A 56,745-nucleotide genomic window follows, 5' to 3' on the forward strand; every position below is an offset into this window, starting at 1 on the left:
CCAGTCTGCCGGGGCGGACGAGCCTGCCACGGCGGTCTCGGTCTCGGCAGGCTCGGCAGGCAGTGGGCGGCTCTCACCGCGCGAGGACGGCGCGGCGGCCGGTGCCGCCGGTCGGGTCGGCGTCGGCGACCCGGTCCGCTTCGACGACATCGATCCGCCGCCTGCCGACCCGCCGCAACCGGCCGATCGCCTGCGGATCACCGCGTCGGATCGCCGCCGCCCCGACGAGCGCCGGGAGTCGGACCGCGACGATCCGCCGGAGATCCGGTTGGAGGAGGTCACCGTCCGGTTTCCCGGCCGGGATCGGCCCGCCCTGGACCGGGTGTCGCTGACGATCGCGCCGGGCGAACGGCTGGCGGTGGTCGGGCCCAGCGGCGCGGGCAAGTCCACGCTGCTCCACCTACTGCTCGGCTTCGTGACCCCGGACGAAGGGCGGGTCCTGATCGACGGGGTCGACCTCGCCGACCAGGACATCGCCCGGTGGCGCGGTCGGATCGCCTGGACGCCGCAGCAGCCGCATCTGTTCGCCACCTCCGTCGCCGACAACATCCGACTCGGCAGCCCCGAGGCCGGTGCTGACCAGGTCCGGGCGGCCGCCGCCACCGCGGAGGCCGCAGGCTTCATCGAGGCCCTGCCCGACGGATACGACACTGTGCTCGGCGAGCGGGGTGCGGGCGTCTCGGCGGGTCAACGTCAGCGGATCGCCCTGGCACGGGCGTTCCTGCGTGCCGCGCCGGTCGTGCTGCTCGACGAGCCGACGGCCCGACTCGACCTGCGCAGCGAGGCGGCGGTGGTCACGGCGGCGGCCCGGCTGCTCGCCGACCGCACGGCACTGCTCGTCGCGCATCGACCGGCCCTGGCGGGCATCGCCGACCGGGTCGTCACCCTGACGAACGGCCGGGCGGCCGACGGAGCGGCAACTCCCCGCGCGGAGGCCGCCACGCCACGACCAGGCGAGACGGCGCAGGCCGCCGGAGCAGGCGCCGAGACCAGGCGAGTCGAGACGACCGGCCGAGAACCCGCCCCAGACAGCTCTGATCCGGATGCGACCGGCCGGGACGATCGTTCACCTGCACGAATCGGCGGAGCGGAGGCGGGCCCGTGATCGAGATCCTGCGCACCGCGCGCACCTGGCGGCTGCTGTTCGCCGCCCTCGCCGGAATCGCCGCCGAGGTCTGCGCGGTGGCCCTGACCGCGACGGCGGCCTGGCTCATCACCAGAGCCGCCGAGCAGCCGCCGCTCGCCGCACTGGGCTCGGCCGTCGTGGCGGTCCGCGCGTTCGCGATCTTCCGGGGCGGGTTCCGTTATGTGGAGCGGCTCGCCGGTCACGACGTGGCGCTGCGGGCCGTGGCCCGCCTGCGCTCGCGCGTCTACCAGGCGGTGGTGCGCGGCGCCGTTCGCCGGGACGGCGACGCGCTGACCAGCATGGTCGCCGATGTGGACGGCGTGCAAGACCTGCTCCTGCGGGTGCTGCTCCCGGCGGTCTCCGCGGCGGCGGTCGGCGGCGGCTCGGTCGTGGTGTTCCTCGTCTTGCTGCCCGAGGCCGCGGTTCCGCTGGTGGCGGGGCTGCTGCTGGCAGGCATGGTGATCCCGGTCTGCGCCGCGCTGGCCCTGCGCCGGGCCGGTGCCAAAGTGGCGAGGGCCCGCGCGGCGCTGGCCGAACATGCCCTGGACCTCGTCGACGGCGCGCGGGAGCTCGCGGCCTTCGGCGCAACCGCCAGGGCGGGTGCCGAGGCCGACCGGCGGCTGGCCCGGGTGTCCGCCCTGGAGCGGCGGGCCGCAGCGGTGACGACGACGGCCACCGCCGCCTGCCTGATCGTCCAGGGCGGCTCGGCGGTGCTGGTGGCGTTGGCGGCACTGCGATCGGGGGCCGACGAGGTGCTGGTGGCGGTGCTCGCCCTCACCGCACTGGCCGCCTTCGAGACGGTCGGGCCGCTGGTCGAGGCGGCACATCGGTTCGTGGAGCTGCTGCCGTCGACACGGCGGGTCGCCGCGTTGTTGCGGACCCCCGCCGCGTCGCCGCCGCGCGGCGCCGCGCCGCCCACGGCGGGCGTCACGGTCACCGATCTATGGGCGAGGTACCCCGACGCCGCGCGGCCCGCGCTGGCCGGGGTGAGTCTGCACGTCGAGCCGGGCCGTTCCACGGCCGTGGTCGGGGCCAGCGGCGCGGGCAAGAGCACCCTGCTCGACGTCCTCGCGGGCCAGGTCGAACCGGCCGCTGGCGTCGTCACTACCCCGGAGTCGCGTTCGATGACCCAGGACGCACATGTCTTCCACACGACGGTGCGAGCGAACCTGCTGCTCGCGCGCCCCGACGCCGACGAAGAGGCGTTGCGGACGGCCGCGGCGCGGACCGGGCTGCTTCCGGTGATCGAGGCACTGCCGCAGGGCTGGGACACCGTGGTGGGCGAGGGCGGCCACGGGCTGTCCGGCGGACAACGGCAGCGGCTGCTGCTGGCGCGCGCGCTCCTGGCGGACCCGCCGCTGCTGCTGCTCGACGAGCCGACGGAGGGACTCGACGGTGCGGCGGCCGACACCGTGCTGGCGGCCGTCCTCGCGGCCAGAACAGGCCGGCTGACGATCGTGGTGACCCATCGCGCCGAGTGTCTCGACATGTTCGACGCCGTGGCGGTCCTCGACGAGGGCCTGCTCGTCGCGCACGGCCCGCATGAGGAGTTGGTCGGGCGGGATGCGGCCTACCGCGAGGTGTTCGCCGCGTTCGGGCCGGCGGTCGCCACCGGCTGACTGAGGTCCGTCGCCATTCGGCACACGACGACGCGGCGCCGTGGTCGTCGTCAGAAGGGGAGGCACGCGCGTGAGAACGGCCCTGACCGTCCTGATCGGTCTGTTTCTCGGCTTCCTCGTCGGCCTGCTGCTGGCCGAGGTCGTCGACCTCGCGGTGCGCTCGGCCACCGGCGCGGCGATCGATCCGTACGTCCTTCGATTCCTGCCGCTGACCCTGGCCCCGGTGGGGGCGGCGACCGGCACGGCCGTCCTGTACCTGCGCACGCGCGCCGAACTCGACCGGGCACCGGAGGTCCGGGTCCGCGAGTCGACGCCAGGCGGCTACGCGACCGAGCCCCGGTCCGACACAGGCGTCCCGCACGAGGGCCTCGGCGGCGGCCCCGTTCTCGGCCCCGTCGGCGGCCCCGCCGACCGCGACGGCTTCCTCCTGCCGAGCACGAACGCCGGTCGCGCCCGCCAGGCCGTGCCCGCACCTCGACCGGCGGAGTCGACGACGACGCAGCTGATCCCGGCGTGCGATCTTCCGAGCTGCCTGCTGCCCGGCTGTCCCCAGGCGGCGGGCCCGCCGCCTGGGGAGACTCAGACGAGGTCGCGAGGCACCACGTGCTGCCAGTTCCGCGAGAAGACCCGCTCGTCGCCCTCATAGCCGTCGAGCCTGGCGTGCAGCAGGAAGTCGTCCGGCGTGCAGGTGAGGATCGTGCGCGTGACGATCTTCACCCGCCAGTCGCCCCGACTGAACTCCATGACCCATTCCGTCTCGCCGCGCACCGAGGAGAAGTCGTCGGCGATCCAGCCGTAGCGCTCGAAGGCACGACGGCCCACGTCGAGATCGACTCCCTCGAAATGAACCAGCCCGATGTCCTTCAGCACCTCCAGCGCGGAGCGATAGGTGACGAGGTCTCGCGAGACGGTCCATCGCTGATCCGGCGGTCGCAGACTCGTGGTGGCGATCGGCGGGGCGCCCTCCGGCGGGTCGAAGGGCCGCAGCGAGACGCCGTCCGGCTCGGTGATCGGCCGCACCGGCAGCAGCAGCCCGCTTGACCCGGTGTGCAGGCGAAGCAGCGCGGGCCGAGGCGGCGGCCAGGCCAGCGGCCAGTACGAGGTGGACAGCGAGAGGCGGATGCGGTGTCCCGGCGGGAACGACTGCGCGACACCGTTGAGCGACACGGACACCCGGTAGCGTCTGCCCGGCTCCATCGGCGTCGGCTCGTCGTGGCCGTCGCGGTGCGTCAGGTTGAGCAGCCCGTAGGTGACGCGCGTGGCGCTGCCGTCCGGAGCCACGTCCGAGAGTCGGGCCGCGATCATGGCCACCGGCTGCGTCGCCGTGACGTCCAGCTCCGCGACCGGGGCGCCGAGTATCTCGCACGACTCCTCGAGGATCTCGCTGTCGAACACCAGCGAACCGCCGTCCTCCTCCCGCTGGTCGTAGGGCAGGTCGGGCGGCGCGTTGTAGGAGCACCACTTGCCTGCGAACTGGCCGACCGACAACGGTGACTGCACCGTCAGCTCGTGCTCCTCGGCCTCCTCGTCCACCGGGAGGATGCGATGGGGCGCCAGCAGGTACCGCTCCTGCCGGATGTGCGGCGAGGGCCACGACGGTTCGCCGACCCACCGGCCGGGGCGCTCCTCATAGGACGTCGACGGCGGCACGCTGTCCTGCATCCAGGTCCGCAGCATCGGCTCGCCGGGCATGGAGACGCAGTCGAGTTCGTCATCCCGCGAGGCGTCGGTCTTCATCCAGTGGTCCCACCAGCACACCACCTCCTGAAGAAATCCGATGGCCGGTCCCGGCTCGCCCAGGTGCGGATACTTGTGCGACCAGGGACCGATGAGCCCCTTGCGTGGCACGTCGAGGTTCTCCAGCAGCCGGAACACCGCATCGGAGTAGCCGTCCGCCCAGCCGCACACCGCGAACACCGGACATTCCACGGCCTGATAGTCGCCACAGATCGACGCATGCCGCCAGTAGTCGTCCCGGCGTTGGTGCTCCAACCACTGCGCGACCCACGGGCCGCTGCTGTCCATGCGTTCGTGCCACATGTCCCGCCAGCGGTCGCCCACCACGGCCGGGTCGGGTGGACAGGTGGCGTAGGCGAACATCGTCGAGGACTCGGCGAGGTTGTCCGAGAGCATGCATCCGCCCATGTAGTGCATGTCGTCGCCGTAGCGGTCGTCGGTGAAGCTGGCGATGACCACCGCGCGGAGGCTGGGCGGCCGCCTCGCGGCGACCTGGAGGGCCGCGAACCCGCCCCAGGAGATGCCCATCATCCCGGTCTGTCCGTCGCACCACGGCTGTGCTGCCAGCCAGGCGAGCACGTCCTCGGCGTCGATCTGCTCCTGTTCCAGGTACTCGTCCACGAGCACGCCGTCGGAGTCGCCGGTGCCTCGGATGTCGACCCGGACGCAGGCGTAGCCGTGGCCTGCGATGTAGGGATGGTTGATCGAGTCGCGCAACGCCGTCAGGTCGCGATGGCGATACGGGATATATTCCAGGATCGCGGGGACCGGCCTGCCGTCCGAGGACGTCGGCCGCCAGACTCGGCCCGAGAGCCGCGTCCCGTCGGACATTGGAATCCAGACGTGGTCATCGGTCATGACCGTGGCCGGTAGTGAGGTCACCGTCCGCATCAGCGTTCATCCTTCTCTTCGGCCCGGCCTGCCGCTCGGACCTGCTCCGTCACGTGGACCACGTCGGTCGTGCAGACCCCGTCGGTCCCCTGAATCCGGGCCGTCTCAACGGCCTCGTCCTCGAACTCGAAGGTCAGCGCCGCGACACAGCGCTCGTACTTGTCGATCAGCTCCGCCTCGTCCCGGGCGCCGACGAAGACCTCGGCCAGCGTGAAGCTGTAGCTGTCCTGCCCGATCTGTTCGGAGAGGCGACCGCCCTCCATGGCCGTCGGATACACCACGACGCCGGGGATCTCGCGTTCGATGCGGTCCAGTTCGTCCCGGGTGGGGCATCGGCGAAGCACCCCGTCCGCGAATCTGCGGTGGTACCACCTCGCGGCGATGCCGTGTTCGCCGAGTCGATGCGGCAGGGCCGGGTCCTCACCGAGGGCCAGCGCCAGCATGCAGTGATGGTTGGGCACCCCGTCCACGTGGGCGAACAGCTCGGCGTGCGACTGCGAATGTCGACTGTTGATCTCCAGAAGCCCGATCTCGTCGGTCTCGGGGTCGTAGAAGTACTCGATGCTGAAGGTGGCGCCGGTCAGGCCGATGTGCTCGATCACCCGCGTGGAGACGTCCGCCAGCCGTCGCTGCACCGAGTCCGGCAGCTGCGACGGGTACTGGTGCCGCAGGAAGCACGAGCTGTCGGGATAGTCGACGGAGTCCAGCGTCCCGTAGACCTCGACCTTCCCGTCCCACCCGTAGCCCTCCACCGCCACCTGCACCCCGCGCAGCGCCTCCTCGGCCAGGATCGCCTGGCCGCCCACCGCCGCGATCTCCGGCGGCAGCGTCACCTGCGCGAGGACGTGCTCGAAAGGCCCGCCCACTCGCCCGATGCCCTTGGCGATCTGGTCGACGGCCGTCCGGAACTCCGCGTCGTCCTCGACCTTGAACGCGAGCTCGGAGGAGAAGGACTTCACCGGCTTCAACCACATCGGGTACCGCAGTTCGGCGGGCGGACGATCGTCCGCAGGAGAGACGAGGGCGAAGCGAGGATGCTCGTCAATGACCTTCTGCTGCTCGAGCCTGCTCCAGTACTTGTGCTCACACTTGAGTACGGAGGTGAGGTCGGCACCCCTGGTGCCGAAACGCCTGGCCAGGATGGGGACCATGGTGCTGACGGGAAAGTCCCAGAATCCGACGATCGCGTCGATCGAGCCGTCGAAGTCGGTGAGCCTGCGCTCGGCCTCCGCGAGCAGGTCGGCGATGGGAATCTCGCCGTGTTGCAGCTCCGCGATGCTCAGCAACGGGTGAAACCGGTATCGCTCGGCGGACGGGACGCAGCGAAGTACGTCGTGGTTGGGCTCGTCGAGTCCGATGACGAAGATGTTCAACATGTCCGCAGGCACCTGCCTCTCAGGGTTCGCTCCCTGGAGAGTCCTCACCCGATGCGGTGGCTAAACCTGCCGGCCGTGTTCCGCCGCGAGTTTCCTCCTCGGCGCCGATCAGGGCGCAGGCGTGCGGGCCGTCGTCACCCGACCGGGAGGACGGCCTCGACCGGCCACCAGGTCCACCGCGCTGGCCCGCGACCGACTCACCTGCCGAACAGCGACGTGACCAGGTCGAACGCAGCGCAATACCCCTGCCGGGCGTGGAGCGGGCCTAAGCAGGGAATCCCGCCGCCGTGCAGACCTTCCTGCCGTGCGTGGACTTCGACGACTGCGCCGCCGTGCTGGACACGCGACGGCTCGGCAGGCAACGGGTCGAGGTGCTACAGATCCTGCGTGCCCTGACCTGGCCGGACTACGGCTGGAAGAACCATCCGGCGGTCGGGATGTGGCGTGGTTTCACCAGGGCGCTGGTCTGCTATGGCGTCACGATCTGTGAGCACTGGCGGTCTCTCGGCGGTCAGGACACCGTCCTTCCTCAGCTGTTGAAGTTCACCGGCGGCGTTCGCGACGAGCAGTGGGCGCTGGCCGAGTTCGGGATGCTGCCGCCCTGGCTCGGCATGCCCGCGCTGCACGTCTCCCATCGCTCCGCGCTGGTCGGCAAGGACCCGGAGCACTACCGCCCGGTGTTCCCGGACGCGCAGACCGGACTGCCCTATGTGTGGCCGCGCCCGCTGTTCCCGCACTGGCCGCTGCGGCGGCGCCACGCCGACGGAGCGACCCGCCGTGAGGCCGCGGTCCTGCTCGACGAGCCCGTGCTGCCGTTGGAGACGGACTGGATCGTCGCCCGGCTCGGCGCGGGTCGGGATGCGGAGTTCGTCGGTTCTCCCGAGGCCTGCGACCTGCTCGCGCTGTACGCCGGACTGCGCACGGCGGGCCGGACGCTGTGGCTGGCCAGGCAGACCGGCGAGCCGGACTCGGTGGTGCCCGCGATCCGACCGCGCCGCACGCTGGCAGGCGGCTCCACCACACCCTCCCCCGCCCGGATCGGACGGCAGCCCGGCGCGGTCGAGCAGGCCGCCGAGGCCGCCGAGTGGCGGGAACAGGTCGAGTTCCTCTTCCACTCCCTGCCCTCGTGGCATCCGCAGGCCGAGCCGGCGCCCGGCGAGCTGACCCCCGTCGAGACGACCGCCTCGCTGATCGGCCCGGTGCCGCCGGACGTCGGACTCATCGTGCTGGCCGATCCGCCGCATCCGGCCACGGGCGGCCTGCCACCGGCGGCCGAGCAGCATCGGGGGCCGCGCCGCACCGCCGACACGCGACCTCGGGTTCACCGACGGACCGAGCACGGCGGCGCGGCCAGTCCCCTCGGCCCCGTCCACGACACCAGCGGCCCCGGCCCTCTCCGCCTCCTCACCTCGGTCGATGATCATCGGCCGCTCGGCACCCGCGAACCCGGCCACCGAGGCCCGGCACCCTCCCCCGCCCAGCGGACCACAGCCCACCGCGACGACGCGAGACCGTCGACGGCGGGCCGTCTGCCCGTCGACCTCCCGGTGCTCCGACTCCGTCCCGCGCCCACCGACTGACGCGACGGCGGGCGGACACGACGGCCGGCGGACACGGATGGCTGGGCCGACGCGACGGCGGGCGGACGTCCCGGAGCTGCCCGCTCACCGATGCCGTAACCGGCCCGACGGCAGAAGCGACGCGGCGGGCGGCATAAACATCTGTGGCGGAGACGACGGCGGTGAAGGCGACTGCGACGGGACAGGATGCGAGGTCATGCCGCAGATCATTTCGGACGACCAACGCCGCAGGCAGTGCCAACTGTCACGAGTTCGCCATGACAGTTGTCACCAATCCCTATGACAACTGTCATGAACCCTGCGCGTCGAGCCGCATCGCCGTCGATGCGCGGCTGTCGTGCGCGCCGGGATCGCCGAGAGTCCGGTAAGGACGGACGCCGAGTGACGAGCCGGGGCGGCGAGCGCTGCGTCTCGGCGTCGGTCTCCCCCGCAGCCGGTTCCCCGCGCACCCGCTCGCTGCCCGACCGGCGCAGGCCCGACCGGTGCCGGCCGGAAGCGGCCGCCGACGGTGACACGTCCTGTGCGGCCCTGCCAGGGTTGCAGACGCCTCACCGCGCGTCGCAGCGTCGGACGGCCGACGCCGGACGTGCCTTCTCCGGACAAAGGAGCCCTTCATGCGGCGCGCACGAAGAACCGCCCTGACGCTCGGTCTCGGCATCGCCCTCGTCGTGCCGATCGGCGGGCTCGGCGTCGCCTCGGCGGAGCCGACGGTCACTGCGGAGCCGACGGTCACTGCGGAATCCGCACCATCGACGACGGCGAAGCACCGCAGGCAGGCGGAACGACTGGATCGAGGCCTCCTCGCCGTGCCGACCGACGACGGCGTGCTGGTGAGCTGGCGGCTGCTGGGCACCGATCGTGCCGACCTCGGCTTCGACGTCTACCGCGACGGCCGCAAGCTCAACCGCGGTCCGATCCGTGATCGCACGAACCTGCTGGACGCCGAGGGCACCACCACCTCGGAGTACCGCCTCGTGCCGAGAGGGGCGCACGGCGGCCCCCGGCACGCCGAGACGACGACGCCGTGGGAGCAGGCACACCTGGACGTGCCGCTGAACCGCCCCGAGGGCGGGACCACCCCCGACGGGGTGGCCTACGAGTACCGGGCCAACGACGCGAGCATCGGCGACCTCGACGGCGACGGCAGCTACGAGATCGTCCTGAAGTGGGACCCCACGAACTCCAAGGACAACTCCCAGGCCGGTCACACCGGCGAGGTGTTCCTCGACGCCTACACCCTGACCGGCGAGAACCTGTGGCGGATCGGGCTGGGTCCGAACATCCGCGCGGGCGCCCACTACACCCAGCTCATGGTGTATGACCTGGACGGCGACGGCAGGTCCGAAGTCGTGGTGAAGACCGGTGACGGTTCGGTCGACGCGGCGGGGACGGTCGTCGGCGACGCCGAGGCCGACCACCGCACCGAGAACGGCTATGTGCTGACCGGGCCGGAGTACCTGACCGTGTTCGACGGGTCCACCGGGACCGAACTGGCCACCACCGACTTCTCGCCTGCTCGCGGCGACATCTGCCAGTGGGGCGACTGCTACGGCAATCGCGGTGACCGCTTTCTCGCGGCGGTGGCCTATCTGGACGGGGTGCGCCCCAGCGTGATCTTCTCGCGCGGCTACTACGAGAAGACCATGCTCGTCGCCTACGACTGGCGGGACGGCGAGCTGACCGAGCGCTGGACCTTCGACAGCGACACACCGGGCAATGAGGGCTACGCCCAGCAGGGCAATCACAATCTCTCGGTCGGCGACGTCGACGGCGACGGCCGCGACGAGATCGTCTTCGGCGCGATGGCCGTCGACGACGACGGCACGGGGCTCTACACGACCCGCCTCGGCCACGGGGACGCGATGCACCTCGGCGACCTCGATCCGCACCGTCCGGGCCTCGAGGTGTTCTCCGTGCACGAGAGCGCCAGTTCCCCGCTCGGCGTCGAGTTCCGCGACGCGGGCTCCGGCGAGGCGATCTGGGGCGTCCACACCGGTCGGGACACCGGCCGGGGGCTCGCCGCCGACATCGATCCTCGGCATCCCGGCGCGGAGAGCTGGGCGATCGACGGCGAGTGGAACAGCACCACCGGCTGGCTGCACAGCGCAGCCGGCGAGCTGATCTCCCAAACCATCCCGGCGGCCAACGCGGCGGTGTGGTGGGACGGCGACCTCGGCCGGGAAATCCTCGACCACGACTTCACCGAGGAAGGCCGCACGGGAGTCGGCCGGATCGACAAGTGGGACCCGGCGACGGAGACGACGACGAACCTGCTGATGCCGACGGGCACGCGGTCGAACAACGACACCAAGGGCAATCCGACGCTCCAGGCCGACATCCTCGGCGACTGGCGGGAAGAGGTGATCTGGCCGACCACCGACAGCACGGCGCTGCGGATCTTCGCGACCCCGTATCCGACCGAGCACCGGTTGACCACGCTGATGCACGACCCGGTCTACCGCCTCGGCATCGCATGGCAGAACGTCGCCTACAACCAGCCGCCGCACACGAGCTACTTCCTGGGCTACGGCATGGAGCGCCCGAAGCAGCCGAAGATCTACTACCCCTGAGCTGCGGAGCCGGGGCGGAGCGGTCGCACGGACTGCTCCGCCCCGTTCGGGCTCGCTTGATCGATACCCGGATGGTCGCCGTCCGTCTCCACGGCAGGCAGGCGGGAATGACGGGGCGGCCCGGCTCCGTGATCGTCGGTCTCCGGGAGTACGGCAGGCGTCCCCCGGAGCATGGCCTGCCTTGATCTCGGTCAGTCGCCGGTTGTCCTGCTGGGCGTACGCCGAGTGCACCTCGGCGCCGCGTCCTCGCCGGTCGCGAAGCTTCAGCGGCATGCGGCCGGTGCACCACGGCGTGACCGCGTCGAGGATGCAGGTGCGAGGGGCGGATCTGCCGAGATATCGGCGTGGTCCGCCGGGAGATCAAGCCGAGAATTGCAACGGTGTCGAACCGATCCCCAAAGAATGCGAAATTTCACCTATTTCTCGGCATCGCCGGTGCGATCGACCGCTTTTTCCCGGCGACCCGCCAGTCTGTATGCTGCCGAATCTGTTCTTCTGCTGCTGCCGGGCCGAGAGGGCGCTCGAATGAATCGGATCGACACACTGCTCGATGCCGCCGAGACCCGCTCGGCCGATATCGTGGCGGCGACGATTTCCGCCATCGGGTTCGAATCCGTCGCGGATCTGCTGTTCCAGGAGATCCTGTTCCGGGCGCGCATCGACGAGGTCGCCGGTCATGGTCACGCGGCCACCACGCTGATCCTCGTCCACGCGGGCCACAAGGCGGAGTTCACCGTGCAGGCGGAGCCCAGAGGTGGCGACCTGCCCGCCGTGGTCATCACCCAGGACGCGGCCGAGACGATCCTCGCTCTCTACGGCCCGCGTGAATCGGTCTCGGCCGACACCCGCACCGTGTGCTGGCCAGGCACCGAGCTGGCGCAGCGAGCGTGGGCGAAGAAGCCGCTGCCGGGCCGGTGGGCGGGGTCACCCCAGCGAATCCTCGACGTGCTCGACCGCCGCGACCAGGAGAATCTCGGCAGGCTCGCGGTCTATTACGGCACCGACAAGTGGGGGGCTGCGCATCGGTACACGCCTCGCTACGAGCAGCACCTCGGACCGTTGCGGGACCGGCGACTCACGATCCTGGAGATCGGCGTCGGCGGCTATGACGACCCTCAGAGCGGCGGCGAGTCGCTGCGGATGTGGAAGCACTACTTCCCCAGGGCCGTCGTGTGCGGCCTGGACATCGTGGACAAGCGCGCGCTGGCCGAGCCTCGGATCTCGATCTTCCAGGCGGACCAGTCCGATCGGGACTCGCTGCTGGCCGTCATCGACGAGATCGGACGGCCGGACGTCATCATCGATGACGGCAGCCACGTGAGTGCACACATCATCGCGTCGTTCCAGGCGCTGTTCCCCTCGCTGCGGCAGGACGGCCTGTACTTCATCGAGGATCTGCAGGCCGCGTTGTGGGCCCCCGTGTTCGGCGGCAGCGAGGACGATCTCACCCGGCCCGATCACGCATTCGGCTTTCTCAAGCAGTTCATCGACGGGCTGCATCACGAGGAGTTTCTCGGGGACTCCCGCACCGCCGTGCCGACCGATCAAGAAGTGACGGCACTGCACGTCTACCACAACCTGGCGGTGATCGAGAAGGGCCGGAATGCCGACGGCAGTCCGAGTGCGGATCTGATGCGCGCATTCATGCCGCGAAACGGGTAGGAGACGCCGCAGCATTCAGGAGCCGAGTGACGAAGACCGGTTCCTTGGTCCTCGCCCATGCGCCTGCCGTCCTCCCGCCTCGCCCCGCAACGGCCACGCCTTCCTTTCGCCCGCCCCGCCTAGGACGCCGGACACCTGGTTCACCGGGGCCGGGCCTGAGGGTCACCGAGGCGGGCGACGGCGGAGCGTTCGTCAGCGTGACGGGCGCGGGCCGTAGCCCAGGGCGCGGTCGGCACCGACGTGGAAGAACCAGCATCCTGCGATGAAGATCAGCGGCGCCGCCGGGATGCCGTTGACGATCAGGATTCCGTAGACCGAGACCAGCATCGCGGGTGCGGCGAAATTGTGGACGAGGTTGTAGGAGAACGCTCCTACCCGATTACTGACGGCGTACCCGAGGAACGACAGGTCGAAGACCAGGAACAACGCAGGCAGCCACCACCAGTCGAACCCGGCAAGGACGAAGAACACGGCCGCCGTCGCCGCGATCAGCCCGCCTTCGACCCGGTGAACGAGGCCCAGCGGCGCGAAGGGGACCGGCGGCTGCCGGGTCGGGGTCGCGGTCACCGCACGGGTCATGACCTGCTCCAGCCGGACAGCGAGGTCGCGACGTGTTCGACGAGCCGTTGGTAGCTGTGCTCGAGGTCGACCGGCAGCGCGAACGCGCCACGGGTCTCGAGGTCGACGAACCCGTGCAGGGACGAGCGGAGGAAACGTGTCGCGTCGACGGCCTCGGCGTCCCGGATGCCGAAGCCGTCCAGGACGGTGAAGATCACGACTGCGATCGAGGAGGACGCCTGCTGATCGGCCTCGTCGCCGGGGGCGGGGGGACGCACCGTGAGCGGGTACTGCCCCGGATGCGCCAGCGCCCAGCGTCGGTAGGCGTGCGCAATCCGCTTGATCGCCTCCGTCCCGGACCGTCCGATCGCAGCCTGGCCGATCGCCTGAGCCAGGCCCGACTTGGCGCGGATCATGATGCCGCGTTCGAGTCCCGCCATGCCGTCGACGTGCTTGTACAACGACGGCGGCTTGACGCCGAGACGCTCCGCAAGGGCAGCGAGGCTGAGCCCTTCCGGTGCGCGGTCATCGAGCATCCGCGCCGCCGCCTCGATGACCGCAGCGGCGTCCAGCCCGGCCCTAGGCACGACTGTCCAAGCCGGCAAGGAAGGGGATGACGACGTCTGCGGTGTGTGCAGGCTGTTGTGCGTGCGGGTAGTGCCCGGCGTCCGGGATCACGGCGGCCGTCCCGCGCAGCTCTCGAGCAATCCAGTCGGCTTCGGCCTCGGGGCTCGGGAAGTCCGGGTCCCGCTCGCCCATCACCACGAGGGACGGCGCGGTCACCCGAGCGAGACTCGACGCCGCCGCTGCGTGGTCGGTGCGCGTGGTGATGCTGAACGCACGCCGATGAGCAGGCCGCTTCATACTCGCGATCACCTGCGCCCGGTAGTCGGCGAAGTCGGCGGGCTTGGCTCCGGTGTAGAGCGTGGGCAGAAAGGCCTTCCACGCGGCCACGGCCCACGGGCGTGCCATCAGCACTCGGAACAGCAGCTTCTTGACGAAGCCTGCGGCAGGGTCACGCACGAACGGACCGACCAGTACCAGCCCCCTGACGAGTTCCGGATGCTCAGCGGCGACGATCACCGCAGCGCCTGCGGCCATCGAGTTCCCCACGATCACCGCAGGAGACCCGAGTTCACGCAGCAGCGCTTCGACATCTCCCGCCGTGTCGACGTCGCCGTAGCCTGCGAACGAGGCGTCGCTCTCGCCGTGGCCGCGCAGATCGCAGGTCGCCACGGTGTACCCGGCGTCCACCAGGACCGGGACGAGGAAGCGATAGGTCGATCGGAGCTCCCCCATTCCGGGAACGAGGAGGACCAGCGGCCCCGACCCATGGACATCGAAAGCCAACCGCCCCTGACCGGGGCGCTCCAGGTACTGCACGTCTGACGAACTGACCATGCGGCTACTCTACATAGCTTAAAAACTAATCGCAATAGCCAGACGATGCCTCTGGGTCGAGCGGGCCTGCGGGCGGGATGTTGTGATTGAGCCGGAACGTGTTCCCCGGGTCGTAGACCGCCTTGATCTCGGTCAGTCGCCGGTAGTCCGCCGGGTCGTACGCCGAGCGCACCTGGGCGCCTGCGTCCTCGCCGTTCATGAAGTTCAGCAGCCGGCCGCCGGTGCGCCACGGCGCGACCGCGTCGAGGATGCGTCGGTGCGCGGGGCGGATCTCCGCGATGTCAGCGCGTTCCCGCCGGGAGACGACGTTGAACAGGAACCGTGCGTCGCGGTGGCCGACCGCGTTTGCCACCGCAGGCGGGTGCGCGAGCCGCCCGCCGAGGTGGCGTAGCTCGAAGAGGTGCGGCAGCACCGTCTGTGGCGGTACCTCAGCGCAGATCGCCCGCACGGCGTCGGCGTCGAGTTCGCCGAGCAGGGCGGTCCCCGCCTCGATGGAGCCGGGGAAGGGCGGGTCGTTGTAGATGGACCCGGCCTCGGTGTAGGGCAGTTCGCGGAGGGTGTCGTCCGTCGGGCCGAGCGCCCGCAGCGGCGCCACCAGCCGATCGGCGTCGGCCAGGACGTCTGCCGAGTAGGCGATGCGGATGTGGAGGGCCTCGCGGCCACGCAGCTCCGGCGGGAACACCGGGGCGTCCGGGTAGGACATCTGCGCGATCGACGAGCTCAGTCCGTCCGGCACGGTGGCGGTCCAGTCCAGGTAGGCCGCCAGGACCTCGGCGGCCCGTTCTCCCGGGAATTGCAGGCCTCCGCAGTAGAGCGTGCCGACCGGCATGAGGTCGATCTCGATCCCGATCACGACGCCGAAGTTGTCCCGGCCGCCACGCAGAGCCCAGAACAGGTCCGGGTCGGAGTCCACCGTGACGTGTCGAAGCCTGCCGTCCGAGGTGACGACGTCGAGGCTGCGCACATGGTCGGCGGCGTAGCCGTAACGCCGAGACAGCAGGCTGAGCCCGCCCGCGAGCGTGTAGCCGACCACACCGAGGCCGGGATAGGAGCCAGAAAGCGGCGCGAGCCCCGCGGGCGCCGCCTCGTGGATCACCTGGTCCCAGCGCGTCCCCGCTGCCACCCAGGCGGTGCCCGCCTCGGCGTTCACCCGGACGCCTGCGATCCGGGAGGTGTTGATCAGCACGCCGCCCGAGCCCGCGATGCCTGCCGATGCGTGCCCGGTGCCCTGCACCGCCATCGGAAGCCCGTGGCCGGTCGCGAACGCCACCGCCGCCTGCACGTCGGCGGCTCCGGTCGCGCCCACCACCAGGTCGGGCCGATGTCGGCGGGCCAGCTGGTACCCGGTGCGTTCCGCGTCGTAGTCCTCATCCGCCGAGGTGAGCACGGGGCCCTTCACCCGCGCGGCGAGGGCGGCGATCTCGGCGGCGTCGATGTCTGCGACCTCGACGGGTGGTTTGACACTGCTCATGATCTCTCCCCTACCGAGCACTTATTAGTAAGGTCACTTTACTAGCAAATGGCTACTTTCATCAAGCCACCTGACTAAAATGAGAGAGTGTCCAGGGATGACGCGAGTCGGAGCAGGGAGGGCGTCGGCGGCGGTGTGCCGACGCCCTCCCCCGCCGACGACGCGGGCACACCACGATCACGCAGCTCCACAGACACCCACGCGAGCGGGCCGCGACCGATCTTCGGGCCCGAACACTCCTGCTGAGCGCGGGGAGCGACCGATTACCTGATGCGATCAGCGGGCCTTCACCACAGCCACGACCGCCACCCAGTCGCGACACCGCGCGCCCGCGATCTCGCCGGGCACGCCTTACTCGCCGACGATCTCCTGTAGGACGTGCCTCAGCGCGATGACCCGATCCTCGCCGAAGCGGGCCGCCCAGTCCCGCTCGATCTCACCGAGGATGCGGGCGGCGGCGAGCTGAGCCCGCCTTCCCCGGGCGGTGAGTCGGATGATCTTCGCGCGCCGGTCGTCCGGGGCGGGCACGCGCTCGACGTAACCGAACTGCTCGAGCTCGCCGATCGTCTCGCCGATGCCCTGCTTGGTGACTCCGGATCGATCGGCGAGATCGGTCAGCCTGGAGCCCTCCTCGTCGATGAGCCGGAAGACCTCGCCGTGCTTGTACCGCAGTTCGCCGAAGCCCTCTTCGGCCAGCCGCTCATGCAGGAGTCGAAGTGTCCGATCCTTCGCGCCGGCGAGCAGCAACGGCATCGGCGGTCGCCGCGCCGCGCTCGCCTCCGGTGCGCTCATATCGTCGACCTTCCTCGCCACCGATTTCTCGGAACATCATATCAGGAAATAATCAGGCGACTTGATAAAAAGATTAATGTTATTTTAGTAAACCGCCTTGATAATGTTGCTCTCTTCGGCGCCGACTCGGGGGCTGCCGAATCGAGCCTGACCGGAGCCCCGTCTCGATCGCCGTCGAGCAGGACGACGAGACCGACTTGACGCCTGCACGCGGATCGGACGCGCCCGGACAGCCGAACCACGCGCCTCGGGCAGCCCTCGGCGACACGGGCAGAGGCCGTGGCCATGCCCGCGACCTGGTCCTTGACAGCCCGGCATCGCAGGCTACGATTAAACAGATACTTAATTAAGGAGTGGGTTCATTGACTGCGAAGGATGCACTGAGCCTGATCTTCGCCGCGCTCGCCGACCCGACGCGTCGGGAGATACTGACGCGCCTGTCCCGCGGGCCTGCGACCGTCGGCGAGGTCGCCGAACCCTTTGCGATGAGCGCACCGGCGATCTCTCAGCACTTGAAAGTGCTCGAGGGTGCCGGGCTCGTCGAACGGACTACGAGTGCTCAGTGGCGCACACTGACGTTTCGCCGCCAACAGCTCGACACGGCGTCGGAATGGGTGGAGCGGCATCGACGCGAATGGGGCGAGCGGTTCACCCTGCTCGATGAGCACCTGGCCGTCATGAAAGAGGAGAAGAACAATGGATAGCACCGGGACCGTTCCCGAGTTCACCATCGTCCGCACCCTGGACGCACCGCGAGAACTGGTATGGCAGGCCTGGGTGGATCCAGCGCACCTCACACACTGGTTCCATCCGAACGGCTTGCACACGCCGCAGGAGTCGATCTCTTTCGACGCGCGCGAGGGCGAGCGTTATCGATACACGATGGTCGATTCCGACAGTGGCGAGGCGCATACCGTCGGCGGTGTGTTCCTCGAAGTCGTGCCTTTCGAACGACTCGTGTTCACGTGGGCACAGCCGGATGACCTCCCCGAGGCGTCGCCGGTGGCGACGGTGACTTTCGCTGCCCAGGATCAGCGCACCGAGATGACCTTTCACCTGCGAGGCATCGCCGGGCACCGAGGCGACGGCGACGTCCACGACGGCTGGGACGAAGCGCTCACCAACCTTGCGGAACACGTGACCGCCCAGCAGGCCGACGCGACGGACGACAGCTGAAACGGAGGACGTCATGGGACGTCTGATCATCGAGCAGATCGTGTCGGCCGACGGTTCCGCGCAGGACGCCGACGGCGGCATGAATCATGTCCCTTCGACCGTGGACGACGGCGGCTGCGACGTCGACCAGCGCGCACGACTGGCCGATGTCGAGGCAGTCGTCCTCGGTGCGAATACCTATCGTCTCTTCTCCGGTCATTGGCCGCAGGTCACCGAAGACCAGGATCTCCTCGCCTCGATTCTCAACACGCGACCGAAACACGTCGTGTCGAACAGTCTCACCGAGGCGCCCTGGGGTGCTTTCGCACCTGCGACGGTGGAAAGAGGCGATGGTGTCGCCACGATCCGAAGGCTGAAGGCCCACTATTCGGGCGAGATCGTGCTGTGGGGCAGTCTCACCCTGGCGGCAGGCCTCTTCGACGCCGGAGAAGTCGACGTCCTCCGCCTGCGAATCGTGCCGACCCTGGCAGGCGGGCGCCGTACCTTCACCACACCCGACCTGGGTGTGCGGCGTCTTGAGCTCGTCGAGTCCCGCGCCTACAGCGGCGGACAGATCGTGGTCAAGTACGCACTACCGCAGTGACCGTCCGGCCCAGTCGGCTCCGCCGGGAGCAGGCTGGGCCGTCACAGCAGGCCGCCGCCGTGTGCGGTCATGGTTCGCCTCCACCGCTCGCGCGTCCGGCCGAGTGGCATGACGCGCTTTCGCTCCTCAACCCTCGCCGGTTCGCGCCCGCCGCATCGTCGCCTCGATTCCGTCGAGCAGGACGGCGAGGCCGACCGCGACACTCGTGCGCGCCTCGCCCTCCAGGTAGGGCTCGTCCCCCGCCTGGGGGCGGGCTGCCGATCCGGACTGCTGCGCCACACGCGCACTCGCGGCCTGGAACCGGGCGACGAAGGGGAAGCGCTCCGCGAAGTCGGGGGCGAACTCGGGCAGCAGCGTCGATCGAGCCTGCCACCACTCCTCGTCGGTCACCCCGGTCGCTGTCGGTGCCTGCCGGGCCTCCGCGATCGTCTTCGCCGCGCCCCGGACGAAGTGGAACAGCGTCGCCACGATGGCCTGCACCTCGCGGGCGCCCAGGCCGGTCGTGGCGAGGATGCGCAGCAGCGTCTCCAGGACGAGGTACTCGTTCGGCCCGAGCACCGGCCGCGCCTGCGACACCTGCAACACCCAGGGATGGCGGACGAAGCACGTGAGGACGTCGTCGACCCACCCGGTGACCGCCGATCGCCAGCCGACCTCCGACGCAGCCGGGCTCGGCCCGACGAACAACCCGGCCAGCACCCGGTCGTACATGAGGTCGATCAGCTCGCTCTTGCTGGGCACGTAGGTGTAGAGCGCCATGGCCGTCCGACCCAGCCGGTTCCCGACCGCGCGCATCGACAGCGCCGTCATCCCCTCCGCGTCGGCGACGACGATCGCCGCGTCCACGATGGCGTCGACACTCAGCGCCGGTCTCGGCCCCGGACCGGTACGCGGCGGCGGCTCGTCGTCGGTCCGCCACAGCAGGGCCATCGAGCGTCGCGCGTCGCCCTGCCCGGCAAAGACCACCACTTGCATCTCCTTACGGCATAAAGTAATCTCGCCCGACATCTCCTTACAGCCTAAAGCTATCAGCCGGGCCCGTGTGAATTCGCTGCGACCAGCAGCGTCAGGCACCCGTTCATCGGGTGGAGCAGCCGAGGCGTCCTCGCCACGACCCACGCCCGGCGGGCCCTGCGGCGCCCGCAGGCTTCCTGCACTGTTTCGCCCTCTCCCGAACCCTCGCTGGAGGCACCACGTGGCAGCACTGCCGATCCGATTCATCCACGTCACCGACGTGCAGCAGATCACCCCGAGGACGGCCCGTGTCACCTTCGGCGGCGACGACCTCGCCGACCTCGCTTATGACGAGCCCGATCAACAGGTGAAGCTCTACTTCCCGAAGCCGGGCCAGACCGTGCCACGACTGCCCGACTCGAGCGCCGAGGGCGACTTCTACCGCTGGTATCAGGAGTTCACCGCGATCCCCGAGGACGAACAGCCCTGGCAGCGCAGCTACACGCTCCGCGCGCACCACCCCGATCGACGGCTCGTCGACGTCGACTTCGTCCTGCACGAGCACGCGGGCCCCGCCACCCGGTGGGCGCAGGCCGCCCGGCCGGGAGACGCCCTGGCCATGTTCGGTCCCTCGGCCGACTTCGCCCGGCCGATCCCGCTGCGCACGGCCGTCGCCGAGGCCGACTTCGTACTGCTGGCGGGCGACGAGACGGCGCTGCCCGCGATCGGATCGCTGCTCGAATCACTCCCCGGCGGCAGCCGCGCCGTCGCGTATCTCGAAGTCGCCGACGCGGCCGAGGAACAGCGGTTCGACACCCTCGGCGAGGTGGCCGTGCACTGGCTGCACCGGGGCGAGGCCCCACCGGGACGCAGCGGGCTGCTGCTCGACGCCGTCCGAGGCGCCGAGCTGCCCAGCGGTCGACTGCTCGCCTGGCTCGCCTGCGAGGCGAGCGAGGTGCGCGCACTACGCAGGCACCTCATCGGTGAGCGCGGGCTGCCGAGGCACTCCGTCGAGTTCACCGGGCACTGGCGGCTCGCCCGCACCCAGGACGACGCCCCGACCGAGGACGACCTCGCCGAGGCACGGGAGCGCCTGGCCGACGCGCAGGCCACGCCGAAGCCCGAATAGCCGACCGCCAAATCTTCGGTGTCGCCGCCGCCGACGATGCGGGCCACGGGACGGCGGAGCCCGTGGCCGAGCGGACTGGAGGGCGAGACCGGGCGGCACGGCGGTCGGCCGCGCCTGCGGTCGGCCGCAGGCCCCCGGCGCGATCGACAAGACCAGGGCCGTCAAAATATATTGACCGTATGGACCTCGACCGGATCACGTCGCTGTTGCGCCAGGCAGGTGAGGACGATCCCATCGAGGCGCTGGCCGCGACGTCGAAGGCCAGGCAGGAGCTGGAACGGCTGGAGGCCGTCGAGGTACGGCGGGCCAGGGTCGCCGGGCGGACGTGGGCGGAGATCGCGGCCGCGCTCGGCGTCAGCAAGCAGGCAGTGCACAAGAAGTATCGGGGCGGGCTCTTCTGAGCTGAGGGAATGAACGTCGCCCGCCGGTCGTCATGACGAGGCGATGGCGACGACTACGACCCGACCCACACCCGACTCCTCCTCGGCTGCGCAGCGTGCGACGAGGACCGAGGGTATGCCGAGAGCCCGCTGCCGGTACACGCACGGAATCAGCGAGGAGTGCTGCTAAAATCTCTTCCCGGCCGCACACAGAGGCGTAACGAGAGCCAAAGAGTAATTTCGATCGTAGTAAGGGATGGACCCGTTGTCAAATTCTTCGCATGGTCCGAACGATGGCTCGCAGTGCGAAGACATCCGTCGCGAACAGGACTACGTGTCGATGCTCTACGGCCGCGTCGACGAACTGCGCAAGGAGACGACCGCCCGTCATGCCGCCGTGCTCGGCCAGGAACACGCGGGGACGCCGCAGGCCTGGCTGGAACGCGACATAGCCGCCGCCATGTACGCCGAGGAGCTGACCCGGCTGCGCGACGTCGAAGAGGGCCTCTACTTCGGCAGGCTGGACCTGGCGAGCGGCGGACGGCGGCACATCGGGAGGCTGGGGCTCTCGGACGACAGCGAGGACCCCTCCGACGGCAACGACTACGAGCCGCTGCTGATGGACTGGCGTGCCCCGGCGGCACGCCCCTTCTACACGGCCACCGCCGCGTCACCGGAGGACGTGCGGATGCGGCGCCACGTCCGGACTCGGGCTCGCAAGGTCCTCACGATCGACGACGAGGTGCTCGATCTCGCCGCCGCGGAGAGCGCCGGGTCGGGCTCCCTCACCGGGGAGGCGGCCCTGCTCGCGGCGATGAGCCGCAGCCGGACCGGCCGGATGACCGACATCGTCGCGACCATCCAGCAGGAGCAGGACCGGATCATCCGCTCGCCCCGCAGCGGCGTCCTGGTCGTCCAGGGCGGGCCGGGCACCGGAAAGACGGCCGTCGCACTGCACCGCACCGCCTATCTGCTTTACACCCACCGTGATCAGCTCGCCAAGCGCGGCACCCTGGTGATCGGGCCGAACCCGACGTTCCTGCGCTACATCAGTCAGGTCCTGCCCTCGCTCGGCGAGACGGGCGTGGTGTTGTCGACCGTCGCAGAGCTGTATCCCGGCATCACCGCGACCCGGCAGGAGTCGGCCGCCGTCGCCGCGCTCAAGGGCGACGCGGCGATGATCAAACTCATGGCCGCCGCCGTGAAGGACCGCCAGACCGTGCCGAGGAAGCCGATCGAGATTCAGGTCGATCGGGAGGCGGTCGTCATCGATCGCGCGATGGTCACTCAGGCCCGAGGCCGGGCCAGACGCTCCCGACGCCCGCACAACGACGCCAAGGAGATCTTCCTCCGCGAGATGTTCTCCGCGATGACGTTGCAGATCGCGGACCGGCTCGGCAGGCACCTGTTGGACCGTGCCGACCTCGACGACATCAAGGAGGAGCTGTCCTCGGACGACGGGGTGCGCGCCACCCTCGACGAGCTGTGGCCCACGCTCACGCCGCAGCGACTACTGCGTGAACTGTTCGGCTCGCCCAAGCGGCTGGCCACGGCGGCCCGACGGCTGTACACCGAGGAGCAGTGCGCGGCGATGCTGCGTGCGGACGGCGACGGCTGGACCGCCGCCGACATCCCGCTGCTCGACGAGGCCGACGAACTGCTCGGCGAGGACTCCAGGACGGCCCGCAAGCAGGAGGAGCAGGCCCGTCGCGCCGAGATCGCCTACGCGCAGGGCGTGCTGGACATCCTCGACATGGAGGAAGACCTCGACCCCGAGCTGCTGCGCGCGGTGGACATCGTCGACGCCGCCCAGCTGGCCTCCCGCCAAGAGGAACGGCGATACGAGACCACGGCCGCGCGGGCCGCCGCCGACCGGACCTGGACCTACGGTCACGTCGTCGTCGACGAGGCGCAGGAGCTGTCGGCGATGGCGTGGCGGGTGCTGATGCGCCGCTGTCCCAGCAAGTCGATGACGCTGGTCGGCGACGTCGCCCAGACCGGCGCCGAGGGCGGTGCCGACTCCTGGTCGCAGGTCCTTGGCCCCTATGTCGCCGAGCGTTGGCGACTGGAGGAGCTGACGGTGAACTACCGGACGCCCACCGAGATCATGGCCGTCGCCGCCGACGTCGCCGCCGCGATCGACCCCGACCTCCGCGCACCGCAGTCGGTCCGGGACACCGGAGTCCCGCCGTGGTCGCTCCGAGTACCGCCGGGCACGGCGCCCCAGGCACTCACCAGGCTGGTGGCCGACGAGGTCGACGAGGTCGACGACGGGCGGATCGCCGTGCTCGTCCCGGCGGCACACCTTAACGAGCTCACGGCCGCACTCGCGGACGAGCCGTCGGCGGTGTCGACTCCGGGAGCGTCCGGCGATCTGACGGCGCAGACCACGGTGCTCACGGTCGAACAGGCCAAGGGCCTCGAGTTCGACTCGGTCCTGGTCGTCGAACCGCAGGCGATCCTCGACGAGTCGCCGCGCGGCCTCAACGACCTCTATGTCGCCATCACCAGGACGACCCGACGGCTCGGCGTCCTGCACACCGGCGACCTGCCCGCCGTGCTGTCCGGCCTGCACACCCGGGTCGACTCGGACAGTGCCGTGTGAGGGAGGACCGTGGTGCGGCGGCGCTCGTCTGAGGCGGAGCGGCACCACGTCGGCTCGGCCGCAGGACGGTGTCGCGGCGAACGGATCCCGCTCGCGGTCCGCCCGGGCCGACACGATCAACGGCGATGGGCGACCAGGTCTCCCTCCGCTGCGCTTAGAGGCCGAGACGGCGCCTGATCCAGTCGATGACTCCCCGTTTCGCCGCCGCGGGCGGCGGCTCGATCGAGCCGCCAGGCTGAGGTTGCGACGCATGCCAAGGAGGGCTCGTGTCGGCTGACGCGGACGACACCGGTCGGCCCGGTACCTCGAGGGACAGCTCACCCGCGCGTCGTCGGTAGACACCGCTCTGCGCGGCGGGCGGCGCAGGCGAGGCGGCGGTCGACGGCACGTCTGCGGCGGCGCCGCTGCTCTGCGGAGCGACCGTCTCCGACGACACTGGATTGGAGCGGGCCGGTCGAGGCGAGGTCCTGGCGCCCGGGGCGGCCTCGGACCGCCGGGAGCCCGGCGACGCGGATGCCGCCGGGGTCGGCGACGCGGCGACCCTCGGTGCGTTCTTCGCGACGCCACTCGACCCGTAGAGCCTGCTCAGCCGCTCGTCGCTGTCGTCGCCGGGCCTCCTGCTGGGTGCACTGCTCGACGAGGTGCCCGGCGCCGAGGCAGCGGACGTGGGAACAGCGGGGGCGGGTGGTCTCGCAGCAGCCGACGGTGCACGAACCGCCTGCCCTTCGGCCGCGACCGCCGGGGCGGTCCGGTCGGGAACCTCGGCGGGAGGTGCCGCGGTGATGGACGGCCCTGCCGCCGGCGGCAGGCGGCCGGGAGCCGCGGAACCGGTATCTCCTGCCGCCCTCAACTCGGCGAGCCGTGCATCGGTCAGGACGTGCAGCGTTTTGGCCGTCGGCAACTGGATCTGTGGCGTCATGGCCGGACGCCCCTTCCCCCGGTAAAGCTGGATCACTCCGGTGATCGAGACCCAGCTCCCCACGAGTCCGGCCAGGTCCTCGCCGTACATCCGACGCAGTCCGTCGCCGGTCGGACCAAAGCAGATGATCGCGAAGCCAGCATGCTGCCATCGCCCAAGATTGACGATGGTGAAGGTCGGGGACATCCACTTGAAGTCCTTGACGCGCCCGAAGACGGTGATCTCCTCGCCCTGGCGACGACGAAGTTCCGCAGCGTTCGCAGCAGGCAGGACATGTGGCCCGCTGCGGGGCTCGTACCGAACGGGGACTGCAGATCGATGCACGACATCGACGCTGTGCAGCACGGCAGGGGCGTCGGCGAAGGCTGTCTCACAGGCCGTCATCAGACGGCGGGTGTCGGCGGCAGTCTCCCGGATGTCGAGCAGCCTCGCGAACAGCGACGACTGTCTGGGGCTGGTGAAGTCCACAGCGGAGAAGATCAGATTCTCACCGGTGTTGAACTCGTCCCACAGTTCCGGATGCCACCGCAACGCCAGCAGTGAGAGATCCACGACGGCGGCGGCGAAGACGTCGAGGGACTCGTCGAAATGCTCGGCTCGCCCAGGGTGCTGGTAATTGCGGTGACCTAGTTCAGGCGAGCCGAACGTCCGCAGCGAAGGCAGATACATCCCGTCGTAATCAACCAGCCGCACCTCACCTCGATCGCCGACCAGGATGTTGCCGTGTTGCAGGTCGCCGTGCGCAACCCCGCGTCGCCGCAGCGCCCGCACCACCTCCGCCAATCGCTGCCGAACCGCCTCGATCGCAGTGGGATCACGGAGGTTGTCCTCAAGCCAGAAGTGCAGTGGACTGCCGGTAACCCAGGGCATCCGCACGATCGGGAAGGTCTCTCCGCCGATCCGCATGCCCCGAGCCAGGTACTCCACACTGACCAGGAAGTCCGCCTCGCTCGCCCCGGCGACGAATCCCGCGATCTGTTCATAGCGTTCTCGCAGGTGCTGCTTATGCTTGTGGAAGCAGCGGACCGCGTAGCGCTGCGCCCCCGAGGTGATGTCGAAGGTGACGGCGAAGCCGCCCGTGGCCGCAGTCGGGCCCTGCTGCGGATTCAACCTCGCGCGCCCCCGCCTCAGCGTTGGATCGAGGAAGGAGGTCGCGGGATTCTGGACGGCCTCGGAGTAGTCGAGCAAACTGGGCAGGTTCATGTCCTGATCACGCACGCGGTAGTGTCGTCGTTGGCGAGACCCTCGTCTCGATAACCCGCGATGATCGCAGCAAAGGCCTGTTGATCTCCCGTCCAGTCGGCCTTGGCGAAGCGGGGCAGTCTGATCTTCGGACCGCTCCGTTCCAGCCGCCGCATCAGGAATGCCGCCAACGCATCGGTCACCAGCAAAAACCGGTCGCCCGTGCGGTACTCACCGCGCTGGTCGATTGATCGGGGCCCGCCGTCGGTGCGCACCAGGCTCGGGAACCGGGTGAACTCCGCCGCCGAGGCAACGGGCCCGAACCTGACGACTCGGTTATTCCGCAGATGGAGGTAGCAGGCATCGCCGACGGCAATCACCTGGTAGCCACCGTCGCGGAGGCTCAGGCCGACGAACGCCGCTGCACTGCCCTGCCGGAGCTTCTCCTGCGCGACCCAGGACGTGGCTTGCGCAGCGGTCTCCGTTTCCCACCTCTTCCGAAGCAGCGGCAGCACGTTCGTCGCAGACGGGTCCGTCCCATCCGAGAGAAACGACTCGACGAGGATGCGCGCCCAGACCTCGGATCGGGCGGCCGTGGATGCCCCGTCCGCGACGGCAAAGCGGCCCGCTGCCTCGTCGTAGCCCACCTGATCCTCGTTCTCCGACTCCTCCCTGCCGTTCTTGGGCACAGAGTAGGAGAACGCTCGATGCACCGACTTCATCGAGATCAGCCCGCTGCCGACGTGCCGTCGGTGAGTTCCCGCAGTCCGGTCGGCGTCGCCGCCCGCGTGCCGATGTCCAAGAACTCCGTGACGACGGCCGCTTGCGCGTTGTATAGAAATCCTCGTGACTCTGGAGCGATCGAGTATCCGAAGCTTGCAGCAGCGTCCTTCATGCCTGCGGGCAGGACGCTGGACATGTCGAAGAGCTTCACGGCGTACCGATCAGGCAGCCCGGCAGCAGAGTCAGGAAACAGAACCTGGTGGTTCGACAGAGCAGAGATGTGCACGTTGAACAGCAGCACGGGGCCGTCATCCGTCATCACCGTCCGCAACCGTGCTGCGGCCTCAGCGGGGTCGCCGTCTGTGCTCACCCCATCGGTGAGATTAATGACGATCGGCGGAAGGCTCGCCGGATGGGCAGCACACCACTGAGTCACGACGGATTCCGCAGCTGCCAGTGCCGCGACCATGGGAGTGGCGCCGTTGGTCTCCGGATCGATCCAGACAGGACTCGAGATCGTCTGCTCGACAACACCGCCAGCCCCGTCTGGAATCTTCTTCAGGATCTGGTCAATGCGCCGTGGGTTGTTCGCCACCTCGCTGATCGGCAGCAGTGGACGATCGAAGTCCGCACCGTGCAACAGGGAGTCGACGGTTCCGCCATATCCGATGACGCCGACGTCGAAGTAGTCGTGGAACCTGTCGTCCCCCTTGCTGCACAACAGCGAGGCGGAGCCGAGAACCCGGTTGACGATCAGCGCCAGGTATTCGGCCTTCGACCCCCCGACGTCCGGCCAGGTCTCACCCATTGAGTACGACTGGTCGATGAGCAGCAGAAGGCAGGCCGGATGCTTCCGGCTGATCTCGGCGGTGTACATCAACGTCCCCTGTCTCCTGGGCCCCGCACCAGTAGGCGCGGGTAGCGAACTCGCACCGCGAACGCACTCCCCCGAACGCGAACACGATTTCCGATGTGACGGACGTCTCGACGCTATCAAGTCGATGCTCCTCGACCTTCCAGAGGGCGCAGTTGAAACCCGAGAAGGCGCGAGATCGTCGAAGACAAGCTGCAACCCAGCCGTCCTCCCGCATCTCCCTGGTTCCGAACAAACGAATCGCACTCCGCAGGTAACATCTGGCCTCCGCAGATCGTCACCTCGGAGGAAGTGCATGACCAGGCCGCCCGACGTCCGCCCGATCACCGAGGCGGATCTGCCTCGTGCGGTGGAGACCCTCGGCGCCGCCTTCCGCGACTACCCGTACCTGCGACATGTCGTCGACGCCAGGGACCACCTGCGCCGGGTGACACGCTTTCAGGAGCTGTTCCTGGTCGAGCTCGGAATGCCGCACGGCCGGGTGTGGGTGGCCGATGGCGGGGATGCGGTGGCGGCATGGACCGTCCCGGACGCACCCGATGCAGGCGAGGTCCTCGCCGGGCTCGGCCCGGAGCTCGCCGAGCTGGCAGGCGAGCGCGCGACTGCCGCGTCGTCGGCCGAGGCCGCCCTGGCCCCGCATCGGCCGACGGAGCCGGTGTGGTTCCTCGGCACCGTGGGGGTTCATCCCGACCGGCAGGGCCGAGGACTGGGGAGGGCGGTGCTCCGGCCGGGGATCGACGCTGCCGAGGCCGCAGGCGTCACCGCCTTCCTGGAGACCTCCACGGAGCGCAACGTGGCCTTCTACCAACAACTCGGCTTCGTCGTCACGGCCGACGTCGAGCTGCCCGACGGCGGCCCCCGCACCTGGTGCATGACACGCAGGCCGACCGGCTGACTCGACAGCTCTGCTCTCTCCGGGCCCGTCGACGACGCAGCGTGAGCCGGCGGCCCGCGCGGCAGCCCGATCTCGGCGTCCGACGCGACTCGGTCGCGCCTACGGCAGCAGGCCGGTCGCCGGGGCCCGGCCGAACCGGGCGTCGTCCTACCGGTGTCGCAGCCCAGGCCTGCGGCGTCGAGGCGATTTCTCGGGCCTTCGATCGCCGCCCGGCCACGACTGTGGACCGATCTTTTCGGCGGCTGCCTCGGATCATGCCGAACCGGCGGTTCGGCTGCGCAGGCAATGGGCACCCTGCCATCGGCGAGAACGATCACAGGCGAATCTCGGTAGTTCGATGGAACGTCGAGCAGTTTCCCGGCAGACGTCTCGTCGGACACCGCCGCACCATCGGGAACGACGACCGCCGTTCCTGCTGCGCCGAATGGCCGATCGCATTGCGCCGTCGGCAGCATCGACGTCCGGACGCCTGCCGATCCCGCTCATCAGCCGCGCCGCCGATCGACCGACGTGACCCAGGCCATCGACCACGATGTCACCGGCAATCTCTGCTGCGCAGATCACGGCCTGATCAGGAACACCCGAGGACCGATTCCGGGATCGAGGGCTGTTCGACGCCGGAATCCTCGGCCGCGCGCATTGCCGAACGAAGATCGGGTGCTTTAGGGTCGGCGCGAAGTCGCCATTCTCGGCCTCCTCGGAAATACCGAAACCCGGCGACGGCTGGCGCAGGAATTCCGTGCAGCGCGGACCAGGGGCGTCGGGCAGGCTCGTCGCCCGGCCGCGACATCACCGACGCGGTGTCGCCGACGGGCCGCAGGAGAGGACGATCATGATCAAATCCGTGAGCCTGCGACGTGGAGCGCTGCGCTCCCTGCTCGCCGTCGCCGTCGTCGGACTCGTCCCGTTGGGCACCGCACAGGCGGGCACCGCCACGACGCCCGGCGCCGCGCTCCCCGCAGGACACGAGAACGGCACGGCCCAGACTCCCGTGTTGTTCGACGACTTCGACTACACCTCCCACACCGACTCGCGGCTGGGCCAACGCGGCTGGACGGTCCGCTCCTACGGCGGCGGGCCCGGCATGGGCGGCGACACCTGGGCGCCGGAGAACGTCGGCTTCACCGACGGCGAGGGCGGCCGCGTCCTGCGGCTGTCGGCCACCACCGACGGCACCCAGGCGGGCACCGCACAGGCGGAGATCCTGCACCAGCGCAAGTTCCACCACGGCACCTACGCGGCCAGGGTGCGGTTCTCCGACACGCCGGTGGCCGGTCCGGACGGTGACGAGCTGGTCCAGGCCTTCTTCACGATCACACCGCTGCGCTTTCCGTACGACCCCGAATACGGGGAACTCGACTTCGAGTACCTGCCCAACGGCGGCTGGGGGCAGTCCGGCTCGGCACTGTTCCTCACCAGCTGGGAGACCTACGACCCGGCGGGTGGTTCGCTCAACGAGTCGACCGCGGTCCCCGGCAGCGAGGCGGGCTGGCACGACCTCGTCGTACAGGCCGACGGGACGAGCCTGCGGTACTACCTCGACGGTCGACTGGTGGCCGAGCACAACGGTGCCGTGTATCCGGACACTCCGATGGCGATCCACTTCAACCAGTGGTTCATCGAGACCGGTCTCCTCGACAGCTCCGAGTCCCGTACCTGGGAGCAGCAGGTCGACTGGGTGTATCACGCGAAGGACGAGATCGTGAGCCCCGACCAGGTCCTCGCCGAGGTCGCTGGCTACCGGAGTTCCGGTGTCGACCACGTGGACACCGTCCCCGCAGGCTGATCGACACCGCGTCACCGGGACCCGATCAGCGGAGCAGGCACGCGCTCTCATCCACTGGACGACACGACGACTGTCGGACTCGCCACAGGAGTGATTCGCAGTCAACCGACTACTGTCAGTGGGGATATCTCGATCTGGCCAGGCGAGGAGGCACGAGTGTGCGTTCCCCGAACAGGGGGGCCGTGGCGTCGTCCGCGCAGTCGAGTCCTGGACCCCGGTCTGGACAGATCTGGAGGACCCACTCGGAGCTGACGACGGCGATCGATCCGCTGGGGCGAGCAAAGGAGAGGTCATGAGCGTGTCGACATCCGAGCCGCTGACCGAGACAGACCTGCGGTCGCTGTTCTGCAGGCCTCCCGATGCGGCCGAGCTGATCGGCGTCGAGATCGAGACCGCCGTCGTCGACCCGGCCACGGGCCGGGCGGTCCCCTATCTCGGCGAGTACGGCATGGAACGTCTCCTGGAGGTCCTGCTCGCCGAGATCGGCGGCGAGCCGATTCGCGATCGAGGCCACCTCACCGGATTCACCCAGCCCTCGGGCCTCTCGATCACCCTGGAGCACGGCGGAGCGCTGGAGTACTCCTCGGCTCCTGGCAGTGATCTGGCAGCCGTGGTCGGGCGGATGCGCGAGTCGCTGACCTGGGTCTCCGAGGTCGCCGCACAGCTCGGCATGGCGGTCATGCCGGGCGGCAATCTGCCGTTCGACCTCGTCCACCAGATCAGGAGAGTGCCCAAGACCAGGGGCGATCGGATGGCCGAGTACTTCGACTCGCTCGGCGAGGTCGGCAGGTGGGGCCCGACGGTGATGACCATGACGCTGTCCACCCAGGTGACGCTGGACTATCTCGACGAGGACGACCTGCGGGAGAAGATCCGGATGCAGGTGGCGGCGTCCCCGGTCGTCGCGGCGATGTTCGTGAACTCGCCGATCGAGGGCGGGGCGCCCACCGGCGTGCTGTCGCGTCGGGGGCAGTGCTGGCAGAAGACCGATCCGACCCGCTGCGGCGTGCTGACGCCCGCCCTCCGGGACGACATGCGGGTTCAGGACTTCGTCGACTGGGCGGCGGCCCTGCCGATGATGTACCACCGGGTCACCGACGACGACTACCAGCGGGGCTCCGACCGGCCGTTCCGGGAGCTGCTCGTGGCCGGGTTCGCCGATGGAACGCTGCCCGACCTCGCGGACTGGCAGGCCCACCTGTCACAGATCTGGACCGACGTGCGCCTGCGCGAGACCCTGGAGATGCGCGCGGCCGACGGCCCTGCCTGGCCGAACTCCCCGGCGATCCCCGCGCTGTGGACCGGACTGAGCTACCACCGTCCCTCCAGAGACGCCGCCTGGAGCCTGTTGAAGGCCTATCGGCCCGCCGATCTGCGCGCAGCGTCCGAAGACCTGATCAAGCACGGCCTGTCGGCGCGCATCGCGGGCGACTCGGTCCGCGAACTCGGCGCGGAGCTGCTCCGGCTGGCCTCGGACGGTCTGGCGGCGCGGGTGCGCGCCGGGCTGGAACGCCCCGAGGTGGTGGCCTATCTCGATCCGCTCGTCGAGGTGATCGAGAGCGGCCGGACCTTCGCGGAGGAGACCTTGGCCCGCTGGGAGGGCGATCTCGCGGGCGACCCGGCCCGCTATGTCGCCGCCCATCGAATCTGAGCACTCGTCTCGCCTACTGTGGCGCAGGGCAGGCCCGACTGAGGTGGGCCTGCACTGCCCCCGGACACCGGCGTCCCCGGTCTCCGGCGAACCCGTCGGCGTCGTAGGCGGATGGGAACCGACGGGCATCGCCGTTCCCACCGGAGTCCCGCGTGCCACTAGGTTCCAGGAGCGAGATGCCTCGACATGGGTGCGGCGGCGATGTCGCCAGGTTACTGAGGAGATGAACCGTGACAGAGCCAGAGACCGTCGCAAGAACGGCGTCCGCAGGCCTGGTCGAGGTGCAGGTGGGCGCCGTGGCCGCCCAGGTGCCGATCCTGCGGACCGTGGCGGCGGACATCGCGATGCGCGAAGACCTGGAGCTCGACGCGATCGACGACCTGCGGATGGCGGTTGACGAGGCCTGCTCGCTGCTCGTCTCGATCGCCACACCCGAGGCTCGGCTGACCTGCGTCTTCCTGCCGAGTGAGCAGGAGATCACCATCACCGCGGAGGTTCGGTCCCGCCGGGACCGGGCCGACTTCAAGGAGGCGATGGGTTGGCAGGTGCTGTCGGCGCTGACGGACGAGGTGACCGATCACGTCGAGGAGGCGGGCGAGGATGATCTCGTTCGGATCGAGCTGGTCCGCCGTAGAGGCGAGCAGGCGAACCGATGACGACGCAGCAGACCGAACCGACCGCAGGCACGGACGAGCCGGCCAACGAGGAGCTGTTCGCCAGGCTGGCCGCGCTCGACCAAGACGACGACCGACGCAAGGCGGTCCGGGACGAACTCGTCAGCAGGCACCTTCGGCTCGCCACGAACCTCGCACGCAAGTTCGATCGTCGCGGCGAACCGCTGGACGACCTCGTGCAGGTCGCGACGGTGGGCCTCATCAACGCCGTCGACCGTTTCGACGCGGATCGGGGTGCCGCCTTCCTGCCCTTCGCGGTGCCCACGATCATGGGCGAGCTGCGCCGTCACTTCCGTGATTCGAGCTGGTCGGTCCGGGTGCCCCGCAGGCTCAAGGAGTTGAGCGCCTCCGTGATCGGGGCCCGCAACGAGCTGACCCAGTCGCTCGGCCGCACGCCGAAGCCGAGCGAGCTCGCCGAACACCTCGGCATTTCCCGCGAGGAGGTCTTCGAGGCACTCGTCGCCAGTGGCGGACGGCAGGGCTCCTCGCTGGACCGACTCTTGGAGGACTCGCCGAATGCGCCGTTAGGCTCGGCCGACCCGGAGATGGACGAGGTGGACAACCGCAGGCTGCTGCATCCGCTGCTGGCCAAGCTCCCCGAACGTGACCGCAAGATCGTCGTGCTGCGCTTCTTCGGCGGCATGAGTCAGGCCGACATCGCCCGGCGCGTCGGCGTCTCACAGATGCAGGTCTCGCGACTGCTGGCGAGCATCCTCAGCAGGCTGCGCGCGGGCATCGGCGACGTCGAGGGCGGCGGCGAATGACTTACCGCCGATCGTCCTCGTCCCCCACCAAGTGCCGATCGTCCTCGTCCCCCACCAAGTTCAGAGCGCCATCCGCAGTTCTCGGCGACGGCTCTTAAGGAGTTCCCGACGTTCGCCCTCTCCCATCGCTCCCCAGACCCCATAGGCCTCCTGGCTGGTCAGGGCGTACTCGCGGCACTGGGTGAGCACCGGGCAGGACCGGCAGATCGCCTTCGCCCGGCTCTCCCGCTTCTCCCTGGCATGGCCGCGTTCGGACTCGGGATGGAAGAACAGCCTGCTGTTGGCACCTCTGCAGGCGCCGTCGAGCTGCCAGTCCCAGTGCTCCGTCACCGGCGTGGGCAGACGTCCGGTCTCAGCCATGATGACTCCCGAGGTAGTTACAGCAGGACGCGCCGACGGGTCCGTGCGCAGGGCAGGACGTGATCTCGTCGTTCGCCGCCCTGGGCGACACGCCGTCGGCAGCGGTGAGGTACCCGACCCGCCGGGGGTGAAACGGCGGCCTGAGAGTGATCTACTCCACGTCGTCCGGGGCACATGCATCGTGATATGCAGGCTGCGTGGTAGGCGAGATGGCGGATGGTAGTTCTTTGTCGCAGGACAACTATCATGCGTGCACGACCGTTCTCCGCGGGCTCACCGTGACATGCCAGGCTCGCCACCAGGCATGACGATCCAGGCAAGGAAGGGATTGTGATGTTGCGCATCACCGCCGAAGGACACCCCTCGACACGACTCAGCGTCGCGGGCGAGGTGGACCTGAGCACCGCGCCGGAGTTGGAGCAGGAACTCGGCACGGCGATCACCGCCACGGACGCCGAGGAGGTGACCGTCGACGTCGCCGAGGTCTCGTTCATGGACTCGGCAGGCCTGCGAGTCCTGGTGGGAGGCCTCCGACAGGCCGAGGAGCACGGCGTTCGCCTGACCGTGGTGAACCCGCAGTCTCAGCTGCGCAAGATCATCGAGATCACCGGACTGGCCGAGGTCCTGGGTCTCGGTGCGTCGTCGTCAGGAGGGCGGGCAGCCGGAACGACCGGCACCCAGTCCTGATCGTCTCCTGATTGATTCGCGAAACGGCTGGGTAAACCAACCGGCGTGAGCCACCATGACGAGGCGGAGTGGAGACCAGCGAGCGCGATGCGCGGCTGGTCTCCCGCAATGCCGACGGTCGGCCGGCTCGGATGCGTCGATGAGGCAGCCGAAGGACGGATGATCCTCGACGGCGCAACGACCGGAGGCGGACACGGTTTCAGCGGTGGCGAGGCCGACGCACACGGCGCACGAGTGCTCCTGATCGAGCACTCGTCGTCGCGGCAGAGCGGCACCGGCCGCACGACGGCGAGGGTGGGCAGGCATCGGACGATGGAGACGCGTGCACTGATCAGAATGGAGACGCCGGGCGGGGTCGCCGCCGCAGGCGAGGCACGCCACACCGTGGGCACGGCGCTGGGCCGATGGGGGCTGGAGGGGGAACTGGTGGACGACGTCCTGCTGGCCACCTCGGAACTCGTCACCAACGCCGTGGAGCACGGTGCGGCACCGATCCGCCTGGAGGTCGAGCGCAGTACGACGCGGATAACGCTCCGCGTCCATGACCGAAGTCTCGATTCACCGCAGATCTCCTGGTCGGACCCGCTGGGCGAGCGCAGTCGAGGTCTGCTCATCGTCGCCGCCATCAGCTCCGACTGGGGTTTCCAGACCGACGGCGCAGGCAAGTGCGTCTGGGCCGAGTTCCAGATACCAGCACAGGCACGCCGCACGCCCGACGCCTAGGCGGCGGTCCGCATGATCGAATGACGCGCCCTTCGTCGAGGTCGGGCGGGCGCGACGGATCGACGGCGACGGCGACGGCGACGGCGACGGCGACGGCAGCCGCGCACGACGAGGTCGCCGACGTTCTGGCGGGGCACGGCGGGCGAGCGGCGACGACCGGCACGGACACCGCGAGGGACGAGGACGGCCTGCTGCCGAGGCAAGGTCGTCCGACCGCCCGGACCGTTGCGGGACGTCGCCTCCTTCACACGTCGATCCGCCCGCCGCGACGACAGGCGCCGTGCTTCCACGCACCCACCGACGCCGACGCGATCCCGCCGGAACTCCGATGCGACCGCCCGCGCTCCGCCGCGCACGGGACCGACTCGGCTTCCTTGACCACTTCGGACGAACTCCGAGCGACCGGCTCAGACCCGCCCGATCAGCTCGGCCGCACCCGCCCCGATCAGCCTCCGTCCGGCGCCGTCCGACCGCCCGCCGACGTCGACGTCGGCCCGTGCCAGTCCAGGCACACCACCACCGCGTCGTCGTCGAGATCGGTGTGCTCGCGGAAGACGGCGAGGTCGGACAGGACCGCTCGGACCGACTCGCCCGCAGGCAGGCCGCGCGAGGATCGGACGATGCGGGACAACGACGTCTCCCCGTACGTGCGGGTGCCGTTGGACGAGTCGTAGACGCCGTCGCTGACCACGAACAGTCGGTCGCCCGGCAGCAGCAGCTCCTCCTGGGTCTCGTAGGAGGTCCCGTCGAACATGCCGAGCGGAAGCTGCTCCTCCAACTCGACACGCCGCACGTGATCACCCCGGATGATCCACAGCCGAGGCGATCCCGCGTCGACGATGGTCATCCGCCCGGTGGCCAGCTCGACCTGGATCAGCAGGGCCGCCAGGTGTCGATCGCCGCCGTGCTGGCCCCAGACCGCCTGATCGGCGAGGGCGGCCTGCTCGGTCAGGGGCAGGCCCGACCTCCTGCTGTTCCGCAGCGCGCTGATGCCGACGTTGGTCAGCAGCGCGGCGTCGAGTCCCTCGCCGAGGCCGTTGGTGACGGCGATGCTCAGCAGCCCCGGATCGGCGCTCCAGTCGAAATTGTCGCCGCGCACCGCGTAGGCCGGTTCGAGCTGACCCGCGATGGTGAACTCCGGGCACTCCAGGCCCCAGGAGCGCACCAGCTCCCACTGCATCTCGGCGGCCAGGGTCAGGCGCCGGTCCCGGCGAGCCCGCGCAGGCTGATCAGTGGAGGTCTCGACGATGGCGACGGCGTGCGCCACGGCGTCGGCCACCTCCGCCAGCCTGTCCAGCACCGTGGGAGTGATCTCCTCCTCGACGCGTCCCGAGAGCACCCCGAGCCGATTCCCGCGCGTGGACAACGGAACGTGCACCAGGCCTGCCGCCGCGTCGGCGATCACCGGCCGCTGATCGCGGAAGGCGGCACCGTCGAGTGAGCCGGTGACGGGGACGGCGACGGCGTCGTGGCCGCCGAGCGGCAGCAGCTGTTCGACGCGGTAATCGGCAAGGCGCACGGTGGCGTCGAGGAATCCCGCGTGCAGCGCCAGCAGTCCGGGCAGCGCTCGAAAGAGATCATGCACCGGATGTCTGCGGAGCGCCTGCTCCAGCAGGGCGATAGCAGGCCATGCCGTCATCGTTCCTCCTCAGGCGGGGGAGGACCGCCGACTCGACGGTACCCATGGCGAGGCTTTCGGTACCGAATCACCGGCTATGTCACAGTGGGGTATGGCAGCCGAGCGACAGCCTCCCGGCTCGCCCTCCGAGGGGGCGTACCCGGTGGAGACCCGCGCGACGGATGTCGCGGCCGAGTCGCTCACCCTGTTGTTGGGCAGGGCGGGCGACACGGTCCGCCCGAAGGTGTCCCCCGCTCAGCTCCGCGCCCTCCAGGTCGTGGAGTGGCACCACTCGATCAACCTGACCGGCCTTGCCGAGGTCCTCGGCGCGATGCCCTCCTCCGCAAGCAGACTCTGTGATCGACTGGAGGCGGCCGGACTGCTGGAACGACGCTCCGGAGCCCTCGATCGACGCGAGATCGAACTGGTGCTGAGCCCGGACGGCGTCCGGCTGCTGTCCCGACTGCGCGAGACCCGCCGGGCCGATCTCGGTGCGGTGCTGTCGACGATGAGCCGTCAGGGCCGGACCGCCCTGCTGCGCGGACTGCACGAGTTCGCCGCCGCGTTCGACCGCCGGGAGTCGGCAGAGGGTCGGCGAGACGGATCGATCGAGCCGCCGCCCGACGGTGGGGGTCGGTACCCGGAGCACACCCGGAACTCGGAGACCACCCAGGACTCGGGGACCACCCAGGACTCGGAGACCGCCCGGCCGTCGAGGCGCCCGGACGGCGGGTCGGAAGCCTCCGACCCGCAGGCTCCGAAGGCGGGGGCGGCCGATCGGCGGGAGCGCCTCGACCGTGATCGCGGGCTGGTCGAGCAGTGGGATCGGGGATCGAGCGGTCCGCGAGGCCGTCGCCGCCAGGACGGGCCCGGTCCGCCTCGGGACGGGTCGATCGGGGCGCGCCCCGACGCCGCGCGGCCGGACACCGAGCAGTCGGCGTGAGACGTCATCGCGCAGCAGGCCCGGCCGATCGACCGCACGGTGGCCACGGCTGATCGTCGAGGCGTCCGGACCGGTAGGCGTGGTGTGGACAGGCGCGCGACCGACCGCGCGGTCCCCAGAACCGTCGCGATGGGCAGTCGGGCCGCATCACCCAGGGTCGGCGTCGTAGACCAGCAGTCCGTCGGACTGGACGCGGGCCCCCGGTGTCGGCGGGTGTTCGACGAGCCTGCCGTCGTGCATCAGATGCCAGGCGGGAATGCCCGCGACGAGCCAGGCGTAGTCGGCGATGATGCGGCGGTGGCAGCGCCACCAGACCGTCTCGCCGCAGAGCACGCTCACCCGCCCGTCCGTGCGCTGCCGGACCTCCTCGAGCAGCTCGGCCATCGCCGTGAGGAACTCCGGGGTGCGGGTGTGTCCCGCGTAGGCCCGGAAGCTCGTGTTACGCCAGAACGTGTCCGGCGAGTGGTCGGCCAGTCGCCGGAAGCCGCCGAGCCGCTGGTCCCAGCGATAGGAGATGCCCTCGGCAGACAGCCATTCGCCCATGACGTCGCGGGCGGTGTCCGGGTTGCGGCGGCTGCCGGGGACCGTGCGCACGTCGACCAGCGCCCGTACCGCCGCTCCGTGGAGTAGACCTGCCAGCTCGGTGCGATCGAGGGTGCCGTGTCCGACGGTGACCAGGCCGGGGCGTCCGTCCGGCGGCGGGACGGCGGGATGGTCGGCGGCCGTGGCGGCGTCGGGCCGTCCCCGGTGCGCGGGCGTCGGCTGCGGTTCGGCCGAGCGGGCCGGGCCGGAACTGCCGACCGCCTCGGCCGAGGCGGTCGGCTTTGGGCCGGGTCGGACCCGGACTCCGGATCGCCACCCGACCATGCCGGTCCTGTCGGCCTGCTCGCCTGCCCGCATCATCGAGGGGGCCGCTAACGTCGCCGTCGGCGGACCCGGCGCAGCTCGTCGGCCAGGCCGCTCCGCATCCGACTCCAGTCCTGCGGCGTCAGCGCCGGTCGTTCGCCCGGACCGCCCAGCTCACTCGCCGCCGACTCCAGTTCGGCCATCGTGGTGATGATCTGGTCGACCACCTCGGGATGTCCCAGCGGCAGCGGCGCGCCCACCGCGTCTCCGGAGTGGGCCGGATCCCGTCGGATGATCCGGGTGGGGACGCCTCGCGCGGCGAGTTCCCGCACGAGCCGGTCGACGGCGCCCTCCGGGACCGGCGAGTCGAGGTCCGCCGCCTCCTGGTCGGGCTCGATCAGGAGCACGGCTCGGACCAGTCGCCACTTCACGGCACCGAGGAGCAGGGCGTCCTGCGTCGCGGTGCCGCTCGCGACCAGGTAGGCGGGCATGCCGTACTCGGCGAGCTCGTCCAGCAGCTCCGCGTTGGACTCCACGCCCGCCTCGGTGGCGGGAAGCCTGCACCACATCACGCGCACCCGTTCGGCCAGCGAGCGCCAGGTGCCCGGCAGGCCGCCATGGTTGGCCTCCCCTGCGGGGTCCAGGACCAGCACGGCGGGACCACCCGGCGGGCCGTGCTCGACGACGAGCGGGCCACCGGATCGAACGGTCTCGCTCCCAAAGTCACGCATCGACTTCCTCCTCGCCGCCGTACACCTGGTCAGGACCTCTGTTCCGACGGCCACCTGGAACCGCGAGGCCCAGATGCACCACCTTCACCACAGTCATCTCGTCCAACAGCTCGGGGCCGAAGTGGAATCCGGTGTCGCAGCCTCCTCGATGTCGCACCGCACCGCGCCCGACCTCGCCCGCCAACGAGTTCACCCGCACGGTGCCGACCGGCAGTTCCTGCCAGGCACGCTGCGCGCGACGCATCGACGCGGTGAGCACGGTGGCGGCCCGGCCGTAGCGATCCTCGGCCGCCTCGGCGAGCGCCTGGTCGAAGTCCTCGACGATCCGGATCGCCGCGACCGGACCGAACGTCTCCTCCCGCATCACCCGCATGTCGGGAACGCAGCCGGTGAGGACCGTCGCCGGGTAGAAGGCCCCCGGCCCGCGCGGCACCCGGCCGCCCGCCAGCGCCCAGGCTCCCCGGCCGATCGCCTCGCTGACCTGTGCGTGCACCTGGTCGCGCCGTCGCCGGTCCACCAGCGGACCCAGTTCGACGTCGCCAGGCAGAGCGGGCCGTGCGACCCGCCGGGCAGCCTGCGCGGCCAGGCGATGCTGGAACTGATCCGCCAGTGCCCGGTGCACGTAGATCCGCTCGATGGAGCCACGCCGCTGGCCGGTCTCGCTGAACGCGCCCACCGCCGCCTGTTCCGCAGCCCAGGCCACGTCGACGCCCGCATCGACGATCAACGCGTCGTTGCCGCCGTTCTCCAGCAGCACCGCGGCGCCCGTCCGCGCCGCCGACCGGGCGATGCTGCGGCCCGCCTCGGAACAGCCCAGGTGGGCGATCAGGTCGACGCCCGGGTCGGCCGCGAGTCGGGCACCGGTGCGATCGTCGCCGGAGATCATCATGAGCACGCCCGCAGGCAGCACCGAGGACAGCGTCTCGGTCAGGAACCGACCGACGTGCGGCGCCCGCTCGCTTGGTTTGAACACCACGGTGTTGCCGGTGACCAGCGCGGCGCCGAGCAGCCCGCAGGACACGCCGACCGGGTCGTGCCACGAGGTCAGCACGACCACGACGCCACGGGGCTGCGGCACCGTCAGGTCGACGGCGGCATCCCTGCCGAGGAGACTTCGGCCCCGATGGACCGGGCCGAGTTCCGCGTACTGTTCCAGGACGTCGGCGCCCGCAAGCGCTCCCGCTCTGGCCTCGGACACCGGACGGCCGGTCTCGGCGTTGTGCAGCGCGGCGAGTTCGTCCACCGAGGCACGCACCGCCGCCGCCGCGGTGCGGAGTCGGCGCCCCCGATCGGCGGCCGAGGTTCGGGACCAGGCGGCGAGGGCCGACCTGGCGGTGCGCACGGCATGCGTGATCTCAGGTTCGTCGGCGACGGGGAGCAGACCGACCAGCGCTCCGTCGACCGGGCTGTGGACTCGCAGATGTTCCCGCGCCGCCTGTTCGAGCAGCACCGGTCTTGTCGTCGTGATCAATGAGCCGGACAACCCGTCGAGCATCGCGCCTCCTGCTGTCGAGGTCCCCGAATACCCGCAGGCGAGCGCGGTACACCTCGACGAGAGCGCGGCACGCCGGGCGTGGCCGCGCCGGCCGACGACGCGGAGACCGCCCCCGCGACGTGCGAGGGGCGCCGGAGTCGTCTTGACGCGGCGACCTGCGGCGGACGGCGACCTGGCCCGCGACCGGCGGTGCGTGATCAGTAGGGCGGAAACCCCCCGGCAGAGTGGCCATGCCCCGGTCGCCCGAGCGCGAGGCGGCGTGCGTGCGTCGTCGACCGGGCCGGGCAGGCCACGCCGTCGGACGACTCCTGCCGTTCGTCGGAGAGCGAGCGAAGGCGATCCGACCCGAGGAACTCTCGGCCCGACAGCCGCCCCGGACGACCACAGGTGCAGTGTGAGGAGATCTCGGGTATCACCACCGGAGGGAAGCGTCGCCAGGCACTGCTCAGAGTCTGTCTTCGGTCCCGCCCCGTCGTGAGCGGGGATCAGCGTGGATGAGCTGCACGGCGACAGGAGGAAGCCATGACGGAGTTATGGTGACCGACGACAACGCCGCTGGTGGCCACGCAGGCCCCGCGCAACAGGAGAGCAGGGATCAAGGACAGGCTCACAGACCGGACACCATCACGCCGAGGCATGGCGCGCGTGCCAGGAGACAGGACCGCACTCCATGCCGGGCCCCGCCGACAGAGGAGCAGCAGGTGGCCGTCATCGACAGGTCGACGGACGTTCCCGTGTCCGCAGCAACCGCCTACCGCTGGTGGGCCAGGCCGCAACGGCTGGCCGAACTGCTTCCCGACGTCACGGAGGTCGTCTCCGACGGCGGGAGCCGAAGCACGTGGCGGCTCGCGATCGGCAGTGGAGAGCACACCGAGTGGGAGATCGAGAAGCTCGGCGGCAGGCCCGCCCGCGAACTGCGGTGGCGGTCCGGCGACGACACGCCGGAGCACGCAGGCATCGTGACCTTCGAGCCGATCGACGAGGAGAACTGCCAGGTACGGGTGCGCGTGGCCTGGCGTCCCCGCTCCGTCGGCCAGCAGGTCACGCACTATCTCGGCGTGGTCGACAACTGGGTGGCTGCCGCCCTCGCCGAGTCCGCCCACCGGCTCGCCGAACGGGCCGAGCGGGGACCGGTGAACCGCAGCGCTCAGTTCGACGAGACCGAACCGGAACCCGTCTGGCCCACCGAGGCAGACGTGCCCGCCGCCCGGCCTGCGCAGGCGGAGACCTCCTTGTACGACAACCCGGCCGATGCGGCACCGGGCACCCCCGGCACGCCGATGGGCCCGACGCCGCCTTACACCGATCCCAGGAACCGTCCGCGCTTCTAAAGGCGGGCCCGGTGCTCCGGGAGGCGGGCGTCTGCCGCAGAAGCGAGCAGCCTGCCTGTCGACGACGGAGGGTCGGCGACCGGCGTGGCGGCCTGGCGCGGAGCCGAGCCGGGACGGCGGGCCGCGCAGGCCGAGCCCACGGTTTCGCTCCCGACGGCGTCGGGACCGGTGCACCGGCGACCGCAGACAGGCAGGAAGGCCCAGGCGGCCTCAGACCGGGCCCGTCTCGGACGACACGGCCGCCGTATCCGCCTCGGCAGCGGCCGGGCCGACGCGCTCGGGAAGCCGTGCGGTGTCGGCCTCCCTGATCCAGGTCACCTCGGTGATGGTCGCCAGGCCGTCGGCCAGCAGGCTCGCGTCCGAACCGTCGCCGCCCTCGGCCTCCATCCGGGTCGTGGTCACGCGCAGCCGTCCGTCGGTCAGTGCGTCGACGTGGCCCTGCACCGCACCGAACCGGGCCAGCGTGGCGCGGTGCAGCATGACGGCGGGCCGCTCCGTCGGAGGCAGGTTGACGTTGAACACCGTGCCGCGCGGCGCCGCCAGCAGGGGCGGCAGCGCGAGTCCGGCGCCGATCGCGGCGGCACGCCACATCTCGCCGGAGACCCGCGTCGTCGCAGCGTCGAGCGCGACCGCGTCCAAGGACACCGCGAGTGCCCGCGCGCCCTGCATCGCTCCGGTGATGGCGGCGCCCAAGGTGCCGGAGTGCAGCACCGACCGGCCGACGTTCGCGCCGAGGTTGATGCCGGAGAGGACGAGGTCGGGGGCCGCGCCGAACGCGCCGCGCGAGGCGGCGAAGGCGATGAAGGCGGGCGCGGCCTGCACGGCGTAGCACTGGGCGCCCGCGAGCCCCGGCAGCCGCCGCGGGTCCGCCACCACCCGGCCGTCGTGCTGGACCGAGGTGATCGCGGCGCTGCTGCCGCTGGACTCGTGCGCGGGCGCCGCCACCAGGACGTCCCAGCCCTGCTCCAACGCCGCCGCCGCAAGGGCGTGCAGACCCGGTGACTCGACACCGTCGTCGTTCGTGATCAGCACGCGCACCTGTTCCGCTCCGTCCTGCGCCCGCAGTGGGCTGCCTCAGATCTCCCGCAGTTCCACCTTCGCCGCCAACACCTCGATGCTCTCGTCCCGGCCCGTGCCGAGCCCGCGCCGGACGACGTTCACCGCGCCTGCCGCCGCACCGAGCCGCACCGCCTCCATCAACGACTCGCCGCGCACCAGCGCCGCGGCGACTCCCGCCGCCATCGAGTCGCCGGTGCCCCGCGTCTCGGCAGCCTGCAGCACCGGAAGATGCACTTCGTAGACGACGTCGTCCAGGAGGGCCAACGCAGGCTCGGCGGCCCGCGAGACGAGCACGGCACCCGGTCCGGCCGCTCTCAGCTCCCTGGCGGCCTTGATCAGCGAGTCCCGGTCGTCGTCGCGGCTTCTGCCGTCCGCGATCAGCTCCTCGTGGCTGATCTTCACCACCGACACGCCGCCCGCCAGGGCCGCGTCGAGCTGCTCCCCCGCCAGGTCGACGAGCACCAGCCCGCCGTTGCCGGTCACATCGGCGGCCAACCTGCGGTAGGTGTCCGCCGGAATGATGCCGAGTCGCGCCGGACCGCTCAACACCGACAGCCGAGCGTCCAGTCCGTGCACCAAGGCCAGCTCGTAGAGATCGTCCAGCTCATGCCGGGACAGGGGCTCACCGGGAGCGTCCACGATCTCGCTGCGCACGCCGCCCCGCCGATCATGCACATAGCCGCCGTTGCGGGTGCTGACATCGACCGGCTTCAACTCCAGACCGTCCTCGACGATCAGATGGCGCAGCACGGCGCCGGTCTCCCCACCGAGCGCCGCGCACAGCACGACCCGGACGCCGAGCGAGGCGATCATCCTCGCCTGCCAGACGCCCTGGCCTCCCGCGTGCAGATGCAGATCCGGCTCGTCGCCTCGGTCCTCCACGGTCACCGTGAGCTGAGGCGAGGGGGCGAACACCATCACGTGATCCGTCACCGTCGGCCGCCCTCGTGGTCGCAGCGGCGCGCAGTCGAGGACGCTCGGCGGACCGCGCACCTGCCGGGTCGATGCACCGGAACGGAGTCGGGCCAGGAGACGTCGAGCGTGCGGGAGGTGCTCATCGCTGGGTTCCGCATGCGTCGCCTCCTCTCCCTGCCCTTGCGAAAGGTCGGACCGCGACGAGGTACCCGTCGTGACGATCAGTCAAACAGCGGCAGGCCGAGGCTCAGCCGAGTGAGATGCCGTGCAGCCGGGTACGCCACCCCGTACGGCCCGGACCGACCGGGCCGGAGCAGAGCACGCGCCAGAACACGACACGAGTCGAACAGAGGAGAACCCGTGGCCGAGCGACTCACGAATCAGACCGTGGCATTCCTGGTCGCGCCGGAAGGCGTCGAACAGGTCGAGCTGACCAAGCCGTGGGAAGCGGTTCGTGCCGCAGGCGGCACGCCCGAGCTGGTGTCGACCGCGAAGGGCGAGATCCAGGGCTTCCACCATCTCGACAAGGCCGACCGCTTTCCGGTGGACCGCGTCGTGAGCGAGGTCGACGCGCACCGCTACGACGCCCTGGTGCTGCCCGGCGGCGTGGCCAATCCCGACTTCCTGCGCACCGACGTGCAGGCCGTGGCCTTCGTCCGTGCGTTCGTCGAGGAGGGCAGGCCGATCGCGGCGATCTGCCACGCGCCGTGGACTCTCATCGAGGCGGATGCCGTCCGGGGCCGCACCCTGACCTCGTGGCCGAGTCTGCAGACCGACCTGCGCAACGCGGGCGCGACGTGGGTGGACGAGGAGGTCGTCGTCGATCAGCGGCTCATCACCAGCCGCAACCCCCACGATCTGCCCGTCTTCTGCTCGACGCTGGTGGCCGAGTTCGCCAAGGCAGCCGACTCCGCGCAGAACGTCGGCATCTGACGCCGATCCGCCTCGCGGACGTCCGCTCGGCGGCTGGACCGCGTCGAGATCAGGACGTCCGGCCCGCCGGGTCGGGCCCGGATTCGGCAGACCGGGCCGCCTGGCGGGCCAGGGCCGGGTCGTCGGGACCGAGTCAATCGTCAAGCGGATCTCCGGTGATGCGGGCACGATGGAACAGGCGAGGGCATCGGTCTGCCGTCGGCGCAGGCAGGTCGGCTCGTAGTCCACTGTTCACACATGCCCGTTCCGCTCGGAAATCGGGTAGACCTTGACAGGGTGATGACCATCGCCGATCGACGTACTGATCCCGACGCCGACGCGACGCGCTCCCTCCCCCGCTGGCTCCGTGTGAGCGCGGCAGGAGGCTGGCGACTCCTGGTCCTAGTGGCCGCCCTCTACGTGCTGGGCGTGGTGGTCACCCGGATCAGCATCGTGTTGATCCCACTGGCGATCGCGCTGCTGCTCGCGGCGCTGCTCGAACCCGCCATGGCAGTGCTGCACCGACGAGGAATGGCCAGAGGACCCGCCACCGCGATCGTCATGGTCAGCGGCGTGGCCGTCCTCGGCACGGCGTTGACGGTCATCGTCGCCACCTTCGTCGGCGGTCTGGCGGACCTCCAGTCCAGTCTGATCCAAGGCCTGGACTCGATCAGGGTTTGGCTCACCGACGGACCGCTCGCTTTAGAGTCCGCTCAGATCGACAACGCGATCAGCGAACTCGGCACGGCACTGCAGAACAATCAGCAACGAGTCTTCTCCGGCGCCTTGACCACGGTCACCAGCGTCGGGGGATTCGTCACCGGCCTGGTGCTGGTGGTGTTCATCCTGGTCTTCTTGCTGCGCGACGGGCCGATCATCTGGCGCTTCATGCTGCGCGCCGTCCCGAGGCGTCGCCGCGCGCTGGCCGACCAGGCAGGCCAGAACGCCTTCCGGTCGTTGACCGACTACATCCGGGCGACCGCCATCGTGGCCGTCATCGACGCGGTCGGCATCGGGCTCGGACTCCTCATCCTCGGAATCCCGCTGGCCCTGCCGTTGACCGCGCTGGTGTTCTTCGGGGCGTTCATCCCACTCATCGGCGCGCTGGCCTCCGGCGGCGCGGCGATCCTGGTCGCGCTGGCCTCCGAAGGGCTGGTGGCCGCGCTACTCGTGCTCGGCATCGTGCTGCTGGTCCAGCAGATCGAGGGCAACGTGCTGCATCCCTGGATCATGGGGCGGACGATGCGACTGCATCCGCTGGCCGTGGCACTGACGCTGACCATCGGTCTGTCGCAGGCGGGCATCATCGGCGGACTGCTCGCCGTTCCGCTGCTGACCTCGCTGCGGGCGATGGTCCGAACCTGGCAGCGACGCGGCAGACGCGATGACGATCCCGCCGATCACGAGGGAGATCCGGACGGGGAGTCCTCGGCGCGCGACGCGAGGACCTCGGCGGGCAGGGCCGGGGATCGCGGCTCGACCGGCGGCGAGGACGAACCGGAGTCCTCACCCACCTGAGCGTGATCCGGGCGGCTTTCGCGCCCGGCCCCTGCCGTGCGCTTCCGCTGCTTCCGACCCCGTCGCCGCCGTCCGGTGCTCGACCCCAGCTGTTCGAAGGGAACGCGGCGCCGGACGACGTCAACGTGCCGAGGCTATGACGAGACGTCGAGGGCATGAGAAAGGGCGGGAGTACATCGCGCTCGACCGGTGTGGTCGTCGGACGCGACGCCCCCGCCCTGGGGGATCGGCCATGGTGTCGATGGAGCGGCTCAGCGCCTCAGCGGCCTGGGCGGCTCGGCGGCCTCGATGGTTCGGCGGCCTCGACGGCTCAACGCTGCGCCGTCCGGCGGGCCTTGCCAGGCCAGGTTCCGGTGACTCGGCGGTATCCCGCCGCCCCACCACGATCCACCGCCGCCTTGACCACGCCGAACACCGCTCCGTGCAGTGCGGCGGCTGCCAGGACCTCCCGCCAGCCGTACTCCTCCATCGTCGCCTCGGGAGCGTCCTGGTGGCCGGTCGACCGTTGCCAGATCCGATGGAAGATCGTGCTCGCCGCCAATCCGCCGAGCATGCCGAGCAGCGTTCCCAGCGGCCGGTAGAGCAGTCGGCCGATCATCGCTTCCGCCGCCTCGTCACCCGGCGCAGCATCAGCATCGCCACCAGCGTGGCCGCCGCTGCGGGCCCCGGATGCTCCCGCACCGAGCTCACCGCCTGGTCGAACCTGCGGGCCATCGAGGGCGGAAGCTTCTCGGACACTCGGCCTGCCCATTCGTCGGCCTGCTCCCCGAGATGCGTCGCGGAGGCACGCATCGCATCCGTGCGACCGTGGAACTCGCCCTTGAGCCGGTTGGACACGTCGAACTTCTGGGCCAGTGCCTCCACCGTGTCGCCCAGCTCCTCACGCGTCAGCTCGATGTCCAGCCGGAGATCTCCCGGATCACTCGGGCCGTCCGGCCGGGCCTGTGTCGAGGGGACCTCCCCCGACGCCGAATAGGTACGCTCGTCGAGCGGCCTGCCGTAGTCCGGCCGCCGTTGCTGACTGCTCATCGGTGCGTCCCTTCCTTGATCGTCTGAAGGTCGTCGCGGACGCTCGCCATCGTCTGTTCCGGGACCGGCGGAGTCGCCCGACGGGTCTGACCTCGCCCTATCGCCGCGCACAGACCTGCCGCCGCCAGCAGCACGACGCCCACGACGAGCGCCGCGATCCAGGGCGTCAGGACCAGGGCGAGAAGCATGATCAGCGTGGCGATGAGCACGCCGCCGCCGTACAGGGCGAGCACGCCCGCCGCGCCGAAGAGCCCGGCGCCTGCACCCAGCCGCCTGCCCTTGCTCCGCAGCTCGGCCGTGGCGGACTGCATCTCCTCGCGGACGAGCCGGGAGAGCTGGGTCGAGAGATCCCCCATGAGCTCCGCCGTCGAACGATCGTCATGATGTCGTGCGTAGCCCTGCTTCGTATCAGGATTCATGATCGCCGCCTTTCGTTGGCTCCCGACTCGGCTACCCCACTCGTGTGTCGAGCAACCCTCCGGGGAAACCGGGCGGGGCACGCCCGAAAGCGCGACGGTCGACCACCGCCGGTGACGGCAGGACAGGGTCTCGGGCCTGGGACGGGGTGCGAGGTCGAGCAGGCGCCGACGGCGCTTCGGGTGAGGCGGGTGCGGACGGCTCGGGTCGGCGGCAGGCGGCCCGCCCCGGGACGGCTCGACCGGCTCAGCAGGCGGGCAACGGCTCGGCGGTGCGATCGAGGAGAGCCTGCCCCCGGCCGCGCGCCGCGACGCCGATCGCGCGCAGGGTCGCCCACATCGTGACCTGATTGGCGGTGAGGACCGGCTTGCCGAGCGCGGCCTCCAGCGGGGCGATCAGCTCATAGGTCCGGACATTCGTGCAGCTCACGAAGACAGCCTCGGCATCGGGGGTGTCCACCGCCTGCACCGCTCGCACGACCTCGGAGAAGGAGACCTGCCAGATCCGATCGATGAGGCCGAGGCTCCGCTCGGCGACCACGTCGACGCGATGCTCGCCGAGGAACTCGCGCAGCCGGTCGGTGACGCCGCAGACGTAGGGCGTCGCCAACGCCACCCGTCGAATCCCGAGCAGGCCGAGTGCCTCGATCAGCGCGCCGGAGGAGGTGGTGGCGACGGGCGCCCCCGCTGCGACCATGGCCGCCCGCAGCCTGCGCTCGCCTGCCGAGCCCGCCACGAAACTGCCGGAGGTGCAGGCGTAGGTGACCGCCGACGGCTCGGGAACCAGCACATCGCGAGTCGCCCGGACCACCGCGTCGGGCTCGGCGAGGACCGAGGCCAGCTCGACGGTCATCGGCAGCGGCGTGAACGGCAGTCGAGTCAGATACAGCGAGATCTCGTCAGGCACCCACCGCCACAGCTCGCGGTCCAGGGCGAAGTCGAAGGGCGCCACCACGCCGACCCCGGGGCCGAGGGCGAGGTCGGTGGGGAACCCGGAGTGCGCAGGCGGCGCGTCGACCAGCGCGCCGGAGATCAGGAGTTCTGCCGGGTCAGGGACCGGTGTGATGAGGCTGCTCGTCATGGGACTCCCCCTTCGGCCGTGCCGTCAGGGTGACCCGGTGCTGTTGCCCGGCGTTTGAGCCGATGTGACGGGCTGGTGACAAGAACGGCGGGCAGCGCACGTGGCTGCTCCGCGCATGCCTGGCGCCTCTCGTGGCCGGTCAGCCCGCCCACCGCGCCCAGGGGCTCGGAGCCCTGGCCCGGCCGGGCTTCGGCCAGGCCAGGGCGGCAGCCTCGGACCGGCTCGGCGCGGGTCCGGCGGCGAGAGGGCTTCGAGGCCGCCGGGGCGCCCGGCTCCGGCGACGAGTCAGTGTTGCAGGAGCTGATGAACGACCGAGCGATAACGCCGCAACGTCAGCCGGAGGTCCTCGGTGGGCACCTCGCCGTCATGCTGCCACCGGGACCGCAGCTCGCGACGCTGCTCGTCGACGGCGTTGCTCAGCGAGCGCTGCACCTCGGCCAGCAGGGCGTCGGCATCGCCGACGGCGCGCCGCGGATCGTCGACGAAGGAGACCTGGAGGTCCTGCCACTGGGCATGTCGACGTCGTTCCTCCTCGTGGTCGAACAGCGGCACCGCACCGTCCACGTCTGCCGTGTCGGCCGGTTCGTTCCCCCGCACCGACGAGTCGGCCACACCGCCGGGCCGCGCGGTGTCCGAGCCGGTTCCCCGCAGGCCTGCGGCCGCGTCCGGTTCGCCGGTCGGCCGGTGCGTCGGCACAGCCTGCGGTGCAGAGTGCGGCGAGTCCGCATCCCGGCCGGAAGCGTGCTGCGGCGGGCCGCCGGGCTGCCGGATCTCGGCCGCCACGTCGTCGAGCCGATCCGGCGGGCCTGCGTGGGCCGCCGGGCCGCCGACCGGGCCGCCGATCAGCGAGGTGGAGTCCACGACGGGCTTCCCGCCGCGTACGGGCCTGCGCCCCAGGCCAGGCGGCCTGGGCTCCTCGATCCACTTCTCCGTCGACGCCTCGGCCGCAGGCGTCCCGGTCGGATTCGCCGCGATGCGACTCTCGTCCGGAATCGGGGCGGCCGACGCGGAGCCGTCGGCGCCGTCCTGGCCGACCGGCGACGAAGCTGTACTCCCGTTCGTCGACCCGGGCTGCGATTCCCTGTCATGGATTCGGCGCATCATGAGCTCCGTTCGATTCGGGTGGGGCCGTGAGAGCCTGTCTTTGATCCCCCTCAGTCGTGAGCGGGGATCAGCGTGGATGAGCTGCCAGGCGGAGGAAAGAGGCATAACGGAGTTATGTCGACTGACGACAACGCCGCAGATCGCCGCGCTGGCCCCGCGCAACAGGAAAGCGGGGATTAAAGACAGGCTCTGAGAACTCACGGCCTGGTCGCGGCGTTCGGCGTGCCATTCAGCCGAGGTGCCGCGCCCGCGCGAGCTGGACGTCCGCCGGACGCGGGCGATTCCGCTCCCGGCGACCGAGCCCCGGTCGCATCGCCGTCGACGGCACCGGCGGCCCGCTGGTCGGGCTCGGGGCCGAGGAGATCCTCGAAGAGCACGCGATAGTGCCGCATTGCGAGCCGTAGATCCTCGGTGGACGCCTCGCCCGCGACGCTGCGTTCCATCACGCGGTGCGCCTCGCGATAGTGATCAAGATTCTTGGCATGTTCGACGGAGAGGTCCGCCAGCTGCTGCCGGTAGTCCTCCGTCGGATAACCCCGCTCGGCCATCAGGCTCGTGACCAATCGATCCGCATCCATGACGGTCGGTCCGGGAAAGTCGACGAAACGGCCCTGTACCTCGGTCCAGCGGGTCGCATAGCGGTGTCGTACCTCGGCGGGCACCGGGTGGATTTCCAATCCGGCGTGTCGCCGTTCCCGATCGGTCAGCTCGCGCTCGACGGCACGATGATCATGGGATTCCGACAGTTCCCGCTCGTATTCGGGGCCGAATCGGCGACGAAGTCGATCTCGCCGGAGCTTTTCGCGGATCACGAATCCCACCATGACGGCGACCAGGATCGCGATGACGACGGCGGCGACGGTCAGCACGGTTGTCACACCGGCCTCCTAGGTATCGGGATGAAGGTCTCTCGACTCGCGGTCTGGTCCCCGAACCCGATCGCGCTGAAACGTCCTGCGAGATCGATTGGGCCGAACGGCGGGCCGGATGCCACCGATCGGCCCAGCCGGCGTCAGCTGCGCAGGCAGCGGGCCTGGACGACGGCGAAGACGCCGTAGGCGGCGAAGCCTGCGGCGACCGCGAGGAGCAGTGTCGCCCCGAACGGGCTGCTCGCCAGCGTGCGCAGGGCCGCATCCAGGCCGCCCGCCTGTTCCGGGTCACGAGTGAGTGCCGCGAGGCCGATGAGGAAGCCGACCACGCCTACCGCGACGCCCTTGGCGACGTGGCCGAGCGTTCCCACCCGTCGAACCCACCGGGCGCTGCCCTGAGGGAGTGGGCCGATGTCGAGTTCGGCAAGGAATCGGCGAGTGACGCCGTTGGCGACGGATGCCACGCCGACGGCCAGCACGATCGCCGCCAGCACGGCGACCAGGATCTGGCCGGCGGGCAGGGCGAGCAGTCCCTCGGTGAGTTCCTGCTGAGACTGGTCACCGGACTGGCCGCTGCCGAGCAGTGCCCGGATCGCCACGCCCGCCAACGCCAGTCCCGCCACGCCGCGACCCGCCGCGGCGATCCGGCGCCTGGTGCGCTCTGTCGAACCGGCCGCCCAGCGAAAGCCCGTCGCCGAGGACGACAGCTGCCAGAGACCGAAGGCGATCAGCCCGACGGCCAGCGCCCCGACCAGCACCCGACCGAAGGGCCCGGCCACGATGACCTGGACGGCGCCGTCCTGATCCGCCTGATCGTCATTGCCGCCGACTGCCACCTGGACCGCCAGCCAGGCGATCACCAGGTGCACGATCCCGTGACAGACCGAGCCGATCCGGCCGAAGAGCTGTAACGCCGTGTTGCGCCGAGCCCGATCCGCCGCCTTGGCAGGCGTGTTGGAGCCGATCATGGGTCCTCCTCCGTCAGCACGCTCTGTCGCGCCGTCACGGAGCGATTTACCCGAAAGAGTGCAAGATGACGCGCAGCGCGCCGCAGGCCCCGGCGGATTCGCCGCCAATTACCCCGTGTCTGGCCGGGGACCAGCCGCCCGCCAGGCACGAGCCCCCGTACGTGAACACGGTGCGTGACGCTCAGGGACGGGGGTCATCACATCGGCGGAGAAGCCAGCTGGCGGTGGCGATTTCTCACTCGACCGATGCAGTCTGGAAAGAGCGACGATGCAGTCCTGGTATCCAGCCGCGATTCCGTCAGGAGGCAGCGATGGCCGATCGCCACTCGCAGGCTCGATCCCGGTCCGCCGACGAACTCCGTCAAGACGCGGACCGGCTGAGCGGAGAGCGTGCCTACTGCGTCGCCGAGCGGCTCGGCCTGTGCCCTTCCCAGGTCCTCCAGGTGCTGCACGACCTGGGCTATCGCGGGTCTGCGGCGTCCACTGTCCTCGAGCCTCGAGTCGTCAACGAGGTCGAGAGCGTGCTCATCGCAACCCGAGATTGAGCGGGCGATGACGGGGTAATCGGCGAAGAATCGCGACCAGGTGACCTTGGCGACCGTGACAAGGCAGGTCGCGAGTGCCACCAGAAGGGGATCGCGATGTTCGGACATGCCTCGCAGGGAGTTCCGCAGCCTCGTCCCACCGCTGAAGGCGGCGGAGCAGGCCGAGGAGGTCGGTCCTCCCCGGATTCCGCCGAAGGCGGGGAGACGAGTTTTCCGACCGACGACGACGAGATTCAACGCGCCGACCTGCCCACCGTGTACCGAGGCCTCGACTGAGGTCCGACCGCGCGCGGTCCACGCGGCGGCTGTTCTCGAGTGCCGACCCGTTCTGCGGGTACCGGACTCCGGAGCGAGGTCGTCCGCCGACCTTCTTGCATCGGCCGCGTGCGGCACTCCGGAATGGCCGGACGGACCACGCGAGGAGCCGGGTGGCTCGAGGCGCAGGCCTGCTGTGCGGGACGCCGCCACACCGCTCGCAAGCGAATTCGCCCTGGGCGGGCGGGAGGCTCGTGGCAGAGAGACGTGTCCGAAGGGCTGATCCGGTGTCCCGGATCGATCGTTGCGCCAGCTGAGCGTCCGGTGCGGCCAGGAATCCTCCCGGGCTCCGGCGGGACGGCGCTGCGCCTCGGTCACGACGCTGGGTCGATCGCCTGACCGACGGCCGCGCAGGACGACCGAACCGCTCGCGTCGATCGTGGCCTCGCCCGCGCACGCGGCCTCGGCGACCGGCTGACCGGAACTCCCGGCCGCGCCCACCCCGCCACGGCAATCCCGACACGGCATGCCCCGACGGGCCGCAGCCGTGGGATTCCCGCCGCCAGCCTGCCCGTCCAACCGGGGATGCGGCAGTCGACCAGCACCGACGCAGACCGAGCATGAGTGACGAGGCCGCGCGACCCACGGCGTTCGGCCGGTCGAACACCGCAGCCGGTGCCGCCGAGGCGAGGTCAGTACGAGCGTTTCTCGGTCACGCGACCCGCATGCTCCGACGCCTGCCGAACGGAGACCGTCGTCATCGAACCGGTGGCCTCCATCGACTCCCGAGGGCCGCCGACGACGGTCGGCGAGACCACGGGAAGGCGGACCCCGAGCACCCTCGCGAGTTCGTCCTCCTTCGTCCACTGCTCCACCAGGTCGGGAACCAGGCGATGGGCGTCGGCGAGCCGCAGCAGGATGGCGTCCCGCAGACCCCAGGGGCAGATGTCGAGGCGGTCGCTGTCCAACAGCTCCATCGCCGTCTCGGCCACCACCGCTCCCGCCAGGATCTGCGCCGCACGTGACGACGAGACGCCGGGCAGGACGGCGCGATGCTTGGGGTCCAGCCGGGCGAGCGGCGGAATCCAGCGGCGCAGATCGGCACGCAGCAGCGGTCGCGGCTCCCGGTCGTGTCCCGCTCCCGCGGCGAGCCGGTTGAGCTGAGTGAGGATCTTGGACGCTCCGACGAACCGGGTCTGTCCCGTCAGCCTGCGGCGCGGGCCCCGCAAGGCACGTTCGAGCACCTCGCGGACATGGGCCGTCAGCAGTTCCGTCTGCGGCGCCGACGGCGAGTCGGCAAGGAACTCCCTGGTGAGCCGCGCCGCGCCCAGCGGCAGCGAGGCGGCGAGGCTCGGCTCCTCGTTCTCGCCGAGCGCCAGCTCCATCGTGCCGCCGCCGATGTCGATCAGCGTGAGCTGTTCGCAGGACCAGCCGAACCATCGATGGGCGGCGAAGTACGACAGCCGCGCCTCGTCCTCGGGACGCAGGAAGGCGAGTTCGACGCCGCTCAGTTCGCGGATCCGCCTGCTCGCCGCCTCCTGGTTCAGCGCGTCGCGCACGGCCGAGGTGGCATAGGCGAGCAGCGCGGTGACCCGGAGCTCGCGTGCCGCGAGCACACAGCGGCGCACCGCCTCGGCGACGCGATCCAGACCCTCGGGAAGGATCTCACCGTCCCGCGTGGTGGATTCGGCGAGGCGCGTGCTGACGCGGACGATCCTGGTCATCGCGGGCGGCACACCGGGGCTGCACTCGAGCATCTCCAACTTCGCCGCTACCGAGCCGACGTCGAGCACGGCGATCTTCATCGTGCCCCGGCAGCGGGGTCATAGGTCATCGTGGTCAACACACTCCTCCAGTTCGATTACCCAAGGTAGCCAATTATCGCCATATTCGCTACAGTGAGTAATTTTCACACGCGCGGCGTGCCGGTCCGGTGCAGTCGATCACCGTGAGTCTGCCCGGTCCGTCCGCACCCTGGACGGGCCTCCCATTCCGTTGACCGCCGAACTAACGATGGCCTGGTGCGGCCATCCCTCATTGACAGTGACGGATCGCACTCCTACGGTCGTAAGCGCTTTCTAACCCAAGGGCGGGTCTGCGCAGGAATCTCTCCGGCGTCGCCCGGCCTGCCAGCAGGGCCACGCGCGGGCGTGTGCCGACTAAGGGAGAATCGCGATGGCCGATGTGGCTTACAGGGGTGCTTCTCGGGTGTTCGCGGGAACGCCCCCGGTCAAGGCCGTGGACCAGCTCGACCTCGAGGTCGCCGACGGCGAGTTCCTCGTCCTGGTCGGCCCCTCCGGCTCCGGCAAGTCCACCGCCCTGCGCATGCTCGCCGGCCTGGAGGACATCGACGAAGGCGCCATCCAGATCGGCGGCCGCGACGTCACCCACACCCCACCCAAAGGCCGCGACATCGCCATGGTCTTCCAGTCCTACGCCCTCTACCCCCACATGACCGTCGCCGAGAACATGGGCTTCGCCCTCAAACTCCGCCGCATCCCCAAAGACCAGATCAAAGCCAAGGTCGACGAAGCCGCCCGCATGCTCGACCTCACCCCCTACCTCGACCGCAAACCCAAAGCCCTCTCCGGCGGACAACGCCAACGCGTCGCCATGGGACGCGCCATCGTCCGCGAACCCTCCGTCTTCCTCATGGACGAACCCCTCTCCAACCTCGACGCCAAACTCCGCGTCGAAACCCGCGCCAACATCGCCGCCCTCCAACAACGCCTCGACACCACCACCATCTACGTCACCCACGACCAGGTCGAAGCCATGACCATGGGCCACCGCGTCGCCGTCCTCAAAGACGGCCTCCTCCAACAATGCGACACCCCCCGCACCCTCTACGACGCCCCCGCCAACGCCTTCGTCGCCGGCTTCATGGGCTCCCCCGCCATGAACCTCAAAACCGCCACACTCCACCCCGACGGCGCCCACCTCGACGGCCTCACCATCCCCCTCACCACCACCACCCGCACCACCCTCGACACCGACACCGTCACCATCGGCATCCGCCCCGAAAACCTCCACCTCACCACCACCGAACCCGGCATCACCCTCACCGTCGACCTCGTCGAAGAACTCGGCGCCGACGCCTACGTCTACGGCACCACCACCGCCGACACCCCCGAACGCTTCATCGTCCGCGTCGACTCCCGCACCCCACCCACCATCGGACAACAAGTCACCGCCACCCTCACCACCCCCGACCACACCCACCTCTTCCACCCCACCACCGGACACCGCATCACCACCAAGTAACACCACACCGGCGACGACACGCGGGCACGACCAGGTCGTGGCTTGACCCATCCAGATGCGCCTGCTTACGCTTGCGAATGAAAAGCGCACCCCTGCCTGTCTGGGCTGGTGATCGGCGCAGGGTCGGCCACGGCAGGAGTCTCGATGTTCGATCAGCCATCGACCGGCATCGCAACTCTGGTCGATGTGGCGCGGGCGGCCGAGGTTTCCCTGGCCACCGCGTCGAGGGTGCTCAACGGCAGCCCGCGCAAGGTCAGGGAGGACCTGCGGGCGCGGGTGATGAAGGCGGCGGCGGCGCTGAACTACGCGCCGAACGCGCAGGCCCAGGCGATGGCCCGCGGCCACACGAACGTGGTCGGACTCGTGGTCCACGACATCGCCGACCCGTACTTCTCGTCGATCTCGGCGGGCGTGATGCGGCATGCCGAGGACAACGGCCTGATCGTCACGATGGCGAGCACGCTGCGCAGGCCGGAGCGCGAGGTGGAATACGTCGCCGCCCTGCGTGCCCAACGCGCGCAGGCTGTGGTGCTCGCGGGCAGCCGCGTGACCGATCAGGCGCTCCAGGATCGCCTCGGCGACGAGCTGGCACGCTTCCAGGCCGCAGGCGGTCGAGTCGCGATGATCAGCCAGCGACGCATCGAGGTCGACACGATCACGCTGGAGAACCACGCCGGGGCACGTGCGCTGGCTCGGGCCCTCTACGCAGGCGGCTATCGCAGGTTCGGCGTGCTCGGCGGGCCGGAGGAACTCGTCACCGCTCGCGATCGCCTGGCGGGATTCCGGGAAGGACTAGCCGATCACGGCGCCGAACTGCCCGACGAACTCGTGGTACACGGCGGCTTCACCCGCGACGGCGGTTATCACGCCCTTCGTGAGCTGCTGAGCCGACGAGACGACGTGGACTGTCTCTTCGCCGTCAACGACGTGATGGCGGTCGGGGCGATGGCGGCGCTGCGCGACCTCGGCCGCAGGCTCCCCGAGGACATGGCCGTGGC

At 70.2% G+C, this 56,745-nt stretch carries 53 protein-coding genes (2 of these 53 cut by a window edge); 27 read left to right on the forward strand and 26 right to left on the reverse strand.

The genetic code is table 11. The annotated features are described in order from the left end of the window. From UA75_RS33400 to UA75_RS23910, 3 genes are all read left to right on the forward strand, one after another. A protein-coding gene (locus tag UA75_RS33400; protein ID WP_157434402.1) for an ABC transporter ATP-binding protein/permease crosses the window boundary here: on the forward strand, positions 1-1,105 show its 3' portion. Its footprint begins 863 nt before the window's first position; 1,105 of the gene's 1,968 nt are visible here — the last part of the coding sequence; its start codon lies beyond the left edge, outside the window; the stop codon is at positions 1,103-1,105. Then, on the forward strand, positions 1,102-2,745 hold the full coding sequence (gene cydC, locus UA75_RS23905; RefSeq protein ID WP_157434403.1) for a thiol reductant ABC exporter subunit CydC: 1,644 nt from the start codon (positions 1,102-1,104) through the stop codon (positions 2,743-2,745). The genes UA75_RS33400 and cydC overlap by 4 nt, the downstream gene beginning before the upstream one ends. Before the next feature lie 70 nt (positions 2,746-2,815). After that, complete coding sequence (locus tag UA75_RS23910) at positions 2,816-3,391, forward strand: DUF5957 family protein (protein WP_157434404.1); 576 nt, start codon at positions 2,816-2,818, stop codon at positions 3,389-3,391. On the opposite strand, the gene UA75_RS23915 is transcribed toward UA75_RS23910, so the two are convergent. Both UA75_RS23915 and UA75_RS23920 read right to left on the reverse strand, forming a co-directional pair. Then, complete coding sequence (locus tag UA75_RS23915) at positions 3,325-5,373, reverse strand: CocE/NonD family hydrolase (protein ID WP_075742182.1); 2,049 nt, start codon at positions 5,371-5,373, stop codon at positions 3,325-3,327. The genes UA75_RS23910 and UA75_RS23915 overlap by 67 nt on opposite strands. Further along, positions 5,373-6,749, reverse strand: coding sequence for an ATP-grasp domain-containing protein (locus UA75_RS23920; RefSeq protein WP_083684137.1), 1,377 nt, complete (start codon positions 6,747-6,749; stop codon positions 5,373-5,375). The genes UA75_RS23915 and UA75_RS23920 overlap by 1 nt, the downstream gene beginning before the upstream one ends. A 287-nt stretch (positions 6,750-7,036) precedes the next feature. On the opposite strand from UA75_RS23920, the gene UA75_RS35105 reads away from it, so the two are divergent. From UA75_RS35105 to UA75_RS23935, 3 genes are all read left to right on the forward strand, one after another. After that, positions 7,037-8,329 carry an MSMEG_6728 family protein gene (locus tag UA75_RS35105; protein ID WP_075742184.1) on the forward strand — a complete coding sequence of 431 codons (1,293 nt, stop codon included), beginning with the start codon at positions 7,037-7,039 and terminating at the stop codon, positions 8,327-8,329. Between the two features lie 614 nt (positions 8,330-8,943). Continuing rightward, positions 8,944-10,899, forward strand: a complete 1,956-nt coding sequence (locus tag UA75_RS23930) for a rhamnogalacturonan lyase (protein ID WP_198044202.1) — start codon at positions 8,944-8,946, stop codon at positions 10,897-10,899. A 171-nt stretch (positions 10,900-11,070) separates the two neighbouring features. After that, a complete protein-coding gene (locus UA75_RS23935) occupies positions 11,071-12,561 on the forward strand; it encodes a hypothetical protein (protein WP_157434405.1) in 1,491 nt (496 codons plus the stop codon). 192 nt (positions 12,562-12,753) lie between these two features. Here UA75_RS23935 and UA75_RS23940 read toward each other — a convergent pair whose 3' ends face one another. From UA75_RS23940 to UA75_RS23960, 5 genes are all read right to left on the reverse strand, one after another. Beyond that, positions 12,754-13,140, reverse strand: a complete 387-nt coding sequence (locus UA75_RS23940; protein WP_083683533.1) for a DUF4260 family protein — start codon at positions 13,138-13,140, stop codon at positions 12,754-12,756. Continuing rightward, positions 13,137-13,706: a TetR-like C-terminal domain-containing protein gene (locus UA75_RS23945; protein ID WP_075742186.1), complete on the reverse strand. Its 570-nt coding sequence runs from the start codon at positions 13,704-13,706 to the stop codon at positions 13,137-13,139. The genes UA75_RS23940 and UA75_RS23945 overlap by 4 nt, the downstream gene beginning before the upstream one ends. After that, on the reverse strand, positions 13,699-14,520 hold the full coding sequence (locus tag UA75_RS23950) for an alpha/beta fold hydrolase (protein WP_075742187.1): 822 nt from the start codon (positions 14,518-14,520) through the stop codon (positions 13,699-13,701). The genes UA75_RS23945 and UA75_RS23950 overlap by 8 nt, the downstream gene beginning before the upstream one ends. A gap of 25 nt (positions 14,521-14,545) precedes the next feature. Then, positions 14,546-15,991 (reverse strand): FAD-binding oxidoreductase, encoded by a 1,446-nt coding sequence (locus UA75_RS23955; protein WP_075742188.1) that lies wholly within the window; start codon positions 15,989-15,991, stop codon positions 14,546-14,548. A gap of 351 nt (positions 15,992-16,342) precedes the next feature. Continuing rightward, entirely contained in the window at positions 16,343-16,783 is a 441-nt protein-coding gene (locus UA75_RS23960; protein WP_083683535.1) for a MarR family winged helix-turn-helix transcriptional regulator, read from the reverse strand. 362 nt (positions 16,784-17,145) lie between these two features. On the opposite strand from UA75_RS23960, the gene UA75_RS23965 reads away from it, so the two are divergent. The 3 genes from UA75_RS23965 to UA75_RS23975 are packed head-to-tail and all read left to right on the forward strand — an operon-like array spanning position 17,146 to position 18,542. Beyond that, positions 17,146-17,487, forward strand: coding sequence for an ArsR/SmtB family transcription factor (locus UA75_RS23965; protein WP_075742189.1), 342 nt, complete (start codon positions 17,146-17,148; stop codon positions 17,485-17,487). Next, the gene (locus UA75_RS23970; RefSeq protein WP_075742190.1) at positions 17,480-17,959 is read left to right on the forward strand and encodes an SRPBCC family protein; all 480 of its coding nucleotides are present in this window, start codon (positions 17,480-17,482) and stop codon (positions 17,957-17,959) included. Before UA75_RS23965 ends, UA75_RS23970 begins: the two co-directional genes overlap by 8 nt. Before the next feature lie 13 nt (positions 17,960-17,972). Then, positions 17,973-18,542 carry a dihydrofolate reductase family protein gene (locus UA75_RS23975; RefSeq protein ID WP_075742191.1) on the forward strand — a complete coding sequence of 190 codons (570 nt, stop codon included), beginning with the start codon at positions 17,973-17,975 and terminating at the stop codon, positions 18,540-18,542. Between the two features lie 126 nt (positions 18,543-18,668). Here UA75_RS23975 and UA75_RS23980 read toward each other — a convergent pair whose 3' ends face one another. Beyond that, positions 18,669-19,511, reverse strand: coding sequence for a TetR/AcrR family transcriptional regulator (locus tag UA75_RS23980; protein WP_075742192.1), 843 nt, complete (start codon positions 19,509-19,511; stop codon positions 18,669-18,671). A gap of 226 nt (positions 19,512-19,737) precedes the next feature. On the opposite strand from UA75_RS23980, the gene UA75_RS23985 reads away from it, so the two are divergent. From UA75_RS23985 to UA75_RS23995, 3 genes are all read left to right on the forward strand, one after another. Then, entirely contained in the window at positions 19,738-20,625 is an 888-nt protein-coding gene (locus UA75_RS23985) for a siderophore-interacting protein (protein ID WP_075742193.1), read from the forward strand. 179 nt (positions 20,626-20,804) lie between these two features. Then, on the forward strand, positions 20,805-21,026 hold the full coding sequence (locus tag UA75_RS23990; RefSeq protein ID WP_075742194.1) for a hypothetical protein: 222 nt from the start codon (positions 20,805-20,807) through the stop codon (positions 21,024-21,026). Positions 21,027-21,261: 235 nt separating this feature from the next. Then, complete coding sequence (locus UA75_RS23995; RefSeq protein WP_075742195.1) at positions 21,262-23,610, forward strand: HelD family protein; 2,349 nt, start codon at positions 21,262-21,264, stop codon at positions 23,608-23,610. A gap of 154 nt (positions 23,611-23,764) precedes the next feature. Here UA75_RS23995 and UA75_RS24000 read toward each other — a convergent pair whose 3' ends face one another. The 3 genes from UA75_RS24000 to UA75_RS24010 are packed head-to-tail and all read right to left on the reverse strand — an operon-like array spanning position 23,765 to position 27,311. Next, positions 23,765-25,732, reverse strand: coding sequence for a hypothetical protein (locus UA75_RS24000; protein ID WP_075742196.1), 1,968 nt, complete (start codon positions 25,730-25,732; stop codon positions 23,765-23,767). Then, positions 25,729-26,433, reverse strand: a complete 705-nt coding sequence (locus UA75_RS24005; RefSeq protein ID WP_075742197.1) for a protein phosphatase 2C domain-containing protein — start codon at positions 26,431-26,433, stop codon at positions 25,729-25,731. The genes UA75_RS24000 and UA75_RS24005 overlap by 4 nt, the downstream gene beginning before the upstream one ends. Positions 26,434-26,438: 5 nt before the next feature. Then, positions 26,439-27,311: a vWA domain-containing protein gene (locus UA75_RS24010; RefSeq protein ID WP_075742198.1), complete on the reverse strand. Its 873-nt coding sequence runs from the start codon at positions 27,309-27,311 to the stop codon at positions 26,439-26,441. Between the two features lie 292 nt (positions 27,312-27,603). Between UA75_RS24010 and UA75_RS24015 the strand changes: the two genes are divergently transcribed. The 5 genes from UA75_RS24015 to UA75_RS24035 all read left to right on the forward strand — a co-directional run bounded on the left by UA75_RS24015 (position 27,604) and on the right by UA75_RS24035 (position 33,078). Next, on the forward strand, positions 27,604-28,203 hold the full coding sequence (locus UA75_RS24015) for a GNAT family N-acetyltransferase (RefSeq protein WP_075742199.1): 600 nt from the start codon (positions 27,604-27,606) through the stop codon (positions 28,201-28,203). A gap of 832 nt (positions 28,204-29,035) precedes the next feature. Further along, positions 29,036-29,989 carry a glycoside hydrolase family 16 protein gene (locus tag UA75_RS24020; RefSeq protein WP_075742200.1) on the forward strand — a complete coding sequence of 318 codons (954 nt, stop codon included), beginning with the start codon at positions 29,036-29,038 and terminating at the stop codon, positions 29,987-29,989. A 292-nt stretch (positions 29,990-30,281) separates the two neighbouring features. Beyond that, positions 30,282-31,640 (forward strand): glutamate-cysteine ligase family protein, encoded by a 1,359-nt coding sequence (locus tag UA75_RS24025; protein WP_075742201.1) that lies wholly within the window; start codon positions 30,282-30,284, stop codon positions 31,638-31,640. A 230-nt stretch (positions 31,641-31,870) separates the two neighbouring features. After that, positions 31,871-32,296: a hypothetical protein gene (locus UA75_RS24030; RefSeq protein ID WP_075742202.1), complete on the forward strand. Its 426-nt coding sequence runs from the start codon at positions 31,871-31,873 to the stop codon at positions 32,294-32,296. Next, positions 32,293-33,078: a SigB/SigF/SigG family RNA polymerase sigma factor gene (locus UA75_RS24035; protein ID WP_075742203.1), complete on the forward strand. Its 786-nt coding sequence runs from the start codon at positions 32,293-32,295 to the stop codon at positions 33,076-33,078. Before UA75_RS24030 ends, UA75_RS24035 begins: the two co-directional genes overlap by 4 nt. Positions 33,079-33,138: 60 nt before the next feature. Here the strand turns inward: UA75_RS24035 and UA75_RS24040 are convergent, their stop codons facing one another. After that, complete coding sequence (locus UA75_RS24040) at positions 33,139-33,438, reverse strand: WhiB family transcriptional regulator (RefSeq protein WP_075742204.1); 300 nt, start codon at positions 33,436-33,438, stop codon at positions 33,139-33,141. A gap of 333 nt (positions 33,439-33,771) precedes the next feature. Between UA75_RS24040 and UA75_RS24045 the strand changes: the two genes are divergently transcribed. Beyond that, entirely contained in the window at positions 33,772-34,125 is a 354-nt protein-coding gene (locus UA75_RS24045) for an STAS domain-containing protein (protein WP_075742205.1), read from the forward strand. Positions 34,126-34,284: 159 nt separating this feature from the next. Next, positions 34,285-34,848: an ATP-binding protein gene (locus UA75_RS33405; RefSeq protein WP_198042842.1), complete on the forward strand. Its 564-nt coding sequence runs from the start codon at positions 34,285-34,287 to the stop codon at positions 34,846-34,848. Between the two features lie 445 nt (positions 34,849-35,293). Here the strand turns inward: UA75_RS33405 and UA75_RS24055 are convergent, their stop codons facing one another. Next, on the reverse strand, positions 35,294-36,487 hold the full coding sequence (locus UA75_RS24055; RefSeq protein WP_075742206.1) for a PP2C family protein-serine/threonine phosphatase: 1,194 nt from the start codon (positions 36,485-36,487) through the stop codon (positions 35,294-35,296). Between the two features lie 91 nt (positions 36,488-36,578). On the opposite strand from UA75_RS24055, the gene UA75_RS34110 reads away from it, so the two are divergent. Further along, entirely contained in the window at positions 36,579-37,409 is an 831-nt protein-coding gene (locus UA75_RS34110) for a MarR family winged helix-turn-helix transcriptional regulator (RefSeq protein WP_075742207.1), read from the forward strand. A gap of 147 nt (positions 37,410-37,556) precedes the next feature. On the opposite strand, the gene UA75_RS24065 is transcribed toward UA75_RS34110, so the two are convergent. From UA75_RS24065 to UA75_RS24075, 3 genes are read right to left on the reverse strand one after another with little or no spacing between them, the layout of a single operon-like run. After that, complete coding sequence (locus UA75_RS24065) at positions 37,557-38,312, reverse strand: DUF488 family protein (protein ID WP_232237387.1); 756 nt, start codon at positions 38,310-38,312, stop codon at positions 37,557-37,559. Between the two features lie 11 nt (positions 38,313-38,323). Then, positions 38,324-38,986 carry a hypothetical protein gene (locus UA75_RS24070; protein ID WP_075742208.1) on the reverse strand — a complete coding sequence of 221 codons (663 nt, stop codon included), beginning with the start codon at positions 38,984-38,986 and terminating at the stop codon, positions 38,324-38,326. Next, positions 38,979-40,481, reverse strand: coding sequence for an aldehyde dehydrogenase family protein (locus tag UA75_RS24075; protein ID WP_083683538.1), 1,503 nt, complete (start codon positions 40,479-40,481; stop codon positions 38,979-38,981). Before UA75_RS24075 ends, UA75_RS24070 begins: the two co-directional genes overlap by 8 nt. 701 nt (positions 40,482-41,182) lie before the next feature. Here UA75_RS24075 and UA75_RS24080 point away from each other — a divergent pair. Next, on the forward strand, positions 41,183-41,812 hold the full coding sequence (locus UA75_RS24080; RefSeq protein ID WP_075742209.1) for an SRPBCC family protein: 630 nt from the start codon (positions 41,183-41,185) through the stop codon (positions 41,810-41,812). 210 nt (positions 41,813-42,022) lie between these two features. Here UA75_RS24080 and UA75_RS24085 read toward each other — a convergent pair whose 3' ends face one another. Beyond that, positions 42,023-42,850 (reverse strand): 5'/3'-nucleotidase SurE, encoded by an 828-nt coding sequence (locus UA75_RS24085; RefSeq protein WP_075742210.1) that lies wholly within the window; start codon positions 42,848-42,850, stop codon positions 42,023-42,025. 36 nt (positions 42,851-42,886) lie between these two features. Beyond that, on the reverse strand, positions 42,887-43,804 hold the full coding sequence (locus UA75_RS24090) for a 1-phosphofructokinase family hexose kinase (protein WP_232237388.1): 918 nt from the start codon (positions 43,802-43,804) through the stop codon (positions 42,887-42,889). Positions 43,805-44,146: 342 nt separating this feature from the next. Here UA75_RS24090 and UA75_RS24095 point away from each other — a divergent pair, with 342 nt between their 5' ends. Both UA75_RS24095 and UA75_RS24100 read left to right on the forward strand, forming a co-directional pair. Then, positions 44,147-44,719 carry a type 1 glutamine amidotransferase domain-containing protein gene (locus UA75_RS24095; protein ID WP_232237389.1) on the forward strand — a complete coding sequence of 191 codons (573 nt, stop codon included), beginning with the start codon at positions 44,147-44,149 and terminating at the stop codon, positions 44,717-44,719. 237 nt (positions 44,720-44,956) lie between these two features. Further along, positions 44,957-46,216: an AI-2E family transporter gene (locus UA75_RS24100; RefSeq protein WP_157434407.1), complete on the forward strand. Its 1,260-nt coding sequence runs from the start codon at positions 44,957-44,959 to the stop codon at positions 46,214-46,216. 310 nt (positions 46,217-46,526) lie between these two features. Here the strand turns inward: UA75_RS24100 and UA75_RS24105 are convergent, their stop codons facing one another. From UA75_RS24105 to UA75_RS24135, 7 genes are all read right to left on the reverse strand, one after another. After that, entirely contained in the window at positions 46,527-46,814 is a 288-nt protein-coding gene (locus UA75_RS24105) for a DUF4235 domain-containing protein (RefSeq protein ID WP_075742212.1), read from the reverse strand. After that, on the reverse strand, positions 46,811-47,245 hold the full coding sequence (locus UA75_RS24110; RefSeq protein ID WP_075742213.1) for a DUF3618 domain-containing protein: 435 nt from the start codon (positions 47,243-47,245) through the stop codon (positions 46,811-46,813). The genes UA75_RS24105 and UA75_RS24110 overlap by 4 nt, the downstream gene beginning before the upstream one ends. Then, positions 47,242-47,664, reverse strand: a complete 423-nt coding sequence (locus tag UA75_RS24115; RefSeq protein WP_075742214.1) for a phage holin family protein — start codon at positions 47,662-47,664, stop codon at positions 47,242-47,244. Before UA75_RS24115 ends, UA75_RS24110 begins: the two co-directional genes overlap by 4 nt. A gap of 244 nt (positions 47,665-47,908) precedes the next feature. Further along, on the reverse strand, positions 47,909-48,742 hold the full coding sequence (locus tag UA75_RS24120) for an Asp/Glu racemase (protein WP_198042843.1): 834 nt from the start codon (positions 48,740-48,742) through the stop codon (positions 47,909-47,911). 285 nt (positions 48,743-49,027) lie between these two features. Next, positions 49,028-49,846 carry a hypothetical protein gene (locus UA75_RS32170; RefSeq protein WP_083683541.1) on the reverse strand — a complete coding sequence of 273 codons (819 nt, stop codon included), beginning with the start codon at positions 49,844-49,846 and terminating at the stop codon, positions 49,028-49,030. Between the two features lie 197 nt (positions 49,847-50,043). Then, positions 50,044-50,724 carry a hypothetical protein gene (locus UA75_RS24130; protein WP_198042844.1) on the reverse strand — a complete coding sequence of 227 codons (681 nt, stop codon included), beginning with the start codon at positions 50,722-50,724 and terminating at the stop codon, positions 50,044-50,046. A 134-nt stretch (positions 50,725-50,858) separates the two neighbouring features. Further along, positions 50,859-51,683, reverse strand: coding sequence for a DUF1206 domain-containing protein (locus tag UA75_RS24135; protein ID WP_075742215.1), 825 nt, complete (start codon positions 51,681-51,683; stop codon positions 50,859-50,861). A 311-nt stretch (positions 51,684-51,994) separates the two neighbouring features. Here UA75_RS24135 and UA75_RS24140 point away from each other — a divergent pair, with 311 nt between their 5' ends. Next, a complete protein-coding gene (locus tag UA75_RS24140) occupies positions 51,995-52,228 on the forward strand; it encodes a hypothetical protein (protein WP_075742216.1) in 234 nt (77 codons plus the stop codon). 96 nt (positions 52,229-52,324) lie between these two features. Beyond that, positions 52,325-52,504: a hypothetical protein gene (locus UA75_RS33410; protein ID WP_157434408.1), complete on the forward strand. Its 180-nt coding sequence runs from the start codon at positions 52,325-52,327 to the stop codon at positions 52,502-52,504. A gap of 671 nt (positions 52,505-53,175) precedes the next feature. Here UA75_RS33410 and UA75_RS24145 read toward each other — a convergent pair. Then, on the reverse strand, positions 53,176-54,288 hold the full coding sequence (locus UA75_RS24145) for a Ppx/GppA phosphatase family protein (RefSeq protein ID WP_075742217.1): 1,113 nt from the start codon (positions 54,286-54,288) through the stop codon (positions 53,176-53,178). A gap of 370 nt (positions 54,289-54,658) precedes the next feature. Here UA75_RS24145 and UA75_RS24150 point away from each other — a divergent pair, with 370 nt between their 5' ends. Next, the gene (locus tag UA75_RS24150; protein WP_075742218.1) at positions 54,659-55,747 is read left to right on the forward strand and encodes an ABC transporter ATP-binding protein; all 1,089 of its coding nucleotides are present in this window, start codon (positions 54,659-54,661) and stop codon (positions 55,745-55,747) included. Positions 55,748-55,891: 144 nt separating this feature from the next. Continuing rightward, a protein-coding gene (locus UA75_RS24155; RefSeq protein ID WP_075744147.1) for a LacI family DNA-binding transcriptional regulator crosses the window boundary here: on the forward strand, positions 55,892-56,745 show its 5' portion. The gene runs 205 nt beyond the window's last position; only the first 854 of its 1,059 coding nucleotides appear in the window; the start codon lies at positions 55,892-55,894; the stop codon falls past the right edge of the window.

The sequence above is a fragment of the Actinoalloteichus sp. GBA129-24 genome, from assembly GCF_001941645.1.
Taxonomy (GTDB): domain Bacteria; phylum Actinomycetota; class Actinomycetes; order Mycobacteriales; family Pseudonocardiaceae; genus Actinoalloteichus_A; species Actinoalloteichus_A fjordicus.

What these genes read in the sequence shown, in the direction of transcription:
- UA75_RS23970 (WP_075742190.1), top strand. Translation starts at nt 17,480, where the DNA reads ATGGATAGCACCGGGACCGTTCCCGAGTTCACCATCGTCCGCACCCTG.
- UA75_RS24040 (WP_075742204.1), bottom strand. Translation starts at nt 33,438, where the DNA reads ATGGCTGAGACCGGACGTCTGCCCACGCCGGTGACGGAGCACTGGGAC.
- UA75_RS23975 (WP_075742191.1), top strand. Translation starts at nt 17,973, where the DNA reads ATGGGACGTCTGATCATCGAGCAGATCGTGTCGGCCGACGGTTCCGCG.
- UA75_RS24035 (WP_075742203.1), top strand. Translation starts at nt 32,293, where the DNA reads ATGACGACGCAGCAGACCGAACCGACCGCAGGCACGGACGAGCCGGCC.
- UA75_RS24115 (WP_075742214.1), bottom strand. Translation starts at nt 47,664, where the DNA reads ATGAATCCTGATACGAAGCAGGGCTACGCACGACATCATGACGATCGT.
- UA75_RS24010 (WP_075742198.1), bottom strand. Translation starts at nt 27,311, where the DNA reads ATGTACACCGCCGAGATCAGCCGGAAGCATCCGGCCTGCCTTCTGCTG.
- UA75_RS24110 (WP_075742213.1), bottom strand. Translation starts at nt 47,245, where the DNA reads ATGAGCAGTCAGCAACGGCGGCCGGACTACGGCAGGCCGCTCGACGAG.
- UA75_RS24150 (WP_075742218.1), top strand. Translation starts at nt 54,659, where the DNA reads ATGGCCGATGTGGCTTACAGGGGTGCTTCTCGGGTGTTCGCGGGAACG.
- UA75_RS24105 (WP_075742212.1), bottom strand. Translation starts at nt 46,814, where the DNA reads ATGATCGGCCGACTGCTCTACCGGCCGCTGGGAACGCTGCTCGGCATG.
- UA75_RS24000 (WP_075742196.1), bottom strand. Translation starts at nt 25,732, where the DNA reads ATGAACCTGCCCAGTTTGCTCGACTACTCCGAGGCCGTCCAGAATCCC.
- UA75_RS23960 (WP_083683535.1), bottom strand. Translation starts at nt 16,783, where the DNA reads ATGAGCGCACCGGAGGCGAGCGCGGCGCGGCGACCGCCGATGCCGTTG.
- UA75_RS33405 (WP_198042842.1), top strand. Translation starts at nt 34,285, where the DNA reads ATGATCCTCGACGGCGCAACGACCGGAGGCGGACACGGTTTCAGCGGT.
- UA75_RS24045 (WP_075742205.1), top strand. Translation starts at nt 33,772, where the DNA reads ATGTTGCGCATCACCGCCGAAGGACACCCCTCGACACGACTCAGCGTC.
- UA75_RS32170 (WP_083683541.1), bottom strand. Translation starts at nt 49,846, where the DNA reads ATGATGCGCCGAATCCATGACAGGGAATCGCAGCCCGGGTCGACGAAC.
- UA75_RS23915 (WP_075742182.1), bottom strand. Translation starts at nt 5,373, where the DNA reads ATGCGGACGGTGACCTCACTACCGGCCACGGTCATGACCGATGACCAC.
- UA75_RS24120 (WP_198042843.1), bottom strand. Translation starts at nt 48,742, where the DNA reads ATGACGAGCAGCCTCATCACACCGGTCCCTGACCCGGCAGAACTCCTG.
- UA75_RS24025 (WP_075742201.1), top strand. Translation starts at nt 30,282, where the DNA reads ATGAGCGTGTCGACATCCGAGCCGCTGACCGAGACAGACCTGCGGTCG.
- UA75_RS23950 (WP_075742187.1), bottom strand. Translation starts at nt 14,520, where the DNA reads ATGGTCAGTTCGTCAGACGTGCAGTACCTGGAGCGCCCCGGTCAGGGG.
- UA75_RS24020 (WP_075742200.1), top strand. Translation starts at nt 29,036, where the DNA reads ATGATCAAATCCGTGAGCCTGCGACGTGGAGCGCTGCGCTCCCTGCTC.
- UA75_RS23990 (WP_075742194.1), top strand. Translation starts at nt 20,805, where the DNA reads ATGGACCTCGACCGGATCACGTCGCTGTTGCGCCAGGCAGGTGAGGAC.
- UA75_RS24145 (WP_075742217.1), bottom strand. Translation starts at nt 54,288, where the DNA reads ATGAAGATCGCCGTGCTCGACGTCGGCTCGGTAGCGGCGAAGTTGGAG.
- UA75_RS24005 (WP_075742197.1), bottom strand. Translation starts at nt 26,433, where the DNA reads ATGAAGTCGGTGCATCGAGCGTTCTCCTACTCTGTGCCCAAGAACGGC.
- UA75_RS23920 (WP_083684137.1), bottom strand. Translation starts at nt 6,749, where the DNA reads ATGTTGAACATCTTCGTCATCGGACTCGACGAGCCCAACCACGACGTA.
- UA75_RS23955 (WP_075742188.1), bottom strand. Translation starts at nt 15,991, where the DNA reads ATGAGCAGTGTCAAACCACCCGTCGAGGTCGCAGACATCGACGCCGCC.
- UA75_RS24100 (WP_157434407.1), top strand. Translation starts at nt 44,957, where the DNA reads ATGCCCGTTCCGCTCGGAAATCGGGTAGACCTTGACAGGGTGATGACC.
- UA75_RS24135 (WP_075742215.1), bottom strand. Translation starts at nt 51,683, where the DNA reads ATGATCGGCTCCAACACGCCTGCCAAGGCGGCGGATCGGGCTCGGCGC.
- UA75_RS24075 (WP_083683538.1), bottom strand. Translation starts at nt 40,481, where the DNA reads ATGCTCGACGGGTTGTCCGGCTCATTGATCACGACGACAAGACCGGTG.
- UA75_RS23995 (WP_075742195.1), top strand. Translation starts at nt 21,262, where the DNA reads ATGGACCCGTTGTCAAATTCTTCGCATGGTCCGAACGATGGCTCGCAG.
- UA75_RS24140 (WP_075742216.1), top strand. Translation starts at nt 51,995, where the DNA reads ATGGCCGATCGCCACTCGCAGGCTCGATCCCGGTCCGCCGACGAACTC.
- UA75_RS23930 (WP_198044202.1), top strand. Translation starts at nt 8,944, where the DNA reads ATGCGGCGCGCACGAAGAACCGCCCTGACGCTCGGTCTCGGCATCGCC.
- UA75_RS24015 (WP_075742199.1), top strand. Translation starts at nt 27,604, where the DNA reads ATGACCAGGCCGCCCGACGTCCGCCCGATCACCGAGGCGGATCTGCCT.
- UA75_RS24065 (WP_232237387.1), bottom strand. Translation starts at nt 38,312, where the DNA reads ATGATGCGGGCAGGCGAGCAGGCCGACAGGACCGGCATGGTCGGGTGG.
- UA75_RS33410 (WP_157434408.1), top strand. Translation starts at nt 52,325, where the DNA reads ATGTTCGGACATGCCTCGCAGGGAGTTCCGCAGCCTCGTCCCACCGCT.
- UA75_RS24070 (WP_075742208.1), bottom strand. Translation starts at nt 38,986, where the DNA reads ATGCGTGACTTTGGGAGCGAGACCGTTCGATCCGGTGGCCCGCTCGTC.
- UA75_RS24055 (WP_075742206.1), bottom strand. Translation starts at nt 36,487, where the DNA reads ATGACGGCATGGCCTGCTATCGCCCTGCTGGAGCAGGCGCTCCGCAGA.
- UA75_RS23940 (WP_083683533.1), bottom strand. Translation starts at nt 13,140, where the DNA reads ATGACCCGTGCGGTGACCGCGACCCCGACCCGGCAGCCGCCGGTCCCC.
- UA75_RS34110 (WP_075742207.1), top strand. Translation starts at nt 36,579, where the DNA reads ATGGCAGCCGAGCGACAGCCTCCCGGCTCGCCCTCCGAGGGGGCGTAC.
- UA75_RS23935 (WP_157434405.1), top strand. Translation starts at nt 11,071, where the DNA reads ATGGCCTGCCTTGATCTCGGTCAGTCGCCGGTTGTCCTGCTGGGCGTA.